Source organism: Bacillus sp. JH7 (assembly GCF_001563515.1).
Classification (GTDB): Bacteria; Bacillota; Bacilli; order Bacillales; family Bacillaceae_G; genus Bacillus_A; species Bacillus_A cereus.
Map to the genome: position 1 here is coordinate 1 of NZ_LPUS01000031.1, position 57671 is coordinate 57671.

Sequence of the window (57671 nt, forward strand, 5' to 3'; positions counted from 1 at the left end):
GATGATCAGGTTGATAGGTTCGAGGTGGAAGCATGGTGACATGTGGAGCTGACGAATACTAATAGATCGAGGACTTAACCATATAATATGTAGCAATGTTATCTAGTTTTGAAGGAATATGCCTTCAATAGTTTGGTGATGATGGCAGAGAGGTCACACCCGTTCCCATACCGAACACGGAAGTTAAGCTCTCTAGCGCCGATGGTAGTTGGGACCTTGTCCCTGTGAGAGTAGGACGTCGCCAAGCAAGAACCTAAGTCATTTTGACTTAGGTTTTTTTGTGTTTATTTCTATTTACCGAATGTTATAATCCATAAATTTAATAAAGCTAAAGACGAAAAAAGAATGAAATAGAGACTGTTTAAAATAATAGCAATAACTTTTAGTGTTCCTGATTTTCCTAATGCCACTAAAGTAATACTTAAAATAGGACACATTATTTCTATCATAAGTATATATTTTAAATAATGAGATGCTATAAATAAGTATTTAATAATTACAGAAATTACTGCAATAGAGAAAAATAAATAGGATAATAGCATAGTTCTTTCTTTAACAGTTATCCTCCTTAGAAATTAAATCGTTATAATAATACAAGAGTATATATATTTTGATTTAAAACATACTGAAGTGCCATTTAAACGATTATACGTAAAATAGATGTCTAGAAATATATATTCTAATTCCCTTTTCTTCTTGCATATAGTTGCAATTCTTCTTTTGAATATAACTAAAACACGAACGTTATTGACTGCTAATAAAAAAACATTCGATTATTTATTGACATTGTTTATGAAATATTGTTAATATAGCCATAGAAACAATAATATAAGACCTCATATAATCGCGGGGATATGGCCTGCAAGTCTCTACCTAACGACCGTTATTCGTTAGACTATGAGGGAAAGTCACTCGGTATTTTTCTATTCACAAGGGATACGTATGCCTGAGTAGAGCGCTTTCTCTCATAGTAAAAGAGAAACTGTTCTATTTCAGGCTTTTTTTATTTGAATCGGGGGGATTCTAATATGAAATCACTAGTTGGAGTCATAATGGGAAGTACGTCAGACTGGGAAACAATGAAATATGCTTGTGACATTTTAGATGAATTAAATATACCGTATGAGAAAAAAGTTGTATCCGCTCATCGGACTCCGGATTATATGTTTGAATATGCAGAGACGGCTCGTGAACGTGGATTGAAAGTTATTATTGCTGGCGCTGGTGGAGCAGCACATTTACCAGGAATGGTTGCAGCGAAGACAAATCTTCCTGTAATTGGAGTTCCAGTTCAATCAAAAGCATTAAACGGCTTAGATTCATTATTATCCATCGTCCAAATGCCAGGAGGTGTTCCAGTTGCAACTGTTGCAATTGGTAAAGCCGGTTCAACGAATGCTGGATTACTTGCCGCACAAATACTTGGATCATTCCATGATGACATACATGATGCATTAGAATTGAGACGAGAAGCGATTGAAAAAGATGTGCGTGAAGGTAGTGAGCTAGTATGACGAGAATCATTTTACCTGGAAAAACAATCGGCATTATTGGAGGCGGCCAGCTAGGAAGAATGATGGCATTGGCAGCTAAGGAGATGGGATATAAAATTGCTGTTTTAGATCCTACAAAGCATTCGCCATGTGCACAAGTTGCTGATATTGAAATTGTTGCACCATATGATGATTTAAAAGCAATTCAGCATTTAGCAGAGATAAGTAATGTTGTCACATATGAATTTGAGAATATTGATTATAGATGTTTACAATGGCTTGAAAAACATGCGTACTTACCACAAGGTAGTCAGTTGTTAAATACAACGCAAAATCGTTTTACAGAAAAGAATGCGATTGAGAAGGCTGGGTTACCAGTAGCAACGTATAGATTAGTTCAAAATCAAGATCAGCTTACAGAAGCAATTGCTGAGTTATCATTCCCTTCCGTCTTAAAAACGACGACAGGTGGATATGATGGGAAAGGACAAGTTGTTTTAAGAAGTGAAGCTGATGTTGAGACAGCAAGAAATCTTGTGGATAAAGCAGAATGTATTTTAGAGAAATGGGTGCCTTTTGAAAAAGAAGTATCAGTTATTGTGATTCGTAGTGTAAGTGGTGAAACAAAAGTGTTTCCAGTAGCAGAAAATATTCATGTAAATAACATTTTACATGAATCTATCGTTCCAGCTCGCATTACAGAAGAGCTTTCTCAAAAAGCAATTGCTTATGCAAAGGTACTTGCGGATGAATTAGAACTTGTGGGAACACTAGCTGTAGAGATGTTTGCTACAGATAATGGTGAGATTTATATTAATGAATTAGCGCCAAGACCTCACAATTCAGGACACTATACACAGGATGCATGTGAGACGAGTCAATTTGGTCAACATATTCGAGCAATCTGTAATTTACCTCTAGGAGAAACAAATTTGTTAAAACCAGTTGTCATGGTAAACATTTTAGGCGAACATATAGAAGGGGTCCTAAGACAAGTGAATAGATTAACCGGGTGCTATTTACACTTGTATGGAAAAGAAGAAGCAAAAGCACAGCGAAAAATGGGGCATGTTAATATTTTAAATGATAATATTGAAGTCGCTCTAGAAAAAGCGAAGAGTTTGCATATTTGGGACCATCAAGAACAACTGTTGGAGGGAAAAAGATGATTAGTCGTTATACACGCCCAGAAATGGGTGCAATTTGGACGGAAGAGAACAAATTTAAAGCATGGTTAGAAGTTGAGATTTTAGCTTGTGAAGCATGGGCTGAGCTTGGCGATATTCCAAAAGAAGATGTTAAGAAAATTCGTGAGCATGCATCATTTGATATTGATCGTATTTATGAAATTGAAAAAGAAACACGTCATGACGTAGTTGCATTCACTCGTGCTGTATCAGAAACGCCAGCATTAGGTGAGGAACGTAAATGGGTTCATTACGGTTTAACATCTACAGACGTAGTAGATACAGCGTTATCTTACATTTTAAAACAAGCGAATGAAATTATATTAAAAGACTTAGAGAACTTTGTAAGCATTTTAGCTAACAAAGCGAAAGAGCATAAATACACAATCATGATGGGAAGAACACATGGTGTTCATGCAGAACCAACAACATTTGGTTTAAAACTTGGTCTTTGGTATGAAGAAATGAAACGTAACGTAGAGCGTTTCAAACAAGCTGCTGATACAGTTCGTGTTGGTAAACTATCTGGTGCGGTTGGTACATATGCAAATATCGATCCATTCGTAGAAAAATATGTTTGTGAAAACTTAGGATTAGAAGCAGCACCAATTTCAACACAAACATTGCAACGTGATCGTCACGCACACTACATGTCAACACTTGCACTAATTGCAACATCTATCGAAAAGATGGCAGTTGAGATTCGTGGTTTACAAAAGAGTGAAACACGTGAAGTTGAAGAAGCTTTCGCAAAAGGTCAAAAAGGTTCTTCTGCAATGCCACATAAACGTAATCCAATTGGTTCTGAAAATATGACTGGTTTAGCTCGTGTTATCCGCGGTTATATGATGACAGCTTACGAAAATGTTCCATTATGGCATGAGCGTGACATTTCTCACTCTTCGGCAGAACGCGTAATTTTACCAGATGCTACAATCGCGTTAAATTACATGTTAAATCGCTTTGGTAATATCGTTAAAAACTTAACTGTATACCCAGAGAATATGAAACGCAATATGACAAGAACATACGGCTTAATTTATTCTCAGCGCGTAATGCTTACACTAATCGACAAAGGTATGGTACGTGAAGAAGCTTATGATATCGTACAGCCTAAAGCGATGGAAGCTTGGGAAACACAAGTACAATTTAAAGAGCTTGTAGAAGCTGATGAGCGTATTACAAGCAAGTTAACACAAGAAGAAATTAATGAATGCTTCAACTATGAGCATCATATGCAACACGTTGATACAATCTTTGAACGCCTTGGATTAAACGAAGCGTAAAATTTCATATGGCACAGAATAGAGTCATTCTGTGCCATTCTTTATAAAAACATTATTCACATTTTTCAAACTACAGGGGGCTTGCGAAATGCAAAAGCTAGAATTGCTGTATGAAGGTAAGGCAAAAAGAATTTATCGTACAGAATCAGCAGATATGGTTTGGGTAGAGTACAAAGATAGTGCGACTGCTTTCAATGGGGAGAAAAAAGAGACGATTACAGGAAAAGGTCGTTTGAACAATGAAATTACAACTTTATTGTTCAGAAAGTTACAAGAAGTGGGAATTAAAACACATTTTGTTGAGAAGTTATCTGAAACAGAACAACTTGTTAAAAAAGTGAGTATTATTCCTTTAGAAGTTGTCACAAGAAATGTAATTGCAGGAAGTCTTTCAAAACGATTAGGAATGGAAGAGGGAACTGTACTTGCAGAACCAATCGTAGAATTTTACTTCAAAGATGATGATTTAGGAGATCCGCTTGTAACGGAAGATCATATTCGTGTATTAAACGTTGCATCACCAGAGCAAGTAAGTGTATTACGAGATATGGCTCTACAAATCAATCAAGTGTTGATTGATCATTTCGCAAGCTGTCGTGTAAGATTAGTAGATTTTAAATTAGAGTTTGGTGTAACAGAAGAAGGAGAAATCATTTTAGCGGATGAAATTTCACCAGATACTTGCCGTTTATGGGATGAAACGAGCAATGAAAAGTTTGATAAAGACGTATTCCGTCGCGATCTTGGAAATTTAACAGAGGCTTATGAAGAGATTTTAAAACGTTTAGGGGGAATTTCACATGTATAAAGTTAAGGTATATGTAACATTAAGAGAAAGCGTATTAGATCCACAAGGAACAGCAGTAAAAGGAGCACTTCATAGTCTTTCATTCACAGAAGTACAAGACGTTCGAATCGGAAAGTACATGGAACTAACAATTGATAAATCTGTATCTGATTTAGATAGCAAGGTAAAGGAAATGTGTGAAAAACTATTAGCGAACGTTGTAATGGAAGACTTCCGTTATGAAGTTGAGGAGGTTGTCGCACAGTGAAATTTGCCGTAATAGTATTTCCGGGTTCGAACTGTGATGTCGATATGTTCCATGCAATTAAAGATGAGCTTGGCGAAGAAGTAGATTACGTTTGGCACGATACAGAGAATTTAGATGAATATGATGCAATTCTACTACCAGGCGGATTTTCTTATGGTGACTACTTACGCTGCGGTGCTATCTCTCGCTTTGCTAATGCAATGAAAGCAGTGCAAAAAGCTGCTGAGCAAGGAAAGCCGATTTTAGGTGTATGTAATGGATTCCAGATTCTTGTTGAATCAGGATTACTACCAGGAGCGTTAATGAGAAACGAAAACTTAAAATTTATGTGTCGCACTGTTCAGTTGCGAGTTGAAAATAATGAAACGATGTTTACATCACAATATGGAAAAGATGAAGTAATTAATATTCCAATCGCGCATGGTGAGGGGAATTACTATTGTGACGAAGCGACTCTTAAACAATTAGAAGAGAACAATCAAATCGCATTCCGTTACGTAGAAAACCCTAACGGTAGCGTTTCAGATATTGCTGGTATTGTAAATGAAAAAGGAAATGTACTTGGTATGATGCCACACCCAGAGCGTGCTGTAGATGAATTACTTGGTGGTGCTGAAGGGTTAAAAGTCTTTCAATCTATCTTAAAACAGTGGAGGGAAACATATGTCGTTAATGCTTGAACCAAATCCAACACAAATTAAAGAAGAGCGTATATATGCGGAAATGGGGCTAACAGACGAAGAGTTTGCCATGGTTGAAAAGATTTTAGGTCGTCTGCCAAATTATACAGAAACAGGGTTATTCTCTGTAATGTGGTCTGAACATTGTAGTTATAAAAATTCGAAACCAGTTCTTCGTAAGTTTCCAACGACAGGTGAGCGCGTTCTGCAAGGACCTGGAGAAGGTGCTGGAATTGTAGATATCGGTGATAATCAAGCAGTTGTATTTAAAATGGAAAGTCATAACCATCCTTCAGCTATTGAACCATATCAAGGAGCTGCAACAGGTGTTGGTGGTATTATTCGTGACGTATTCTCTATGGGAGCACGTCCGGTAGCTCTATTAAACTCACTTCGTTTCGGTGAATTACAGTCACCACGTGTGAAATATTTATTCGAAGAAGTAGTAGCAGGAATTGCAGGATACGGTAACTGCATCGGTATTCCGACTGTTGGCGGCGAAGTACAATTTGATCCATGTTATGAAGGAAATCCACTTGTAAATGCAATGTGCGTAGGTTTGATTAACCACGAAGACATTAAAAAAGGGCAAGCGCACGGTGCTGGTAACACAGTAATGTACGTAGGAGCATCAACTGGTCGTGACGGTATTCACGGTGCAACATTCGCGTCGGAAGAACTATCTGAAAGCTCAGAAGCGAAACGTCCAGCGGTTCAAGTAGGGGATCCATTTATGGAAAAACTTCTTATTGAAGCGTGTTTAGAATTAATTCAATCCGATGCACTTGTTGGAATTCAAGATATGGGTGCGGCTGGTTTAACATCATCTTCTGCAGAAATGGCAAGTAAAGCAGGAATGGGTATTGAAATGTACTTAGATGATGTACCACAGCGTGAAACAGGAATGACACCATATGAAATGATGCTATCTGAATCACAAGAGCGTATGTTAATTGTTGTGAAAAAAGGTAGAGAACAAGAAATAGTAGATTTATTTGAGAAGTATGGTCTTGCAGCGGTTACGATGGGGAAAGTAACAGAAGATAAAATGCTTCGTTTATTCCATAAAGGTGAAAAGGTAGCTGAAGTTCCAGCAGATGCTTTAGCAGAAGAAGCACCAATTTATCATAAGCCATCAAAAGAAGCAGCATACTTTGCTGAATTCCAAGCAATGAAAATGGAAACGCCAAAAGTAGAAAATTATAAAGAAACGTTATTCGCTTTATTACAGCAACCAACAATTGCAAGTAAAGAGTGGGTATACGATCAATACGATTACCAGGTTCGCACAAGCACAGTTGTTACGCCAGGTTCAGATGCTGCAGTTGTACGTGTACGCGGTACAGAAAAAGGATTAGCAATGACGACAGATTGTAACTCTCGCTACATTTATCTAGACCCAGAGATGGGCGGTAAAATTGCAGTAGCAGAGGCAGCGCGTAATATCGTATGTTCTGGCGGAGAGCCACTTGCAATTACAGATTGCTTAAACTTCGGTAACCCAGAAAAACCAGAAATCTTCTGGCAGATTGAGAAATCAGTAGATGGTATGAGTGAAGCTTGTCGCACATTACAAACACCAGTTATCGGCGGAAACGTATCGATGTATAACGAGCGTAGTGGTGAAGCTGTATATCCAACACCAACTGTTGGGATGGTCGGACTTGTGCATGACTTAAAACATGTAACAACACAAGAGTTTAAGCAAGCTGGTGATTTAGTGTATGTAATTGGTGAGACGAAAGCTGAGTTTGGCGGAAGTGAATTACAGAAAATGATTCACGGCAAAATTTTCGGTCAATCACCAAGTATTGATTTAGATGTAGAATTAAAACGCCAAAAACAAGTATTAGAAGCAATTCAAGCTGGTCTTGTTCAATCTGCACATGATGTTGCTGAAGGTGGTTTAGCAGTTGCGATTTCAGAAAGTGCAATTGGTGCTAAAGGCTTAGGTGCTACTGTGAAATTAGATGGAGAAGCAACAGCAGCATTATTCGCTGAATCACAGTCTCGCTTCGTGATAACTGTAAAACGTGAAAATAAAGAGGCGTTTGAGAAAGTGGTAGAAGCAATCCAAGTTGGAGAAGTAACAAGTACAAATGAAGTAACAATTCATAATGAAGAAAATGAAGTATTACTTACAGCAAATGTAGATGAAATGAGAAAGGCTTGGAAAGGGGCAATCCCATGCTTGCTGAAATAAAGGGGTTAAACGAAGAATGTGGCGTTTTCGGAATTTGGGGGCATGAAAATGCAGCACAAGTTTCATACTACGGATTGCACAGTTTACAGCACCGTGGGCAAGAAGGCGCAGGCATTGTCGTAAATAATGGGGAAAAAATCGTCGGTCACAAGGGGTTAGGTTTAATATCAGAAGTGTTTTCAAGAGGTGAGCTAGAAGGATTAAATGGAAAATCAGCAATCGGACATGTACGATATGCAACAGCTGGTGGAAGTGAAGTTGCTAACGTTCAACCATTGTTGTTCCGTTTTTCCGATCATAGTATGGCGTTAGCTCATAACGGAAATTTAATTAATGCAAAAATGCTTCGTCGTGAATTAGAAGCAGAGGGCAGTATTTTTCAAACTAGTTCAGATACAGAAGTACTTTTACATCTTATTAAACGTAGCACGAAAGATTCTTTAATTGAAAGTGTAAAAGAGGCTTTAAATAAAGTGAAAGGTGCGTTTGCGTATCTTTTACTAACTGGAAATGAAATGATCGTTGCATTAGATCCGAATGGGTTCCGTCCGCTTTCAATTGGAAAGATGGGGGATGCTTACGTTGTAGCATCTGAAACATGTGCTTTTGATGTAGTAGGTGCAACATACATTCGCGATGTAGAACCGGGTGAATTACTTGTCATTAATGATGAAGGAATTCACGTGGATCGTTTCACAAATGATGTAGAACATGCAATTTGCAGTATGGAATACATTTACTTTGCACGCCCAGATTCAAATATTGCTGGTGTTAACGTCCATGCAGCACGTAAAAACATGGGGAAACGGTTGGCGGCAGAAGCGCCTATTGAAGCTGATGTTGTTACTGGTGTACCAGACTCTAGTATTTCAGCTGCGATTGGCTATGCGGAGGCGACAGGTATTCCATATGAGTTAGGATTAATTAAAAATCGTTACGTTGGACGTACGTTTATTCAACCTTCTCAAGAACTGCGCGAGCAAGGGGTTAAGATGAAGCTTTCCGCAGTAAGAGGTGTAGTTGAAGGGAAACGAGTTGTTATGATTGATGACTCTATCGTAAGAGGAACGACAAGTAAACGAATTGTTCGTATGCTTCGTGAAGCTGGAGCGACAGAAGTTCACGTAAGAATTGCTTCACCACCTCTGAAATATCCATGTTTCTATGGCATTGATATTCAAACGAGAAAAGAATTAATTGCAGCAAATCATACAGTAGAAGAAATCCGTGAAATGATCGGAGCAGATTCTTTAACATTTTTAAGCGAAGATGGATTAGTAGATGCAATTGGACGTCCATATGAAGGGAAATATGGCGGCCTATGCATGGCTTACTTTAATGGGGACTATCCAACAGCTCTTTATGATTATGAGCAAGAGCTTTTAGAAAGCATGAAATAAGAAAAGTGAGAAAAGCTTCTACTTCTTTTGATGTAGAAGCTAGATCCTTTCTTAAAATAGCCCGCCCTGGATGGGGAGAAATTAAAAGACGAGGTGTAAATAACGATGGCGAATGCATATAAGCAAGCAGGAGTAGATATTGAAGCTGGATATGAAGCGGTATCTCGCATGAAAAAACACGTACAAACAACTATGAGAAAAGAAGTACTAGGCGGTTTAGGCGGTTTTGGAGGTATGTTTGATCTATCAAAATTTGCATTAGAAGAACCTGTATTAGTATCTGGAACAGATGGCGTGGGAACGAAATTGATGCTCGCTTTTATGGCAGATAAACATGACACAATTGGTATTGATGCAGTAGCAATGTGTGTAAATGATATTGTTGTCCAAGGAGCAGAGCCGCTTTTCTTCCTTGATTATATTGCTTGTGGTAAAGCTGAACCTAGTAAAATTGAAAACATCGTCAAAGGTATATCAGAGGGCTGTCGCCAAGCTGGTTGTGCATTAATCGGTGGAGAAACAGCTGAAATGCCAGGAATGTATTCTACGGAAGAATATGATTTAGCTGGTTTTACAGTTGGGATTGTTGATAAAAAGAAAATTGTAACAGGTGAAAAGATTGAAGCTGGTCACGTGCTAATTGGCTTAGCATCTAGCGGTATTCATAGCAATGGTTACTCTTTAGTACGAAAAGTGTTATTAGAAGATGGGGAACTATCTTTAGAGCGTATTTATGGCCGCTTAGAACTACCTCTTGGTGAAGAATTATTAAAACCAACGAAAATTTATGTCAAACCTATTTTAGAACTATTGAAGAAACATGAAGTATACGGTATGGCGCATATTACAGGTGGTGGATTTATTGAAAATATTCCACGCATGTTGCCAGAAGGAATCGGTGCTGAGATTGAACTAGGATCTTGGGAAATTCAGCCGATCTTTAGTTTGCTTCAAGAAGTTGGAAAACTGGAAGAGAAAGAAATGTTCAATATTTTTAACATGGGTATTGGTATGGTAGTAGCAGTGAAGGAAGAAGATGCAAAAGATGTTGTTCGTCTTCTTGAAGAGCAAGGAGAAATGGCTCGTATTATTGGACGTACTATACAAGGAGCTGGCGTTACTTTTAATGGGGGCACAGCACTATGAGTAGATTAGCAGTTTTTGCTTCTGGAAGTGGATCTAACTTTCAATCTCTCGTTAATGCGGTAGAAGAAAAAAGATTGGGTGCAGAAATTAGTTTATTAGTATGTGATAAACCAGAAGCACGAGCTGTTGGACGGGCAAATTATCATCATATTCCGTGTTTTGCTTTTTCAGCGAAAGCATATGAGTCAAAAGAAGCGTTTGAAAAAGAGATATTAAAGAAGCTAGAAGAATATGAAATTGATTATGTTATTTTAGCTGGATATATGCGTTTAATCGGGCCGACGTTACTAGAAGCATACGGCGGGAAGATTATTAATATTCATCCATCATTACTACCGAGCTTTCCGGGTAAAGATGCTGTCGGTCAAGCGTTAGAAGCAGGTGTGAAAGTAACTGGAGTAACAATTCATTATGTAGATGCAGGTATGGATACAGGGCCAATTATTGCACAAGAAGCAGTGGTTGTTTCTGAAGGGGATACGAGAGAAAGCTTACAAAAGAAAATTCAACAAGTTGAACATAAATTATACGTAAATACAGTGAATCAAATTGTTCAGTCTGTGAAAGAATCAACTGTTAACTAACATACAACCAGGGGTGAAGGATAAATGAAAAAGCGTGCATTAGTAAGTGTTTCAGATAAAACAGGAGTAGTAGAATTTGTTAAAGGGTTACTAGAACAAGGGATTGAAGTTATTTCAACAGGTGGTACGAAAAAGTTACTAGAAGAAAATGGCTTACAAGTAATCGGCATTTCTGAAGTAACTGGTTTCCCTGAAATTATGGATGGCCGTGTGAAAACATTACATCCAAATATTCATGGTGGTCTATTAGCAGTTCGTGATAATGAAACACATGTAACACAAATGAATGAGTTAGGTATAGAGCCAATTGACTTTGTTGTTGTTAACTTATACCCATTTAAAGAAACAATCGCTAAGCCTGATGTAACATTTGCTGATGCAATTGAAAATATTGATATCGGTGGCCCGACAATGATTCGCTCTGCTGCGAAAAATCATAAATTTGTATCGGTAATTGTAGATCCAGTAGATTACGATGTTGTATTAGCAGAACTGAAAGAAGACGGTGCAGTAAAAGAAGAAACGAAACGTAAATTAGCAGCGAAAGTATTCCGTCATACAGCGGCATATGATGCGTTAATCTCTAACTACTTAACAGAGCAAATGGGTGAAGAAAGTCCAGAAACATTAACTGTGACATTTGAGAAAAAGCAAGACTTACGTTATGGCGAGAACCCACATCAAAAAGCAACTTTCTATAAAGCGCCATTTGCAGCAACTTCTTCTGTTGCATACGCAGAACAATTACACGGTAAGGAATTATCGTATAACAATATTAATGATGCAGACGCAGCGCTTAGCATCGTAAAAGAATTTACAGAACCAGCAGTAGTAGCAGTAAAACATATGAATCCATGTGGTGTTGGAGTAGGAACTAATATTCACGAAGCATATACTCGTGCTTATGAAGCAGATCCAGTATCAATCTTCGGCGGTATTATCGCAGCAAATCGTGAAATTGATAAAGCTACAGCAGAAAAGTTACATGAAATTTTCTTAGAAATTGTTATCGCACCTTCGTTCTCACAAGAAGCTTTAGAGGTGTTGCAAAGTAAGAAGAACTTACGTTTATTAACTATAAATATTGAAAAAGCGACAAGTGCAAGCAAAAAACTAACTTCTATACAAGGTGGACTTCTTGTTCAAGAGGAAGATACGTTATCATTAGATGAAAGTACAATTTCAATTCCAACGAAACGTGAACCTTCAGAGCAAGAATGGAAAGATTTAAAACTAGCTTGGAAAGTTGTAAAACATGTGAAATCAAACGCAATTGTTTTAGCGAAAGATGATATGACAATTGGTGTTGGTGCGGGACAGATGAACCGTGTAGGTTCTGCAAAAATCGCAATTACACAAGCTGGTGAAAAAGCACAAGGTAGCGCGCTTGCATCTGATGCTTTCTTCCCAATGCCAGATACATTAGAAGAAGCAGCAAAAGCAGGAATTACAGCAATCATTCAACCGGGCGGATCAATCCGTGATGAAGATTCTATTAAAGTGGCAGATACTTATGGGATTGCTATGGTGTTCACTGGCGTACGTCATTTCAAACACTAATAGAGGATGTTTAAAAAGTCCGGTTAAGAGAACCTTCGCATGTCGTCGTTGCATCGCCAGTGCGGTACTCATGTAGGAAAGCTACACTCCGTGTCCTCCTGGCAAATGCGCCTCGACCTGCTTGGTTCTCTTAATCCTCCTTTTTAAACCTTTATTGATATGGATGTTTAAAAAGTCCGGTCGAGATAACCTTTTATTGATATGAAAAAGCAAACTAGGAGCATAGCTTCTAGTTTGTACTTATTTAATTATTGGGGGATGAAATATGAATGTTTTAGTAATTGGCCGCGGTGGGCGTGAGCATGCTTTAGCTTGGAAGTTTGCACAATCTGAAAAAGTAGAAAAGGTATATGTAGCACCAGGTAATGAAGGTATGAGAGATGTTGCAACACCAGTTGATATTGATGAAAATGATTTTGATGCATTAGTTTTATTTGCAAAAGAGAATAATGTTGAGTTAACTTTCGTTGGACCAGAAATTCCGCTTATGAATGGAATTGTTGATCGTTTTAAAGAAGAGGGACTTCGCGTATTTGGTCCGAATAAAGCGGCTGCTGTTATTGAAGGTAGTAAAGCTTTTACAAAAGAGCTTATGAAAAAGTATGATATTCCAACTGCGGCGTACGAAACTTTTACAGATTATGAAGAAGCAGTACAGTACATTCAAAAAGTTGGTGCACCAATCGTTATTAAAGCTGACGGCCTAGCTGCTGGTAAAGGTGTAACGGTAGCGATGACGCTTGAAGAGGCATTACAAGCTGTGAAAGAAATGCTGCAAGATGTGAAATTCGGCGCGGCAAGTAAGAAGGTTGTTATTGAAGAGTTTTTAGATGGACAAGAATTTTCATTAATGGCATTCGTGAATGGAACAACTGTACATCCAATGGTAATCGCCCAAGATCATAAAAGAGCTTTTGATGGTGATAAAGGTCCAAATACGGGTGGAATGGGTGCATATTCTCCAGTACCACAAATTCCAGAATCAGCAGTTCAAGAAGCGATTCAAACCGTATTGCATCCAACTGCTAAGGCGATGATTGAAGAAAACCGTTCGTTTACAGGTATTTTATACGCAGGTCTTATTTTAACAAATGATGGTCCGAAGGTAATTGAATTTAATGCACGCTTCGGTGATCCTGAAACAGAAGTTGTATTACCTCGATTAGAAACCGATTTAGTTGATGTATGTAACGCTGTATTAGATGAAAGTGAGTTAGTGTTAGAGTGGTCAGAGGAAGCAGTAATTGGTGTTGTACTCGCTTCAAAAGGATATCCAGAAGCGTATAAAAAAGGTGATATTATTAGCGGACTAGATGCACTGCAAGATGTGATTGTTTTCCATGCAGGTACAGCAATGAAACATGGGGACTTTGTAACGAACGGTGGCCGTGTATTATTTGTTGCTTGTAAGGCAAATAGTTTACAAGAAGCAAAAGATAAAGTATATAAAGAAATCGGTAAAATTGAGAGTGATGGTCTATTTTATCGAAGTGATATAGGATATCGTGCAATTGGGCATGAGATGACGAAAAGTTAATATGTAAAAATCCCGCTGAGGAATCAGCGGGATTTTTTATGCATCTTTATCTTTTTTTAATTTCCCTTTTTGCTTTGCCATTTCTCGAAGTAAATACTCGATGTGTGCATTGACGCTACGAAATTCATCATTTGCCCATTTTTCGATGACTGCGTGTAATTCAGGATCAATACGTAATGGAAAGCTTTTCTTTTTAGCCATAATTACTTATAGCCCTTAGTATAGGCTTCCTGTATTAATAACTGGCTGCGCACCTTTATCTGAAACGATGGCAACTAATAAGTTGTTTACCATATTTGCTTTACGCTCGTCATCGAGTTCTAGTACGCCTTCTTCATCTAACATATGGATGGAATCTTTCGCCATCTTCACAGCACCTTCAACAATTTCTTTTCTAGCAGCTAATACTGCTTTTGCTTGCTGACGTTGTAGCATTGCATGGGCAATTTCTGTTGCGTAAGCTAAGTGCGTTAAACGAGTTTCTAATACTTCTACACCAGCAATTTCAAGACGCGCCTCTAACTCACGTTTTAATTCTTCAGAGATTTCTTCAGTATTTCCGCGTAACGTAACGCAGGTTTCATCTTGGAAATTGTCATAAGGATATTTTGTTGCAACATGGCGGATTGCCGTTTCGCTTTGAATTTCTACAAATCGATCATAATGTTCAACACCAAACATTGCTTTTGCAGAATCAACAACTTTATATACGATAACAGCTGCAATTTCAATTGGATTTCCATCAACGTCATTTACTTTTAATTTTTTACTGTTAAAGTTTTCAACACGTAAAGATACAGTTTGACGGAATGCGAACGGAATCGTTAAAAATAAACCGTTTTGACGAATTGTTCCTAAATAATTACCGAAGAACGTAATAACCTTTGCTTGATTCGGTTGAACAATACCGATACCTGTAGCGAGAACTGCGGCTAATATAATAGTTAGTGCCGCTCCTATGAAAATTTCTTGTGCAAGGAAAAATACACCGATAGCAGCTAAAATCAAAATTCCAATAATACCGAGAAAACCATTTACATAAAATACTTGTTTTTCTTTCATATGATCGCCTCCTGATATAAAAATGATATCACTTTTATATCATTTTAAGCAAGAGGTATGCATCTAATTTTCTGAATTTTATTGGTTGATATCTTTTATATACATTTTAAGGTTCAAAAAGAGAATGTACGTTCTGTTTTTATGGTAAAATAAAGAAGACTTAACCGCCCACTGCAGCAGCTAAGTCCCTTTGAGAGCATCTTACATCGTGACAAATGATTCAAAGCGGTTTTGCCAGGATTATATCTTCAATCGCTGACTCAATCTCTTTGTCAGAAGCGTCATAACTTCCTTTTGACTCTGGCTTGTCATGAGTGGAAGTTTGATTCACTTCTTCTTTAGCATGTCCTTTTTCAGCAAAATTCATGCTAGGCATTTTAAATGCCCCCATATTCATGTATTTTCCGAATTTCCACATTTCAACAACAGGGCAGAAACGAACAATTCCTTCTGCAACTTTCATTGCACCAATCCATAGAAAAATGTTAGACCAAGTGCACCACGGCTTGCGTACAAGTTTAGTTGCACTACATCCGAAGAGGACGAGCCCAAGTGTAATTCGAATTAGAGCGTTTATTGTCCCGATATTTTGCTTCATTAGAAAAACACTCCTTTTTATGAAAGTTGAAATAGATAATACTATTTCTTTTATTAGTATCCCGTTTGATTTTTGGGATATGTAATCCAACATTTGACGTGGAAAAAGATGTTGGATTGTGCGTGTGTGTAAGTAACTTTTTTTGTTATAATGAAAGAATGCATAAAAGGAACTTCAAAATTAAATCCTCTAGTTTAAAAAATATGGAAGAGGTAATTCCAAACTTAATTCTCCGTTTTAAACAAATATTTAAGATGAAGTTAAAACAATAATGATGAAAATAAACTGTTATTTTGAACAGAAATATATATAACTAGAGAAAAGGAAGGGTGTTTTCATGTACGATATTTCCGGATGGAAACATGTATTTAAGCTTGATCCAAATAAGGAGTTAAGCGATGAACATTTAGAAATGATTTGTGAGTCTGGAACTGATGCGGTTATTGTAGGCGGAAGTGATGGAGTTACAATTGATAACGTATTACACATGCTAGTTAGCATTCGTAGATATGCAGTTCCTTGTGTATTAGAGGTTTCTGATGTAGAAGCAATTACACCAGGATTTGATTTTTATTACATCCCAAGTGTTTTAAATAGCCGAAAAGTAGAATGGGTAACAGGTGTTCATCATGAGGCATTGAAAGAATTTGGGGATATTATGGACTGGGACGAAATTTTTATGGAAGGGTATTGTGTTTTAAATCCAGAAGCGAAAGTAGCCCAGCTTACAGAAGCGAAATGTGATGTAACAGAAGATGACGTTATTGCATATGCTCGTTTAGCAGACAAGCTATTACGTTTACCGATATTTTATTTAGAATATAGCGGTACGTATGGAGATGTTGAACTTGTTAAAAATGTAAAAGCAGAATTGAAACAAGCTAAGTTATATTATGGCGGTGGTATTTCTAATGCAGAACAGGCGAAAGAAATGGCACAATATGCTGATACAGTAGTTGTTGGAAATATTATTTATGATGATATAAAATCGGCGTTAAAAACAGTTAAAGCAGTAAAAGGAGAGTAGGTGCAGGCGTATATGAGTATGACAGATAAGTTATTAAACGGTTTAAATCCACAGCAACAAAAAGCAGTACAAACAACGAATGGACCACTTCTATTAATGGCAGGTGCAGGTAGTGGTAAGACACGTGTGTTAACACATCGTATTGCGTATTTACTTGGTGAAAAAGGTGTAGCACCATGGAATGTACTAGCTATTACCTTCACAAATAAAGCAGCTCGTGAAATGCGTGAGCGTATTGATACACTTGTGGGACCAGAAGCAGAAGATATTTGGATTTCGACGTTCCACTCTATGTGTGTACGTATTTTACGACGCGATATCGATCGTATTGGTATTAATCGTAACTTTACAATCTTAGATTCAGGTGATCAGCTAACTGTAGTCAAAAAAATTATGAAAGAGCGCAATGTTGATCCGAAGAAATTTGAGCCGCGCTCTATTTTAGCGGGTATTAGTAATGCGAAAAATGAACTGTTATCTGCGGATAAATATGCAAAAAAAATTACAATGGCTGATCCATATGAAAAATTAACGAGCGATGTATACACAGAGTATCAAAAACGTCTTTTGAAAAATAATTCATTAGACTTTGATGATTTAATTATGACGACGATTCAGCTATTTGAACGTGTTCCAGAAGTATTAGAGTTTTATCAGCGTAAGTTCCAATATATTCATGTTGATGAGTATCAAGATACGAACAAAGCGCAATATCTTCTTGTTAAACATTTGGCAGCGCGTTTTAAAAATCTTTGCGTTGTGGGTGACTCTGACCAGTCTATTTATCGCTGGCGTGGTGCAGATATTTCTAACATTTTGTCATTCGAAAAAGACTATGAGAATGCACAAGTAATTCTGTTAGAACAAAACTATCGTTCGTCACAAAATATTTTAAATGCAGCGAATGCTGTTATTGAAAAAAATACGAATCGTAAGCCGAAGAAATTATGGACAGACAATCAAGTTGGAAGTAAAATCTCGTATTATCGTGCTGCAACTGAAAAGGACGAAGCGTATTTTGTTGCAAAAAAAATTCGTGACGATATTCAAATGGGGAAACGAAAATATACTGATTTTGCAGTGCTATATCGTACGAATGCTCAGTCTCGTATGGTCGAGGAGATTTTCCTTAAATCTAACATTCCGTATAAAATTGTCGGGGGTACGAAGTTCTACGATCGTAAAGAGATTAAAGATATTTTGGCGTACTTACGTTTAATCGGTAATCCAGATGATGAAATTAGTTTTGCACGTATTATAAATGTGCCAAAGCGTGGCATTGGTGCGACTTCTATCGATAAAATTATTAATTACGGTGTGCAAAATGGAATTTCATTAACTGCTGTATTTGATGAGATTGAGCATGTTGGAGTAAGTGCAAAAATTACAAAGGCAGTAAAAGAATTCGCGAATTTATTAAATAACTGGGTAAATATGCAAGAGTATTTATCTGTTACAGAATTAGTAGAAGAAGTTATTGAAAAAACAGGCTATCGCGATATGTTGAAAAATGAACGTTCTTTAGAAGCGGAAGGTCGTTTAGAAAACTTAGACGAGTTCTTATCTGTTACGCAAACATTTGAATCTCAAAGCGAAGATAAGAGCCTTGTTGCATTCTTAACAGATTTAGCACTTGTTGCTGATATTGATCGTGTAGATGAAGACCCAACTGCTGGTGAAGAAGTTATTTTAATGACGATGCACTCGGCGAAAGGATTAGAGTTCCCGGTTGTCTTTATTGTTGGCTTAGAGGAAGGGATATTCCCTCATACTCGTTCTCTTATGGAAGAGGATGAAATGCAAGAAGAACGTCGTCTTGCTTATGTAGGTATTACTCGTGCAGAAGAAGAGTTATATTTATCTAACGCGCAAATGCGTACATTATTTGGTAGAACAAGTATGAACGCTGCGTCTCGATTTATTACAGAAATCCCGACAGAACTAGTGGAATCATTAAATGAAACAGCGCCGAAGCGTGAAACATCGTTTGGTACAAAAGGCAGAACGGCAAGTAGCGGCAAAACGACAATCACAACAGCAACACGCTCTCGTTCAGCTTTCGCGCGCCCTGCAGCTAAGACGACAGGCGGCGAACAAATTGGCTGGGCAGTAGGAGATAAAGCTTCCCACCAAAAATGGGGAGTCGGTACAGTTGTAAGTGTAAAAGGTGAAGGTGATGCAAAAGAATTAGATATTGCGTTCCCAAGCCCAATTGGTGTTAAACGTTTGTTAGCAAAATTTGCGCCTGTGACGAAACAATAGGAAAGGAATGAGGATATGTCAAAAGAGATAGTAAAAAAACGTATAGAAGAATTACGTGACTTGTTAAATACATTTAACTATCAATATCACGTATTAGACAATCCTTCTGTTTCTGATGCGGAATATGACCGTAATATGCAGGAGCTTATAAAATTAGAAGCAGAGAACAAAGAGTTTATGAGTGAAGATTCTCCCTCCGTTCGCGTTGGGGGGACTGTTCTTGATATATTTGAAAAAGTAACACATAAGTCACCAATGTTAAGTTTAGGAAATGCATTTAACGAAGGAGATTTACGTGATTTCGACAGAAGAGTACGTCAAGGAATTGATGGTGCGAATGTAAGATATATATGTGAATTAAAAATTGACGGGCTTGCCGTTTCGCTTCATTATGAAAAAGGACGCTTCATTCAAGGGGCGACACGTGGTGATGGTGTAACAGGTGAAGATATTACTCAAAATTTAAAAACGATTAAAGCTATCCCACTTCGTTTAAATGAAGAAGTAACGTTAGAAGCAAGAGGCGAAGCTTATATGCCGAAGCGTTCATTCGTTAAACTAAATGAAGAAAAAGAGCAAAATGGAGAAGATGTATTTGCGAATCCGCGTAATGCAGCAGCAGGTTCAATACGTCAACTTGATCCGAAAATTGCAGCGAAGCGTAACTTATCTATGTTTGTGTATGGTCTTGCGAATGTAGAAGAAAAAACAATTTCATCACATAGTGAATCGCTGGATTTCTTAGGTGAACTTGGATTTAAGACAAATCCAAATCGCCGTACATGTGAAACAATTGAAGAAGTTATAGCTTATGTAGAAGAATGGCAAGAAAAACGTCCGCATCTTGATTATGAGATTGATGGAATCGTTATAAAAGTAGATGATGTTGCTCTTCAAGAAAGTCTAGGAACTACAGCGAAGAGTCCAAGGTGGGCGATTGCTTATAAATTTCCGGCTGAAGAAGTTGTAACGAGATTAACAGGCATTGAATTAAGTGTTGGCCGAACAGGGGTTGTAACACCGACTGCAGAACTAGAGCCAGTGAGAGTTGCTGGTACGATTGTTCGTCGTGCTTCTTTACATAACGAAGATTTAATTCGTGAAAAAGACATTCGAATTGGTGACTACGTTGTTGTGAAGAAGGCTGGAGATATTATTCCTGAAGTTGTGAACGTTATTTTTGATAAGCGTACTGGTGAGGAAGAAGAATACCGCATGCCAACTCATTGTCCAGCATGTGAGAGTGAACTTGTTCGTTTAGAAGAAGAAGTAGCACTTCGATGTATAAATCCGACTTGTCCGGCTCAAATTCGAGAGGGATTAATCCATTTCGTTTCAAGAAATGCGATGAATATTGATGGACTTGGAGAACGTGTCATTACACAACTCTTTGATGCAGATTACATTCGTACATTTGCTGATTTATATGCATTGACGAAAGAGCAATTATTACAGTTGGAACGTTTTGGTGAAAAATCAGCAACAAACTTAATACAAGCAATTGAAAATTCTAAAGAAAACTCGTTAGAGCGATTATTATTTGGTCTTGGAATTCGCCACGTTGGAGCGAAAGCAGCACGTACATTTGCAGAGCACTTTGAAACGATGGATGAGCTTGTAAAAGCAACGGAAGAAGAACTAAAAGCAATTAATGAAATTGGCGAAAAAATGGCTCAATCTGTTGTGACATATTTTGATAATGAAGATGTATTAGAGTTATTACAGCAGTTTAAAGAGTATGGCGTGAATATGACATACAAAGGTATAAAAATTGCAGATTTACAAAATGTTGAATCTTACTTCGCAGGAAAAACGGTTGTTTTAACAGGTAAGCTAGAAGTTATGGGACGAAGTGAAGCGAAGAAGAAGATTGAGGCATTAGGTGGAAAAGTAACAGGAAGTGTTAGTAAGAGTACGGATTTAGTTGTTGCAGGTGAAGCAGCTGGTTCGAAATTAGCACAAGCGGAGAAACATAATGTTGAGGTTTGGAATGAAGAGAGGTTCTTACAAGAGCTAAATAAGTAAGAGGTGCAAACTTACCATGAAAAAAATAGCATTAGCGGTATTAAGCCTTGGCCTACTTGTAAGTGGGTGTAGTGCAGGTGCCGACAAAGATGAAAAAGTGGCTGGGAAATCGGGGAAAGCAAAAGAACAATCAGTTGTTCCAAAATACGCTATTTCGGATGAATATTATAAGACGACTATTCCATTTGATGGTGGAAAGGCACGTGGTTTAGTGGTGCAAGGGTTAAATAGTCGCCTTGATATAGATGAATTTGAAACAGGATTAATGCGAATTGCAAAAGAATCATTTAGTACGAAAGATAATTTTTTAAAAGGCGGAAAAGCTCTAGATACTCAAACTATACAGATGCTTGTTAAAAGAAAACGTACAGATGCTGAACAAAAGGAACTAGAGGAAAAATTAAAAAAAGATGCAGTTAAATTTCCAAATATAGGATTAAATCCTGCATTAGGAACAGGATCCGAATCACTAGAAGTGAAAAATAAAAAAAATCCAATATATATTTCAAATATTTTAGAGCATGATTATTATGTGAAAAAAGGCGATAACGGCGAGGAACGTGTTGGTATGGTAGTTGGATTAGCGATGAATTCTGTTCAATATTTTAACGAAGAGCATGGTTACCCACGTGAAGCTGCAATCCCAGATGAAAAGATGTTAGCTGAAGGGAAAAAAATGGCGCAAGAAATTTTGAAAGTCATACATCAAAAAGAACCTGAAACAAAAAATATTCCGATAACATTTGCGATTTATCGCCAAGCTCCAAAGTCTTCGCTCGTGCCAGGTAATTTTGTTTCTTATGCAAATGTCGAAAAAGGTAGTGAAACGGTTGAAGATTGGAAACAAATTAATGAAAAATATTATTTGTTCCCATCAGAGCAAGCGAAAACAGATAATAAACGTGAAGATCTTGCAAGAGTATCCAACTTTAAGGCAAAACTAAGCGATTATTTCCAAGGCGACTATACAGCTGTTATTGGTACTGGTATGTATAGAGATGATGAATTAAGAGAAATGAAGCTTGATATTCCTGTCCAGTTTAATGGAAAAGCTGAAATAGTTGGTTTTACACAATATGTGGCAGGGCTTGTTATGGAATACTTCCCGAATTATATGAAAGTACAAGTAACGATTAAATCTGTAGAACGCCCAGAAGCTATTATTATACGTGAAGCAAAACAAGATGAACCACTTGTGAAAATTTTAGATTAAATATGAAGGCTGTTCCTCTATGGAACAGCTTTTTTTCTTATGTAATTTTGTTATAATTTAAAATGTTGTAAAAAATAGGGGTGAGGGGTAAAGCTCATGGAAGAATTAAGTTTTCAAGTCATTATTTTATTAATTGCATTCGGTTTTTTAGCAGCTTTTATTGATTCCGTTGTTGGAGGAGGAGGGTTAATTTCACTTCCTGCACTTATGTTTGTTGGCCTATCGCCAGCTTCGGCAATTGCAACGAATAAATTAGCGGCAACAATGGGGACGTTTACGAGTGCGATGTATTTCATTCGATCAGGAAAAGTTGATTTTAAAATTGTAGGAAAGTTAATCCCGTTAACTATTGTTGGAGCTGTTGCAGGTGCTTTAGTAGTAAAATTTATTCCATCGGATATTTTACGCCCATTAGTACTTGTAATGTTGGTATTTATTGCTATTTATATTATTGCAAAAAAGAATTGGGGAAGTGTGTCTACCTATAAGAAGATGACGCAAAGAAAAACATTAATATTTTTCTTTGCTATTTTAATGATAGGATTTTATGATGGGTTTTTTGGACCAGGGACAGGATCGTTTTTAATTTTTGCATTTTTATTAATTGGCTTGGATTTTATTCAAGCGGCAGCATCTGGAAAAATTTTGAACTTTGTTAGTAATATTGTATCTTTAATTACTTTTTTATTCTTAGACATAATTCATTTTGAATACGGTATTATCATGGGGTTATCAATGATCTTAGGTGCTTATTTTGGATCGAAGTTTGCGGTTCAAAAAGGTGTTGGATATGTAAGGACTTTATTTTTATTAGTTACTATATTATTGATTGGGAAAAATGTTTTGGAATATACTCATATTTTGTAGATTCATACGCATGTATGAATCTCTTTTTTTATTATATTTTAAAAATTTATTAATTTTTAAAATATAAGTCTAGGAATATTTGAATAAATCTAAATTATCGTGTAGAATAATGTTGTAAAATGTAAACGTTTTTCTAAGGGGAGGCTAAAAAAATGGTAGTAGCATACAAACATGAGCCATTTACAGATTTTTCAGTGGAGGCTAACAAATTAGCGTTTGAAGAAGGTTTAAAGAAAGTAGAATCTTATCTTGGACAAGACTATCCATTAATTATCGGGGGAGAAAAAATCACTACAGAAGACAAAATTGTTTCTGTAAACCCTGCAAATAAAGAGGAACTTGTTGGTCGTGTTTCAAAAGCAAGCCGTGAGTTAGCTGAAAAAGCAATGCAAGTAGCGGATGAAACATTCCAAACTTGGAGAAAATCAAAGCCAGAAATGCGTGCAGACATTTTATTCCGTGCTGCAGCAATCGTTCGTCGCAGAAAACATGAATTCTCTGCTATTCTTGTAAAAGAAGCAGGTAAGCCATGGAATGAGGCAGATGCTGATACAGCAGAAGCAATCGACTTTATGGAATATTATGGTCGTCAAATGTTAAAATTAAAAGACGGTATTCCAGTAGAAAGCCGTCCAATTGAATATAATCGTTTCTCTTACATTCCATTAGGAGTAGGTGTTATCATTTCTCCTTGGAACTTCCCATTCGCAATTATGGCAGGTATGACAACAGCTGCTTTAGTTTCTGGTAACACAGTATTACTAAAACCAGCTAGTACAACTCCTGTAGTAGCAGCGAAATTTATGGAAGTATTAGAAGAAGCTGGCTTACCAGCTGGCGTAGTAAACTTCGTTCCAGGTAACGGTTCTGAAGTTGGTGACTACTTAGTAGATCATCCTCGTACACGTTTCGTAAGCTTCACGGGATCTCGTGATGTAGGTATCCGCATCTATGAGCGTGCAGCGAAAGTAAACCCAGGACAAATTTGGTTAAAACGCGTTATCGCTGAAATGGGCGGTAAAGACACAATCGTTGTTGATAAAGAAGCAGATCTTGAATTAGCAGCTAAGTCTATCGTTGCATCAGCATTCGGATTCTCAGGACAAAAATGTTCTGCATGTTCTCGTGCAGTAATCCATGAAGATGTATACGATCACGTATTAAATCGTGCTGTTGAATTAACAAAAGAATTAACAGTTGCTAACCCAGCAGTATTAGGTACAAACATGGGTCCTGTTAATGACCAAGCTGCATTTGATAAAGTAATGAGCTATGTTGCAATTGGTAAAGAAGAAGGTAGAATCTTAGCAGGTGGCGAAGGAGACGATTCTAAAGGCTGGTTCATCCAACCAACAATCGTTGCTGACGTTGCAGAAGATGCTCGCTTAATGAAAGAAGAAATCTTCGGACCAGTAGTAGCATTCTGTAAAGCGAAAGACTTCGATCATGCACTTGCAATTGCAAACAATACGGAATACGGTTTAACAGGTGCTGTTATTACTAACAACCGTGACCATATTGAAAAAGCACGCGAAGACTTCCACGTTGGTAACTTATACTTCAACCGTGGATGTACTGGTGCAATCGTAGGTTACCAACCATTCGGTGGCTTTAACATGTCTGGTACAGACTCTAAAGCTGGTGGACCTGATTACTTAGCACTTCACATGCAAGCAAAAACTACTTCTGAAACTTTATAAGAAATAGTAGAGGAGCTCTTCACAGAATGTGAAGAGCTCCTTTTAAAATTGAACCCCCATATATTACCGTCGTTCGAAGAGAATGAGCTAAAACCTATTAATAGCGGGATAAACATGTAAACAGAAATAAAATAATGAGAAAAGTTGACTTATTAGTCATATTTTTTAGTATTCATTTTGAGAATTTCCTGTATAATACAATTTGAAAGAAAATCTATGGTTCGACAAGGAACACTCCTTTCGGTTTTGCTCACTGAAAGGAGTGTTTTTTATGTAGCTAAAAATTCTTGCGTGCTTATTACATTTGCATATACGCCATTTAAACTAGCTAAAATTGTATTGTGAATATAAACAGCTGGTATAGTAGCGTTCTTAAAAGAAAGGTCTTTTGTAGCACAAGCGTCATGTATAACGGTACATTGAAAGCCAAAATCGAATGCAGCCCTTACTGTTGCATCGATACACATATGAGTCATCATCCCGCATACAACGACATGTTCAATATTAAAACGTTTTAATTGCTCTAGAAGATTAGTTTCTCGGAAGCTATTTGGATAATGTTTGACTATAACTGTTTCTTCTCTAAGTGGACGTACGCTTTCGTGAATATGTACACCTTCTGTATTAGGTAGGAAAAAAGTAGCGTCATCTTTTATAGCTACGTGTTGGATATGAAAAATAGGTTCGCTGTTTGTTCTAAAGTATTGTAATAACTGATTAGCATATTCGCTTGCTTCTACTGGATTACGCAATTCCATCTTTCCATTTGGAAAATAATCGTTTTGAATATCGACGAGTAAAAGAGCTGTTTTCATATATTTATCTGCCTCCGAGTTTCATATTCAAATAAATTTATTCAATTCGTGGAGAGGATTCTCCTGTTTAAAAATATGAGGAAGAAGAATTTTAAATAACCTTGAAAGTTACTATTTTCTCATGAATTTTCATCTGAAAATTTTAATAAATGAATAATTAATATTTTTCTAAAAAATGTATTGACTCTTATTATTCTGAGTTCTATAATGAGAATTAATTAAATGACAATTAAATCGATACATTCTTATCCAGAGAGGTGGAGGGACTGGCCCTACGATACCTCAGCAACGGGTTTTTTAATACCGTGCTAACTCCAGCAAGCCATATAAAGGCTTGGAAGATGAGAAGATGTGAATGAGTACATATAAGTGCTCTCCTTCTTATCTTTATGGTTGATAAGAAGGAGAGCACTTTTTATTTTACCTCGAAAGCTCTACTTCAAGTTTTTACAGCATATAGGAGGGGAAAAAATGATTTCTTTTAACAACGTAAGTAAAGTGTATGAATCAGCTGGGCAATCTGTTCATGCGGTGGAGGATGTAACATTATCAGTTGAGAAAGGCGAAATTTTTGGCATTATCGGTTTTAGTGGCGCTGGAAAGAGTACGTTATTACGCTTAGTAAATATGTTAGAGAGACCGACGGCAGGAACGATTTCAATAGATGATAAAGACATTACATCATTATCGACGAAAGAATTACGTAAACTGAGACAAAGAATTGGAATGATTTTTCAAAGTTTTAATTTATTTAATTCAAGAACAGTATTTGGAAATATTGCTTATCCATTAAAGTTAGCGAAAGTACCAAAGAATGAGATAAAAGAAAGAGTAAATGAACTGCTGAAGTTTGTAGGGTTAGAAGATAAAGCAAACTATTATCCAGAGCAGCTATCAGGTGGGCAAAAGCAGCGTGTGGGCATTGCTAGAGCACTTGCGACATCGCCAGATATTCTTATATGTGATGAGGCAACATCAGCTTTAGATCCAGAAACGACGACAGAAATTCTAAACTTATTAAAGAAAGTAAATCGAGAATACAATTTAACAATTCTTCTTATTACACATGAAATGCATGTTGTGAAAGAAATTTGTCACCGTGTAGCTGTAATGGAGAAGGGGAAAGTTATTGAAGAAGGAAAACTGTTTGATGTTTTCACGCAACCAAAAACAAAGACGACTCAAAACTTTGTACGTTCTGTCATTAATGATCATTTACCGGAAAGTGTTCTAGCGAAAATTCAAAATGGTGGTCAAATTTATCGTCTAACATTTACTGGTGAGGAGACAGGACAGCCGGTACTATCATATATCGCAAAAAACTATAACGTCGATGTAAATGTACTGTACGGAAATATTATTGAACTTCAAAATGTGCTATTTGGAAATCTTCTTGTAGAGTTGCAAGGTGAGCAGAGGGAAATTCAAAAAGCATTACAACATCTAAGACTGCAAGTGCAGCTGAAGGAGGTAGAAGCTCATGCGAGTTGATTGGAGTATATTTTGGCCGCGCATACTAGATGCGACGGGGGATACCCTCTTAATGGTAATTGTAACCCTTATATTCGCCACAATTCTGGGTATACCTCTAGGTTTACTTTTATATGTAACGAGAAAAGGAAACTTTTTAGAAAATAAATGGGTCTTTTCTATTCTTAACATCATAATTAATACAATTCGCCCGGTACCATTCATTATCTTTTTAGTAGCCTTAAGTCCACTAACAAGAAGTGTTATCGGAACGACGATTGGAACAGCAGCGGCAATTTTCCCGATGACGTTAGTCGCATCAATTGGTATTGCTAGAATGGTTGAAACAAACCTTGTTTCCGTTCCGAAAGGAGTAATTGAAGCAGCGCAAGCAATGGGCGCCTCGCCAATTAGAATTGTTTTTGAAATCCTTGTACCAGAAGCGTTAGCACCATTAATCTTAGGTGTCACATTTATGACAGTTGGTTTAATTGAATTTTCTGCAGTTGCTGGGCTTGTCGGTGGTGGCGGTCTTGGTGACTTGGCAATGACATATGGTTATCAACGTTTTGATACATCAGTTATGTTCGTAACGGTCGTGTTACTTATCATTCTCGTACAGATAGCTCAAAATTTAGGAAACTACTTTGCGAAAGTCTTGTTACGCAGATCATAAAAAGGAAGAGAGGAAAAGAAAATGAAGAAAATTTTAGCATTTGCATTATCAGCAATTGTAGGAGTCTCAGCATTAAGCGGCTGCTCAAGTGGAGACACGGGTGCAGGAGCGAAAGAAAAAGTAGTTCGCGTCGGTGTAACTGGAACGGATGGAGACGCTTGGGAAATTTTGAAGAAAAAAGCTGAAAAAGAAGGGATTAAGATTAAACTGGTGGAGTTCTCTGATTACACAACGCCAAATAAAGCGTTAGCTGATGGAGATATTGAATTAAACTCATTCCAGCATATTGCTTTCTTAGAGCAATTTAAAAAAGAGCATAAGTTAGATATTACAGCTGTTGGTACAACGCAAATTGCGCCAATGGGTTTATACTCTGAAAAATATAAGAAAGCAAATGAAATCCCAGATGGTTCAGAAATTGCAATTCCAAACGATCCAACGAATCAAGCACGTGCATTAAAACTTCTTGATGCAGCTGGATTATTAAAGCTTAAAAAAGACTTTGGTCTATTTGGAGATCCAAGTGGTATTGCTGAAAATCCGAAGAAATTAAAAATTACACCGGTTATCGCACAGCAAACACCTCGTGTGTTAAAAGATGTTGCAGCATCAGTTATTAATAACGGTGTTGCTGGTCAAGCTGGATTAGATCCAGCGAAGGATCCTATTTTCTTAGAAGATCCAAACAATGAAAATGCGAAGCCATATATTAATATTTTTGCAGGTCGTACGAAGGATAAAGATGATCCAACATTAAAAAAAGTAATTGAACTATATCATTCAAAAGAAGTAACAGATGCAATTAAGAAAGAAACAAATGATGGTTCCATTTCAGTAAATCTTTCACTTGATGAGCTTGAAAAAATCGTAAAATAATCATTGGGTTTAATGGACTAACAGAAGGAACCCCTCCGCTGTTAGTTCGTTCAACATATAAACTTAACAAACAAACCCTAATTCTGTACCTTCCAATTTTGTATAACGTAGAATCCAATGTTTGTTAAGTAGAGTAATGGACCAGGAGTTTTCCTGGTCTTTTTTTATGAATGAAAATAGCTAGCGAACAGTAAGGTGATCCAAATTATAATGGGATAAGAAAATAAGCTGAAAAGGAGTGTAATTACGAATTGCTTTGGATGAATTAAGTGTTTTTTTGATAAAAAAAAGAAAATAGAAAAGAGAGTAATGAAAAATGCTGATATTACGCCGGGGTTATAAGAGCGATAAATGAAAAACAAAATAATATGTTGAACAGAGTTGAAGAAGATGGCCCCTTGTATAAAAATAATCCAGCATATAGAAGACAAGAAGTTAAGTTGATATAGAAAGACGATAAGTAATACAAAGATTGTTAATACGGAAATGGCGATGAAAAATTGTTGGCTAGTTATAAGACGGATTGAAAATTGATTAGCAAGGTATTGTGGCATTTGGAAAGCTTCTTCAAGGTTATGAATGAAAAATAATAAGGGAATGATCCAGAATATAGTAGTGGAATGTTTTTTCATCAATTTACATCACTCCAATAAAGTATAGAAAGCCTAAAAAAGGCCCTCTATACAGAGATGGTTATTCAATTATGATATTTTTTAAATTAACTTCATGATGCTCTCGTTCTTTCAGATAAGCAGCTAGTTCCTCTTGTAAAATATTTAATATTTGCTTAGCTGATTGTTGGATTGGATTAGGTAGCTCTTCTAATATATGCATCCCGACTTTTACTTTTGTACGAATTACCCTTCGTAGTAATTCCTCATGCATGTACTACACCTCCAAACCGAATATTTAGTATATCTTCTTCAAATTTTGCTCCTTGAATAGAAAGGTGTGTTAATGTTTTTGGTAACGTGATGTTCCGTTTAACAGAACCCGCTCGAATAATAAGTTCATCACCTTTTTGATTTAAGGAAAGTTCACTTTTGTTTGAGAAGGGAATGGACAGAACGAAAATATACTCATCGCCATCCTTTTTTACATATTGAGTGCGCCCGTTAAATTTCACTTCTGTAGGGGAATGATCAGTTTTAAATAAAGAATCTCCTACACGTTCTAACATAGACAAACCAACAACTTCTTGTTCAAACATTGGAGCTTCGTAAATAGGAAGGGGTTGAAAACTATCTTGAATTAATGTTGTATATTTCTTCTGTGTATCTTTCCATGCCTGAAAATAAGGATCGGTGACAGTGTTAGGGATGACGCGGTTAATCATAATAGCATCTACGTTATAATCGTATAAATTCAAATAAGTAAAGCTACGCTGGGCTTCTTTAATGACCATTTTTTCAGGATTTACAACGATGCGGATACTTGTTACTTCTCGATTTGATAAAATATCTCTCATTTCTCCGAGCTGTTCAAGTGTACTTGTTAATTCGTCCATAATATCGTCGGTTGGAAGAGGGACACCAAGGAGTGGTTGAGCTACAGGACGAACGACTTTTAAAACTTTTCTTTTAATAGGAAATAATTTTTCCATCCACCAGCCGAGCATGTCTGGAAAGCTTAGCATTGCTAATGTTTCTCCTGTTGGAGCACAATCAATGATAATAACATCATATGTGTTTTGTTTATAATAATCGAGTACGCGAAGTAGGCTAATTAAATCTTCCATACCAGGAAACATCGTTAACTCTTCTGTTGTAATATCATCAGCTGCTTTGGAAGTGAAGAGTAGTGTAATATATTTCTGTAATTTTCCCCAGCCTTTTTCCATTTCATAAATCGTATTAATTTCTTGTGCCCACAAATTTTCACGAATTTCTAGTGGTTCAGAAGATAGCCTTATACCAAATGAATCTCCTAAACTATGAGCAGGATCTGTGCTCATTACTAATGTTTTTAATCCTTGTTTCGCACTTTGAATTGCTGTTGCTGCTGAAATGCTAGTTTTTCCTACGCCGCCTTTACCTGTATACAAGATAATTCTCATCATTCATATCCCCTTTGTTTCGAATGTCGAATATTACGAGTGTCGAAGTAAATAGTTGAATAAAAACCCAGACAGGGTTTTATTCAATCGGAATGTTTTTCATTTTAGGTGTAGAAACTTTTTCTTCTGTTTTCTGCTGTGACGTAGCGATGTGATTCATGATTTTTTGGAAGATTTGTAGTAAGAATGCTTTTTCTTCTTCTGATAATGCTTCTGTTACTAAGCTAAAGTAATGGGCCGCATTTTGTTTTACTTCTTGAACGAGCATTACGCCGTTTTCTGTTAACCGAATTAATACAATACGTCGGTCATTTTCATCACGGTAGCGTTCAATATATCCCTTTTTTACAAGGCGATTTACAACGCCCGTTGTTGTACTCATCGGTATATCAAGAAGATCAGCAATTTTCGTCATTGTAATATCTGTATTTCGTTCCATCCAAAGTAAACAAAATACTTCTGTTTTAGAAAGTGTTAAATCTAGGCTTACCCATTCTTCAGGATAGAAAAGTTTCTTGGCGTTATCTAGCAGTAAGTCTAAAAAATGTTCATATTGCAACAATTAATTCCACTCCCGTATATTTCGAGGTTCGTAATATTTATTTTTATTTTATGTAGAATAGAAATAATTGTCAATGATTTTAATTGTTTTTTCAGATTAGGCAGAAAACTTTCTTTAAAATAGTATTCTTTTATGATAGATTTATAAATATAAAACTAGAATTTACATAAAAATCCATCATGGTAAATATACTTATCTATAATGGGTATACAGCTAACGAGGGGGAGAACGATGAGAAGACGTAATACGCAAGCGTTCACGTTTTTAGCATGGACTTCATTTGTTTGTGCGCTTTCAGGTATGCTAATTGGGATTTATACGTTAGATGAAACGCTTAGTGTAAAAGGATACTATTTAATTGGAACATTATTTTTAACGATGTCTTGTTTTGTATTACAAAAAACAATTCGTGATAATGAAGAAGATAACGAGAGATTTCCGAAAAATAAACCGTTAGATAAAGAGTAAATTGTAAAGAAAGGCATTTGCCTTTCTTTTTTTATGTAAAAATGGCGTAAGTACTCTGTGTTGACTTGCTTGAAGTACTGAAAATTTGGTATCATCAATAGTATTGTAGATTGAACGATATATTATGGAGGTGGCCTAGCCGTGTCAAGAATTTCCGTTGAGAATGTAAAGCACGTAGCACATTTAGCACGTCTTGCAATTACTGATCAAGAAGCAGAAAAATTTCAAAAACAACTAGATGCAATTGTTACATTTGCAGAACAGTTAAATGAATTAGATACAACAGATGTAAAACCAACAACTCATGTATTAACTATGAAAAATGTTATGCGTGAAGATGTACCAGAAAAAGGTTTACCAGTCGAAGAAGTATTAAAAAATGCACCGGATCACAAAGATAATCAAATCCGTGTTCCAGCAGTATTAGAATAGAGGAGGGGAATTTCGATGTCATTATTTGATCATTCAGTATCAGAGTTACATAAGAAGTTAAACAACAAAGAAATTTCCGTTACGGATTTAGTAGAAGAATCTTACAAACGTATTGCGGATGTTGAAGATAACGTAAAAGCTTTTCTTACATTAGATGAAGAAAATGCACGCGCAAAAGCGAAAGAATTAGATGCAAAAATCGGCGCTGAAGATAATGGTTTATTATTCGGTATGCCAATTGGTGTAAAAGATAACATTGTAACTAACGGTCTTCGTACAACTTGTGCGAGCAAAATGTTAGCAAACTTCGATCCAATTTATGATGCGACAGTTGTGCAAAAGCTAAAAGCTGCTGACACAATTACAATCGGTAAATTAAACATGGACGAGTTCGCAATGGGTTCTTCAAATGAAAACTCAGGATTCTACGCTACGAAAAACCCATGGAACTTAGATTACGTTCCGGGCGGATCTAGTGGTGGTTCTGCAGCAGCTGTAGCAGCAGGAGAAGTACTATTCTCTCTAGGTTCTGATACGGGTGGTTCTATCCGTCAGCCAGCTGCATATTGCGGTGTTGTAGGTTTAAAACCAACTTATGGACGCGTATCTCGTTACGGATTAGTAGCATTCGCATCTTCACTTGACCAAATCGGACCGATTACACGTACAGTAGAAGACAATGCATACTTATTACAAGCTATTTCAGGTATTGACCGCATGGATGCAACTTCTGCAAACGTTGAAGTTGGAAACTATTTAGCTGGTTTAACAGGCGATGTTAAAGGTTTACGCATTGCTGTACCGAAAGAATACTTAGGCGAAGGTGTTGGCGAAGAAGCTCGTGAGTCAGTACTAGCTGCTTTAAAAGTATTAGAAGGTATGGGCGCAACTTGGGAGGAAGTATCGCTTCCACACTCTAAATACGCTCTAGCAACGTATTACTTACTATCTTCTTCTGAAGCATCTGCGAACCTTTCACGCTTTGATGGCGTGCGTTACGGTGTTCGTTCTGATAATGTAAATAACTTATTAGATCTTTACAAAAACACACGTAGTGAAGGTTTCGGTGATGAAGTTAAACGTCGTATTATGCTTGGTACATTTGCGCTTAGCTCTGGTTACTATGATGCATATTACAAGAAAGCACAACAAGTACGTACATTAATTAAAAACGACTTTGAAAATGTATTTGCTAACTATGATGTTATTATTGGACCAACAACGCCAACTCCGGCATTTAAAGTGGGCGAAAAAGTTGATGATCCAATGACAATGTATGCAAATGACATTTTAACAATCCCAGTAAACTTAGCGGGTGTTCCAGCGATTTCTGTTCCATGTGGATTCGGTGCTAACAACATGCCACTTGGTCTACAAATCATTGGTAAACACTTCGATGAAGCGACAATTTACCGCGTTGCACATGCGTTTGAGCAAGCAACAGACTATCATACAAAAAAAGCAAGTCTGTAAGGAGGCGAGCATAGATGAATTTAGAAACAATTATTGGTTTAGAGGTTCACGTTGAGTTAAAAACAAATTCGAAAATTTTCTCTGCGAGTCCAACAGAATTCGGAGCGGAGCCAAATACACAAACAAGTGTAATTGACTTAGGATACCCAGGGGTACTTCCTACTTTAAATAAAGAAGCAGTTAACTTTGCAATGAAAGCTGCAATGGCATTAAACTGTGAAATCGCAACGGAAACGAAGTTTGACCGTAAAAACTATTTCTATCCAGATAACCCGAAAGCTTACCAAATCTCTCAATTTGATAAGCCAATTGGTGAAAATGGTTGGATTGAAATCGAAGTAGACGGTAAAAAGAAACGTATCGGTATTACACGTCTTCATTTAGAAGAAGATGCTGGTAAATCAACGCATACAGCTGATGGTTCATTAGTAGACTACAACCGTCAAGGTATGCCTTTAATCGAGATCGTATCTGAGCCAGATATGCGTACGCCAGAAGAAGCATATGCATACTTAGAGAAGTTAAAATCAATCATTCAATACACTGGTGTATCTGATTGTAAGATGGAAGAAGGTTCATTACGTTGTGATGCGAACATTTCTCTTCGTCCAGTTGGACAAGAGAAGTTCGGTACAAAAGCGGAACTGAAAAACTTAAACTCATTCACTTACGTACAAAAAGGTCTTGAGCATGAGCAAGTGCGCCAAGAAAAAGAACTGTTATCTGGTGGCATCATCCAACAAGAAACACGTCGTTATGATGAAGCAACAAAGAAAACAATCTTAATGCGTGTGAAAGAAGGATCTGACGATTACCGTTACTTCCCGGAGCCAGACTTAGTTGAACTTTACATCGATGATGAGTGGAAAGAAGCAGTTCGAGCTTCTATTCCAGAACTTCCAGATGCACGTAAAGCTCGCTACGTTGCAGAACTAGGCTTACCAGCTTATGATGCACACGTGTTAACATTAACGAAAGAAATGTCTGATTTCTTTGAAGCAACTGTTGCAGACGGTGCTGATGCGAAATTAACATCGAACTGGTTAATGGGTGAAGTACTTGCATACTTAAACAAACAACAAAAAGAATTAAAAGATGTTGCATTAACGCCTGCTGGTTTATCTAAAATGGTTCAATTAATTGAAAAAGGTACAATTTCTTCTAAAATCGCGAAGAAAGTATTTAACGAATTAATTGAAAAAGGTGGAGACCCAGAAGAAATCGTTAAAGCGAAAGGTCTTGTTCAAATTTCTGATGAGGGTACACTTCGTAAAGTTGTAACAGAAATTCTTGATAATAATGAGCAATCTATCGAAGACTTTAAAAACGGTAAAGACCGTGCAATTGGCTTCTTAGTTGGTCAAATTATGAAAGCTACAAAAGGACAAGCAAATCCACCACTTGTTAACAAAATCTTACTTGAAGAGATTAATAAGCGATAATAGTAGTGACTTTTAAAGATTAAGCAGAAAAACACCCGTACATGGGTGTTTTTCTAGGTTAATCAAACGTTTGTTTAAATGAGACAAAATCGTTTAAACAAACGTTTGATTAACTGTCAAAAGTGGAAAAATGTTTGTATAGCAACTATGGTATGATAGTTGCAAAAAGGTGGGAATAATGATAAATCTAAACATAGAGGTTTTTTTCATCTCATGAAATAATAGATAGTTATTATTCGTTATATGTAAATTTTTATGGAAGAATGGATAGAAATAAAGTGAAACTTTAATCAGTAGGAGGTTCATCCACCATTGATTATTAGCCCTCACCAATCGGGCATTTACTGCCCGCAAATAGCGGGATAAATTTTGGAGTCAAATAAAAAAACCATTGAAATGAATATTTACTTTTGATGGACTACACGAATCGGGTTCTTACTGCCTGTTTGAGCGGGATAAAAGAAGGATAGCAAGATGAGAGGAGGTAGGCATGGGAATACTGAATAGAAGTTCAGTATGTTCTTTTTCGATACATAAAGAAATTTCCTGTGCTAATAAATGATGAAGCGAGCAAGAATTATTTATAATCCTACTTCTGGGCGTGAGCTATTTAAGAAGAGCTTACCAGAAGTATTACAAAAATTAGAACAAGCTGGCTATGAGACATCTTGTCATGCGACAACGGGTCCTGGAGACGCTACTGTGGCGGCGAGGCAAGCTGCGGATCGTAAGTTTGATGTTGTTATTGCGGCTGGTGGCGACGGTACATTAAATGAAGTAGTAAACGGTTTAGTTGGGCATGAATTCCGTCCGAAATTTGGAATTATTCCAGTTGGAACGACAAATGACTTTGCACGTGCAATTGGTGTACCTCGTTCTATTGAAGAGGCAGCAGATATTATTTGCGAAGGAAAAACAGTGCCATTAGACCTCGGTAGAGCGAACGATACATATTTTATTAACATCGCTGGTGGCGGTCGTATTACAGAATTAACATACGAAGTACCGAGTAAGTTAAAGACAGTATTAGGACAACTTGCTTATTACCTAAAAGGTATCGAGATGTTACCATCATTGCATCCGACATATGTTGAAATTGAGTATGATGGAAAGTTACTACAAGAAGAAATTACGATGTTTTTAATTACGAATACTCGTTCAGTAGGTGGATTTGAAAAGGTAGCACCGTATGCATCTATTAACGATGGGTTATTTGACCTATTAGTACTGAAAAAAGGTTCTATCGCTGATTTAATTAAAGCAGCAACACAAGCACAACGTGGTGAACATATTAATAATCCAAAAGTGTTATATACACAAGCGAACCGAATTAAAGTACATTCACCAGATAAACTAATGATTAATTTAGATGGTGAGTATGGTGGAGATGCACCGATGGAATTCGAAAATATATATCATTGTTTAGAACTATTTGTTCCTGAACATCAAGAGGATGCCCTGTAAAGGCATCCTTTTTACTTTGTTAAAATGAATTGTAAATTGGGAGTTAGTTTGATTTTTATGGTATTTTTACAATTCTTTTATTTTACATCCATACTTTATTGATACACTGGAAGAGATAAGAAATGAGAGGTAGGGTGCTATGGAGAAGGTAAAGGCGATATTATTTGATAAAGATGGGACATTAATGGATTTTCATTCAATATGGATAAAAGTAGCTGAAGAACTTGTAGCTGAATGTATAAGTTTATATCATTTACCAAGTACAATGCGGCAGACCTTATTAGAAGAGATCGGTGTAGAGGGAGCATTTGTTAATCCGAGGAGTGCAATAGCTGCTGGAACAAGCCTTGATGTAGCGAAGGGGCTTTGTAATTATATTGAGTCTGCTAGAGAAGAAGAGATGCATCATTGGGTAAGTGAGAAGTTATTTTCCCTTATGTATGAGCATCGTTCGCATATGAAAATGACAGCAGATTTACCGAAAGTGTTACAGGCATTAAAAGATAAAGGATTTATATTAGGGGTTGTCACGGCGGATGATTTTGCACCAACAGAATTATTTTTAAAACAATATAAGTTGGAGAACTTTTTTGATTATATTATAGCCTCGGATACATTCCCTGCGCAAAAACCAGATAAAAAGATTATAGAAGTGTTTTGTGAGAAATTTAATTTAGCATCATGTGAGGTTGCGGTTGTTGGAGATACGCCAACTGATTTACATTTAGCCAAAAATGGCGATTGCTATGCAATCGGGGTGCTATCTGGTACGGGAGACCGTCCAACATTAGAACCACTTGCTGATTTAGTGTTAGATTCTGTTGGAGAGTTTATTTCTCAATCGGGTGAGTTTTTCTGGGAGAAAGAAAAGTCTAATGTGTAAGGAAAATAAGTCTATAAAGACTCTTAATGAGTCTTTATAGACTTATTTTTTATGCCTGGATACAAAGAATATAGGATAAATGCTAGAAAAGAAAGTTGGCATACATTTTGCAATAAAAAGAGAAAACAATGTAAAGAAAAGGATGGGGTACGCAATGAACACAAAAAAATTTGCTAAAGTAAATGAACAAATTCCAGGACCGAAAGCGGCATCTTTATTAGAACGCCGTCAAAATATAGTACCAAAAGGAGTAAGTAACGGCATCCCAACGTTTGTACAATCTGCAAATGGTGCTCTTGTAACAGATGTTGATGGTAATCAGTACATTGATTTTGCAGGAGCAATCGGGACAATTAACGTAGGGCATTGTCATCCAGCGGTTAAAGAAGCGCTCCATAAACAAGTCGATCAATACATTCATACTGGATTTAATGTCATGATGTATGAGCCATATATTGAATTAGCGGAAAAGCTTGCGGCATTGGCACCAGGAAGTTTCGATAAGCAAGTCCTCTTTTTAAATAGTGGTGCAGAAGCAGTTGAGAACGCGGTGAAGATCGCTCGTAAATATACGAAGAGACCTGGTATTATCGCATTTTCTAAAGGTTTCCACGGGCGTACATTAATGACAATGACGATGACAAGTAAAGTGAAGCCATATAAATTTGGGTTTGGTCCCTTTGCTCCAGAAGTATATAAAGCACCATTTCCATACGAATACCGTCGCCCAGAGGGATTAACGGAAGAGCAGTATGATGATTTTATTATTGAAGAGTTTAAGAACTTCTTCATATCGGAAGTAGCACCAGAAACAATTGCAGCTGTTGTAATGGAACCTGTTCAAGGGGAAGGTGGATTTATCGTCCCAAGTAAGAAATTTGTTCAAGAAGTACGCCGCATTTGTTCAGAGAACGGCATCTTATTTGTAGCGGATGAAATACAAACAGGCTTTAGTCGTACAGGAAAATATTTTGCAATTGATCACTATGATGTCGTTCCAGATTTAATTACAGTGTCTAAATCATTAGGTGCTGGTGTACCGATAAGTGGTGTCATTGGACGTAAAGAAATTATGAATGAGTCTGCACCAGGTGAACTTGGTGGAACGTATGCAGGAAGTCCATTAGGATGTGCGGCTGCATTAGCTGTTCTCGATGTAATAGAAAATGAGAAATTAAATGATAGAGCGATAGAATTAGGAAAAGTCGTAATGAACCGATTCGAAGAGATGAAAAATAAATATCATTGCATCGGTGATGTGCGTGGGTTAGGAGCAATGTGTGCATTTGAGGTCGTTCAAGATCGTAAGACGAAAGCACCTGACAAAGCGTTAACAGCTAATCTATGTACAGAAGCAAATAAGCGTGGGTTACTGTTATTATCAGCAGGAACATATGGAAATGTTATCCGTGTGTTAATGCCTTTAGTTATTACAGATGAGCAACTTGAAGAAGGATTAACAATAATTGAAGAATCGTTGCAAGCTTGTTATGAACAAACAAACATCGCTCGCGTTTAAAAACTGAAGTATAAATAGCAAACATTCTAGCTGACTCTATATTAAATGCAGAAAATTCACTTTATAATAAAGGTAGTGAAGTGGATCGATGGATTTGAAGTTAGGGGTGGCTAGGATGGTTGCAGAAAAGGAACGAGTGTTAATGGATTTAAAAGATGTATTTGAATATGCGTTTGACGAAATTTTTGTTACAGATGAGCAAGGGATCGTTGTGCGTGTAAATAGTACATGTGAAAGGCACTACCAACTAGCTGCCGAAGAGTTAGTTGGTAAGCATGTAAAAGAACTACAAAAGGATGGAATCTTTTATCCATCAGCGACATTAGAAGTGATTGAAAAAAAGAGGCCAATTGAACTCGTTCAAACTACAAAATCAGGAGAGTATTTACACGTTCGTACAAGGCCTGTTTTTGATGATGAGGGAAATTTAAGAAGAGTGATTAGTTATTCTCGGGACCTTACTGAACTCTATCAATTACGTCAAAAGGTAGAGGAAATGGATAATCAGCTAAAAACATATAAAAAAGAATTAAGAGAAACATATGAGCATGAAGGACTTATTTTTAAAAGTCTAGCTATGCAAAAAATAGTCGATACAATCAAAAAAGTATCTGTAGTGGATAGTACTGTTCTCGTTTTAGGCGAGACTGGAGTTGGGAAAAGTCGATTAGTACGCCATTTACATGAAGTGAGTCACCGTAAGAATGAAAGTTTCTATGAAATTAATTGTGCGGCATTGCCAACTAATTTAATTGAATCAGAGCTTTTTGGATATTCAGGTGGATCTTTTACAGGTGCGAATCGTGAAGGGAAAAAGGGACTATTAGAATCCGCGCATAAAGGAACTCTTTTTTTAGATGAAATCGGTGAAATGCCGCTTGAAATTCAAGCGAAGCTTTTGCAAGTATTGCAAGAAAAAACATTTCGTCCTATAGGCGGAAGAGAATTAAAAAAAGTGGATGTCCGAATTGTGGCGGCAACAAATAGAGATTTAAGTATGATGGTGAAACAAGGAACATTTCGGAAAGATTTATACTATCGTTTGAATGTCATTCCAATTGCAATTCCCCCGCTTAGGGAAAGAACAGAAGATATTTTGCCGCTTATTTATCATTACTTGCAGCAATTTAATAAAAAGTACGGACGTGATGTGAAACTAGCGCCGAGTACGTTACAAATGTTTGTTGGATATCCGTGGGAAGGAAACAATAGAGAAATAGAGAATGTAATTGAGAGAATTGTTATTACTGTCGATGATGTTGTAACGGTAGAGGATTTGCCACTCTCTATGCAAGAGGCTGCAGTTGAACAATCGGGGCAAAGCCTTTATAAAATGCTGGAAGAGGTAGAGAGAAATATTATTCTTAAAGCGTATAAAACGTATGGATCAAGTTATAAAGTAGCTGAGTTTTTGCAAATTAGTCAATCTGCTGCTACTAGGAAAATTAAGAAGTTCATAGAGGAGGAAGAAAACATTGGATAAAAAGGCGACTTTCGTAAGTATAGATAAAAAGGCGATGTATATAAATGGTGAGTGGATTACACTACAAGAACAAATTGAAGTAAATAATCCTGCGACGAAGGAAATATTTGCAACTGTACCAAAAGGCGGAGTAACAGAGGCAAAGCAAGCTGTTGATGCTGCACATGAAGCTTTTAAAACGTGGTCTAAGTTAACGGCAGCAGATCGTGCCACGAAGTTAAAAAAGTGGTTCATGCTTATTGATAAAAATAAAGAAGAGATCGCAGCGATTATGACGAAGGAACAAGGAAAGCCGTTTGCAGAAGCGCTTGGTGAAGTAAATTATGCAAATAGTTTTGTTGAATGGTATGCAGAAGAGGGGAAACGTGTATATGGTGAAATGATTCCTGCTTCTCATCCGAATAAGCGCATTTTAGTTATGAAGCAACCAGTTGGCGTTATGGCAGCTATTACACCTTGGAACTTCCCGGCAGCGATGATTACGAGAAAGGTAGCCCCAGCGCTTGCAGCAGGCTGTACAGCCGTTGTGAAACCGGCGAGTCAAACGCCATTAACTGCATTGAAATTAGCTGAATTAGCTCATGAAGCAGATATTCCAAAGGGCGTAATCAATATCGTAACAGGTAGTGCAAAAGCAATTGCCGATACGTGGATGGAAGATAGTCGTGTTCGAAAAGTGTCCTTTACAGGGTCAACGGAAATCGGGAAAGAGTTAATGGCTAGTGCTGCGCAAACGATGAAAAAAGTTTCACTTGAGTTAGGTGGTCACGCTCCGTTTATCGTAATGAATGATGCAGATTTAGATAAAGCGGTAGAAGCGGTGATTGGTTCGAAATTCCGTAACGCAGGACAAACGTGTATATGTACAAACCGAGTATTCGTTCAAGAAGAAGTATACGAAGTATTTGTAGAGAAGTTCCAAAAGGCAGTAGGGCAGTTGAAAGTAGGAGACGGTTTCGGTGACGGAACGACTGTCGGACCACTTATTGATGAGAATGCAGTTTCAAAAGTACAAGAACATATTGAAGATGCTATTCAAAAAGGTGGAACAGTTTTATATGGTGGTCAAAAGGTCGCAGAGTTAGAGGGACATTTCATTCAACCGACTGTAATTGGATTGGCAAATGATACGATGCTTTGTATGAATGAAGAAACATTTGGGCCAGTGGCACCAGTTGCGAAATTTAAAACAGTTGATGAAGTAATCGAACGTGCAAATAATACACCATACGGTTTAGCTGCGTATATTTTCACGAAAGACATTAGCCAAGCATTCCAAATTAGTGAAGCGTTAGAGTACGGTATTATCGGTCTAAACGACGGTCTTCCATCAGTTGCACAAGCACCATTTGGTGGATTTAAAGAAAGTGGTATCGGTCGTGAAGGAGGCCATTTCGGCATCGAGGAATATTTAGAAATTAAATATATTTCATTGGGACTATAAGTAGTATACTAGAATCTCTATAAGGTAACAGAGAAGGAGATTTTAGTATGGTATATTGGCTATTATTACTTGTTACAATTATTTTTGAAGTAGCTGGAACAATTGCGATGAAACTATCAAATGGTTTAACAAAGCTCGTTCCGAGTGTACTAATTTTCGTATTCTATGGTATTTGTTTTAGCGTATTTGCTATCGTCGTTAAAAAGATTCATTTAAGCATTGCTTATGCTATTTGGTCTGGCGTTGGAACATTACTTATTACAATCATTAGTGTTTACTTTTTTAAAGAGCATATTAGTTTATTTCAAGCATTTTGTATTCTTTTTATTGTTTTGGGTGTCATTGGGCTTAAGGTTTCATCGGCATCATGAAAGCTATCTTTTGTAGAAGATAGCTTTTTTCTATTTGTGCAGTTAGCAATTAATACGACAAAATATGACAAGAAAGCGTAAAGCATTTTGTTATGATACATATGAAATATTGTCTTATGTGGGGGAAATAGTATGTTAAAAAAGGTGAGTCGAATTTTTTTGATTTCTGGCATAGCTTTTAGTTTAAGTGCTTGCACTGAGACTAAAGATAGTAATGAAAGTAAACAAGAAGATGTTCAAGATAAAGTGTATAAAATAGGGGAGACGGTAGACGTAGATGGTTTGCAAGTAACTATCGATTCAGTTAAATTAGGATATCCAAATTATGATGAGGATAAAAAGAAAGAGGAGATTTTGGGGATTATTTTCAAAGTGGAAAATAATAGTGAAAAGGAAATGCCTTTTGCATTTTATGAATTTGAGATTACCGATAAGAAAGGTACAAGATTTAAAGAATATAATAACCCTGATAGCTTTATTAGTAAAAAGTTAGCACCAGAAGAAAAAATTCAAGATATCATGCTATTTGACGTAGCGAAAGAAAATACGTATATCGCTACGTATAGACCAGAGTTTACGCATGAAAATAGAACAATAAAATTTGAATTGAAACCAAATAAATAAAGAAACACATTGGATTATCCAATGTGTTTCTTTATGGTAATAAATTTAAAACGCCCAGTTACCTTTACGGAAGATAGGCTCATGTCTGCCATCAGCAGTAATACCGTCAATATCAAGCTCAGCTGATCCAATCATGAAGTCGTTGTGTGTAATACTAGCGTTTGCGCCGTTTTCAGCAAGTTCTTCTTTAGACATTGTTTTTCCGCCAACTAAGTTAAATGCGTAAGCATTTCCAATCGCAAGGTGGCAAGATGCATTTTCGTCAAATAGTGTATTGTAGAATAAAACATTTGTGTTTGAAATTGGTGAGTCATGAGGTACTAAAGCTACTTCCCCTAAGAAGTGAGAACCTTCATCTGTTTCTACTAAATGTTTTAAAGCTTCTTCACCAGCTTCAGCTTTATAGTCTACGATACGTCCGTTTTCAAATGTTAACGTGAAATTATCGATAATATTACCTGCAAATACTAACGGTTTTGTACTAGAAACTTGGCCGTTTACACCTGTTTTAAGTGGCATTGTAAATACTTCTTCAGTTGGAATATTAGCCATAAATGGTACGTTCTTTTCATTTAAGCTACCAGCACCAGCCCATACATGTTTTTCTGGAAGTTCGATTGTTAAATCTGTTCCAGGACCTGTATAGTGAAGAGCTTTATAATGCTTTTCGTTTAAGTAATCCACTTTTGTATGTAATGTTTCATCATGTTCTTTCCATGCTTCTACAGGGTTTTCTAAATCAGCACGAGTAGCTTTGAAAATAGCATCCCATAACTTTGCTTCTTGTTCTTCTGGCGCTACGTCAGGGAATACTTTCGCAGCCCATTCTTTCGTAGGAACAGAAATGACACACCAGCTTACTTTATCTGCTTGTACGTAATCACGGTATACTTTCATTGCTTCTCCAGCTACTTTATGAGCTGTTGCGATACGCGATGGTTCTACACCTTTTAATAAATCAGGGTTTTCTGCATAGATAGACATAAATGCAGCGCCTTCTTTTGCTAATTCTTCACGAGCATGTGCTTTCCAAGATGGAAATTCAGCGAAAGCTTCTTCAGGAGCTAGATCGAATTTTAAGCGTGTTAACGTCTCATCATTCCAATCTACATATACGTGTTTTGCACCAGATTTATATGCTTTTTCTGTAACGAGGCGTACAAATTGTACAGCTTCAAGAGGTGCACTAATTGATAAAGTTTGTCCAGGTTGAATATTAACACCAACATTAACTGCAAGAGCAGCATATTTCTCTAACGTTTGTTCAAATGACATATGTATAATCTCCTTTAATTTGAAAGATTTCTTACTATATATAATACAAGAAAATTCTAAAAATATATATAAATATAAAGTAAAAAGAGAGCTCAAAATGTGTTGAGCCCTTATATTTACTTAATTGAAGAAGCAAACTGCTCTACAGTCGTTGTATGGTGTATACGAACGCGCTTCATCTTTAACAATTCATCAGGTTCACCCTTCGTAATGAATTGCCCAGGCTTTGTCGTCGTCGCAAATTGATAATACTTCTTCGTTTCTGCAACAACCTTATCATCTACATGACCGAATGGATAAGCAATCGCGATAACAGGCTTACCTGTTATTTTTTCTAGCTTTTCTTTTGAACCTTTTAACTCTTCCTCATAGTTTGTAATTTTCGGTAAGTCTGCATGTGTTGCAGTATGAGATTGCACCGAGAAAATGCCGGAATCAACCATTTCTTTTATTTCAGAAGTAGACAATGCTCCTTCTACATCAACGTTATCAACAATCATATATTCTGTTGCTGCCGGTTTAAAAGTATCATCTTTTAGCTTTTGTAAAATGCGAAATGCATTCATATTATTTTTCATACCGTCATCAAATGTAACGAAAATCGGTTTATTTACTTTATTTATATCGCCCCAGCGTTCAAACGTTAAAAGCGTATAACCATTGTCCTTTAAATGTTTCATTTGTGCTTCGAAGTTAGCTGGTGATACGAATAAGTCTTTAATGCCTTGACCATGATAATCATCAATTGCGTGATACATAAGAACAGGAACCTTTTGTTCGAAAGTAATAGTAGATTTCGTAAGCGGGATTGTTTTCCCATCTTCTTTCATTCCTGTTGCTTCAATTTGGAACTCACCGCGTTTTCCTTCAAATTCCTTTATATCAAAAGGAAGTGTGAATTGTTTCTCTTTTTCTTTAGAAGAAAAAGATTTAGCACTTTCCTTGCCATCAGCTGTGCGCCAAATTTTATATTGTACTTCATTTAAAGAATCTTTTATGTCTGTAATATGAATACTTGTGTTTGTAGATTCGTGTGTAACTGAATTATATGAGATTTTACCTTGTTCTTGCACAGTCTCTCCTTGTTTCTTAATCCCTTGAGCCGTTTTCTCTTTTTTAGGTTCTGGACTTACATTGTTAGTATTACAGCCTGCTAGAATGGCAGACGTACATAAAGCAATTGCTGCGTATTTTCTCATAAAAATCACCTTCTATTGTGTAGTATGTTGCATATTGATATTAAAATCCCCACCGCTATAAGAGTGGTGGGGATATACCCTTGTTCATCATATCATTTGAAGAAAATGAGGGGAATATGATTTTTAGGAGGCTATTAATGTAATAGTTTAGTGACTTTGAATAGATGTATTTTTTTGTTTCTTATTAGAATTAATAATAATATAACCGACTACAAAGATAAGAGGAATAATGAAGACATAGATAGGCATTCCCCATACATAATAGCTTTTCAGTGTTAAGACTAGTAAATGTAAGAAATCAAAAATTGCGTGAGCTTTCATAATATCCTCCAATGGTTTTTTGAAAATTATAACATTTTAAACTTGTTATTTGTATAATTTGGAAAGTTATTTAAGCTAATTTTAAAGTAAGAAGAATACATATTAATATGCAATTTTGCATAAGGATATGTATTTTATTAAAATATATAGATTTTATACTATAATGAAAACCGCTATAAAACTAAGTAAGAATAATATATGGAGTGGAGAATAGAAATGAAATATAAAAAAATAATATATATCTTTTTCATATCACTATTTATAGTTGGTTGCCAAAGTGAAGTGAGTAAAGTGAATAGTGTGGAAGAGTATATTCCACCGCATCTTATGAATGCGGAAGTGACGGCGGATATTATGACACTTGAATTTCCTTATGAGATAAAAGAGAAATTAGAGAAAATCGGAAATAAAATGAGCGATAGTATTACAAATAATTTAGATTGGTATTTGAAGTATGCCGAAGAAGAAATTATACCGAAAAAAACGTTTCCTTATCATCAAAACTTAGGTATTACAAAAGAAGAATATGATTTTATGATAGATAAAATGGATAATGCAGAATATATAAATACCAAAGATGGAAAACTCTTTTTTAAAAAGAAAGATCATGAAATTCAAATTCTCTCTGATGAAAATTTGAATCTAATTAAAAATATTCGAATTGATACAGAGAAGAATACAATTAAAACTCCTTTGGGAGAATGCGAATATGAAGGTGAAATCAAGGCGTCTGATGAACAAAAAGCTACTGGTCCATGGAGTGGGAAGATGTGGACTTTAAAAAGTAATGGATTGCTTTATCATTTTTCATTAGGAAAGTTAAAAAACATAAACAAATCTATCATTTACATTTCAATAAAAGGTATATATAAAGATAGGATTATCAATACAGAAGAAGCAGTTGAATTTCACTCGGTTTCATAAAGAATCAAAAAAATCACCTTACTCGTTAAAGTAAGGTGATTTTTTATTAAATAAACAATCCAGCGATTGTCGCAGATAAAATAGAAGCAAGTGTTGATGCAAATAGCATTTTCCAACCAAATTTAGAAACAACGCTTCCTTGTTTTTCAGAAAGGGCACGGATTGTACCAACAATTGCACCAATTTGGCTAATACTTGCGAAGCTAATTAAGAATACTGTAACGATTCCAACTGTACGTGGAGCTAATGTTGTAGCTGTGTCTTTTAAATCAAGGATTGCTACAAACTCATTTAAAACAATCTTCGTACCCATAATACCACCAGCTGGGATAATATCTTGAGTTGGAATACCCATTAAGAATGCGAATGGAGAAAGTACGTAACCGAAGATTTGTTGTAAAGTAATGGCATGTCCCATTGCGCCTGAAGCTGCACTAATTACGTAGTTTACAACTTCCATCACACCGATAAAGGCGATCATTAATGCGGCAACGATACCAGCTACTTTTAAACCATCAAGCGCACCGTTAATCATTGCACCGATAAAGCTGTCCCCGAATAGAGTTCTATCAAATTTTTGAATCACTTCATCTTCTTTCTTCGTATCAACTGGTGTTAATAACGAACAAACGATTAAGCTTGAGAATAAATTTAGCGGAAGAGCTGCTAGTACGTATTTTGCATCTAACATCATTACGTATGATGCTGTAACAGAAGCAGAAACGGAGCTCATCGCAGAACAACAAATGATAAACATACGGTTTTTATTGAAATGCTGTAAATCGTTTTTAATAACGATTAATGCTTCACTTGAACCGAAGAATACAGAGTTTACTGCGTGGAATGACTCAACGCGTGGTAAACCAGTAATTTTTGAAATAGCACCGCCGACAACGCGAACGATGAATGGTAAAACACCTAAATAACTAAAGATTGAAAGTAGTGCTGAGAAAAATACGATAATTAGTAATACGTTTAAGAAAAAGACAAAATCTCTGTGAATTCCATTAAAGAGAAAATCGACACCTGTCGTACCAAGTTTAATTAGTTTGTTGAAAACTTTACTAATGAAAATAATGATTTGTTGACCAATCTTTGTAGCAAACATAAACCAACCGATTAAAATTTGGAAACCAATCATAATTGCAATTGCACGGAAGTTGATTTTACTTTTGTTGTTTGACAAAGCAAAACATAAACCTAACACGGCAAGAATACCGATAATGCTCATTACATATTGCATGTAGTTGCCCCTTTCAGAAGTTCGTATAAAGTTTGTACATAAAACGCTCGTTATATTACTAAAAATAAAAGAACGAGGTTTTATGTCATACGTAAGATGTCTGACCTTTTAGAAAAATAAAAATAAAAAAAGACCCATATGGATTCACTTTCATCTATGAGAGAAAGCTAATCAATATGAGTCCTTTTTTGCGCATAGGCTAATATTCATTAGTTTTCCCCATAGTCCAGCAATTTAAGGTTGCCGGGTAGAAACTCTCGATCCATATTATCAAGTATATATGAGGTAACATCGTCCGTATTAAATTAGTAGTAGCGTAACATTAACAGAGAAGTATCGTCAATAGCTTTTTTTCTTCCAATAGAAAAAGACCATATAAGTATGATAAAATGTAACGCAGTGTTATGAAAAAGAGAGGTCGGAAAATGAGTACTAAAATGACGCCACCAGTTGAGAAAAACGAGTTTATAGATGTAGTATTTGAAGATTTAACACATGATGGTGCCGGTGTTGCGAAAGTAAAGGGCTATCCTATTTTCGTTAAAAACGGATTACCAGGTGAAGAAGCGCAAATTAAAATTATTAAAGTGAAGAAAAACTTCGCATTTGGTCGTTTAATGAAGCTTCATACAGAAAGTCCATATCGTAAAGATGCTGAATGTCCAGTATATAATCAGTGCGGCGGTTGTCAGCTTCAGCACTTAACTTATGAAGGACAATTACAAGCGAAAGAAAAACAAGTACGTGACGTTATGCAACGTATCGGAGGACTAGGTGATGTTCCTGTTCATCCTGTACTTGGCATGGAAAATCCGTGGGTATATCGCAATAAAGCACAAGTACCAATCGGAGAACGTGAAGGCGGACTTGTAGCTGGTTTCTATCGCCAAGGAACGCATGATATCATTAATATGGAATCATGCTTAATTCAGGCAGAAGAAAACGATACATTAATTCAAGAAGTAAAACGTATTTGTGAAAAGCACGGTATCACTGCGTACAACGAAGAGCGTAACAAAGGAACACTTCGTCACGTAATGGCTCGTTACGGACAAGTAACAGGGGAAATTATGCTTGTCTTCATTACACGTACAGCAGAATTGCCGAACAAAAACGCAATCATCGAAGAAATTGTAGCGAAATTCCCAGAAGTAAAATCCATTGTTCAAAACGTAAATACGAAGCGTACGAATGTAATCTTCGGAGATAAAACGACAGTACTGTACGGATCAGAATATATTTATGACTTTATCGGTGACATTAAATTTGCGATTTCAGCACGTTCATTCTATCAAGTAAACCCAGAACAAACGAAAGTGCTATACGATAAAACGTTAGAATACGCAAAATTAAACGGTAACGAAACAGTAATTGATGCCTATTGCGGAATCGGATCAATCTCGTTATTCCTAGCGCAAAAAGCGAAAAAAGTGTACGGCGTTGAAATCGTCCCAGAAGCAATTGAAGACGCAAACCGAAATGCAGCACTAAACAACATGACAAACGCTGAATTTGGCGTAGGAGAGGCAGAAGTAGTCATTCCAAAATGGTACAAAGAAGGCGTAATTGCTGACACAATGGTCGTAGACCCACCGCGTAAAGGCTGTGACGAAGCATTACTAAATACAATCATCGACATGAAGCCAAAACGCGTCGTATACGTATCATGTAACCCAGCAACATTAGCACGTGATTTAAAAGTACTAGAAGAAGGCGGATATAAAACACAGGAAGTACAACCTGTTGATATGTTCCCGCATACGACTCATGTGGAGTGTGTAGCTTGGTTAAGCCTTGATATATAGGGGTTTTATAATAATTGTTGATGGGTTTGACCACGGTTTGACCACATCAACAATTATTTTATGATTTTAATGCCTCACTTAGCGCTATAGTGGCACTTTCTTGCATATCTAACGTAACATGACTATAGGTGTCCAATGTGGTCTTAATGGAATTATGTCCTAATCGTTCACTTACGATTTTCGGATTAATACCTAATTTAAGAAGAAGTGTGGCATGAGTATGTCGTAAGTCATGGAATCTAATTTTAGGAACTTGTGCTGTTTTTATAAATCTTTCAAAGACAGTAGTTAATGTTCTTGGATAGATCGGCCTACCATCTGCTCTACTGAAAACTAAGTCATTATCTTCATAAGCTTTACCGATAGCTAATTTAAATACATTTTGTTTTGCTTTATAACTTTTCAACTCTTTACATAAGCTTTGGTCAATGGAAATTAAGCGTTTAGAACCCGATGTTTTCGGTTCTGTAAATCGAAATCCTAATTCATCGTAAATTAGAGTTTCAGTCACACTAACCTTACCTTCAACTAAATCTACATTTTTCCACTTTAAGCCTAGCAATTCACCTCTACGCATACCGGTATTAAGTGCAAGTAAAAATAAATGGTAGTAAATAGGATTGTCAAATTTAGCGTATGTTAAGAAGGTTTTCGTCTCCTCAATTGACCACGTATTATTGACCACTTTTCGTGGGCGAGGGATTTCTACATGTTCAAACGGGTTTTTATATAAAAGTTCCCATTTAACAGCATCTTCTAATGCCCCTTTTAAAACGATAAAAATATACTCAATGTATTTAGGAGATAATTCTTCATCGATTAGCGATTTAACAAATCGTTGTCCATGTAGAGGTTTTAAATCTTTCAGTTTATGCGAACCAACTACAGGAATAATCCTACTGTTCACAGCTCGTCTATAATTAATGAATGTAGTATCTCTCACTCGTTGCTTAGCTGTGTTTTCAAGCCACTCCTGTAAATATTCACTAAGAGTAAGATTTTTATCATCAACTAGACTCCCAGTATTAAACTGATGAATAAGTTCATTACATGCTCTTTCGGCTTCTTTCTTTGTTTTAAAGCCTGATACTGTTTTTTGTTTTCTTTTTCCAGTAAGAGGATCTCTTCCAATATCAATTGTAAATGACCACTTTTCACCGCGTTTTCTAAAATATCCTTTCATTATCCATACCTCCTTGAACTAATAGTATTCGAATAGTACAAATAATTCCAGTATTAGAAAAAGGAAAAAGCAACTCAGATGAGTTACTTTATGGTAAACTATATTCAACTGTATACGTCGGGTGGCTGGTTGCTATCCTTTCTCTTTATTTTAGAGAGAAAGGAGGTGACCCTTATGATGGAATATTTACTTTCTTTGTCTCAGGATTTACTCAAGGTATTCCTAACTATAGTTGTTACAACTTATGCAAATAAGTTTGCTAACACTTTGTTTAAGAAAAGTAAAAGAGCCACCCCTCGCCGTAGGAAGCAGGGTAGCTCTAAAAGAAAATAAATAGCAACCTTGCCATCTGATGGCGGCAGTTACTGGAAGAGATGTTACAGCATCTCTTCTTTTATTCTATGCAATTCAGATAAGTGTCATACTCAATGTATAGTAAATATATATTCACTATACAATGGTGATTCTAGTGCCTATATTACCATAGTCATATTTTTTGGTCAACGCAAATAGCGGGGATTGAGAACAAATTTATAATGGTCCACAAAATAAAGTTTCATGGTAAAATATATGTATCCATACTTCTAAGTCCGCACATGTTGCGGGCTTTTTTATTAATATAAAATCAGTATTTTAATCAAAAAGAAAAGCCATCCTAAGGTGCCTTCCTCAGAATTAAACTATCTAAACTTTAAATAGTATCATTTTTTAAATTATAATAACATTTTTTTATTTTATATAAATATATAGCAATTAATATAAAAATATGACATTATATAACATGAATTTCTATTTTATTTAATATTTTTCCAAAGGAGGAAGATTTGTCTTGAAGAAGTTGTTTTCATTTTTATTATTTGTATTTGTAATTTTTTCAGCGAACAACATTTCATTTGCTGATGAAGTTATACCATTTAACAAATCGTTCTTTGCATATAACGAGCCAAAGTTTACATCTGCAAAGGGAAATGGTGGTATTCAATATGGACCTCAAAAAGCTCTAACTGTAAAAGAGAAGCGTTCAAATGGTTGGTGGAAGATAGGAACTTGGGAAGGCGATAAGTGGATTAATGCTGATGGGGAACTTCAAGCCTTTGATAAACCATTTTTAGCATTCTATGAACCTACATTTTCGTCTCAAAAAGGTAATATGGAAATACCATATAGCCCTACTACTGTTAGAGTAATTGATGGAAATACTAAAGGATGGTTAAAATTTCAATCTTGGGAAGGCGACAAATGGATGTATCCAGGTGTTGCAGAGACAGTAGCAGTTAATAATGATTTTTATACTTATAGCGAACCGTCCTTTACATCAGCTAAGGGGAGTTTATATGGGCCACAAAAATTCCTTCCAGTAGTGGAAAAACGTCAAGATGGTTGGTGGAAAATAGTTACCGCTAATGAAGGACTTAAATGGGTTGCGCCTAACGGAGCTAGAATTAATATAGATGTAAATTTCTCTACTTTTAATGAACCCTTTATAGAGGCTGATAGAGTTGGATATTATGGTCCTCAGCCAATTTTTGCATATGATATGAAGAAAACAGAGCAAGGAACATTTTATCTAGTTGGTACTGATTTAGGTAAAAAATGGATGAGTCAAGATGCTGAAAAAGAGTTCAACGAAAAAAGGGAACCTATGCGACAAGCACTAGGTTATAATGAAAATGATTTAGACTTTAATAGTATTAAAGTGCAACAAGCAGCACAAGCTAGAGCATTTGTAGAATCTGCGAGTGATTCTACAATGCTTAAACCTGAACAAAAGAAACTTCGAATTCCTTCAAAAGAGGAGATTGAGGAGTTTAGAAAGAGTTTAGAATCTAGCAACGATGGACAAGCAAGAAGTTTTGCGGCACGTGCAATGCCGGATGATTGGGTACGTAAAGGAGATATAATATATACACCTAATTCTCAATATGGTGCCTTGGTAGGACATTCAGCGATTGTTGCAAAAGATCCTATGGACGGTAAAGACTATCAAATAGTTCATGCTCCGGGTACAGATGCGAATCCTGCTGTAGGGATTCAAGAATTAGCTCAATGGGAGTTTATTCATAAAAAAAATCCATATTATCATACGTTTTTCTATTTCAGACATCCAGATAGATCAGTGGGTGCTGCAGCTGGTAATTATGCTTATAATCATTTCTATAAGAATCGTTATAACTACAAATATGATATTTTCACAACGTCTGCTAAAATTGATAGTGCGAAAACATATTGTAGTAAGCTTGTGTATTTATCTTATCGTGATGGAGCGGGGGTAGATTTATTCCCAACAAAGAATTTCTACATTGTACACCCAGCAGATTTCTTATTTAGTCAAAATAAATTAAGACTATACTTTATTGGTGAAGGCGGATATTGGCCAAGTAATTAATAATATTAGTTCTATTGAAAAAAGCACTCGTACGAGTGCTTTTTTCAATAGAAAAGATACCTTAATAGATTTTTCGTAATATAATTAAATCCATATTATTTTATTTCCGTATGTTTTCCTCGCTCACCATTATCACCTTGCCCAAATTCAACCTTACCTGTATGAGGGTTATCCCAGCGTATGTATTCGTACCATATATTTGGTTCATCTTTAAATTTAACATGTGCTCCATATTGATCTATTTTACTATTATAAGAAGATTTAATTTCTAGAACGTCTGACCTCGTATAGCCTTTTTCTTCTAGGTGCCACATTATACCTATAATGGATTCTTCTCTTAATTTGGGATCACCTGTAATAAAATAACGACTTATTATCCCTTTCCCAATTATAAATAAACAAATTATAAGTAATACAGATGTAATTATAAGAGCCCTTTTTTGCATGTATAAATATCCTCCTTATTTTAATTTATCCTTTATATAAGAATAAGGGAATTGCAAGGTAAAATATAGATTTAAGAATAAAAAAAGACACCTTAAGGTGTCCTCATTCGACTTGATAACCACTTTAATTTTAATAATATGTATCTCGCAAATATCATTTTACGATATTTATCTATATCGTTTGTTGAGAAATATGAATCAAATCAATATTTTGTTACTTCATTACTTTTTATTTTTATATCATTAGCTTCTTTTATTTTTTCTGATTGCTTTTTTATTTCATCTGTAATTGAGATATCTATGTTACCCTTAGCTTTTTTGTATTCTTGCTGCAATGAGTTAACATTTTGATTGAATGAAATTAGACTTCCAGTTGGAGAACTAACCTGTTCATTAAGTGCTGTCACAACACTATTCACGTGGAATGTATCTCGAAACTCATTTTAAAGAAAGGCAACTAGCCCACCGGACGTTGCCTTCATTCTTACAATGATCTTCTCCATCAGGGAACGAAGCCCCTTAGCTTTAAACGATTGATAGCTCGTTCAGTATTGTTCCGGATTGTATTTGAAGGTGGAATTGTTTTGGCTGATTTTATGTTCCTCCTGGAAGTTTATTTTGTTTCGGCAGTTCCTCCACCGGCAGAAAAAAACATAACCATTCCATGAAAAAAATAATAGATAAATTTTGGAAGGGAAAAGTTATAATAATATTAGAGGTGCATAATTCTTTGGGAATTACAAGGCATCAAAGAGGGGTCCAAATTAGCAAAATTAATCCTTACAGGCACCGCACCTACATAGGAGATTTCTGACATACACCTTATGATAGCTTGAACGAAAGAATATATGAGCATTGAATATGCGAGACATTGGATGGTATACCGCTGTGAGCCATGTGGACATTCACTTGGGCAATTGTAATAAATATTAATTTTACCATTAAAAGGAAAGTTGGTGAACGCTATTTCCACTTCCCTACTGCTTAAATATTTCAAGAAATTCAATTATCATCTATAGGTCTTTTGCCATTAATATATAAATCAATGCGAAAAACTGAGAAAGCAGGAGTATTTTTAAGAAAACTATTAGTTTATAGAGGGAGGATATATGGGGAAGGGTAATTTGGCTGAAAAGGTATTAGACTATTGGTTTGCATTAGAATTCCTATCACAGGACTCATATCCTGAAAGCCGGGATGTGCGAAATAGAATCGAGATCCACAAAGAAAAGGTGCGCCTTGGGACAAATAAAAATAAAACAATATCCCATTTCATATCATTAAGTGGTAATGAAGACTTATATGAAGTACTTTCGAAAGAGGCCTATGCTTGTGGAATGAAAAAATGGGGAAATCTGACCATTTATATAGGCAAGGTAAAAAGGGAGAAGTGTATTGAGTGCATTTCGAAAATTTTACCATTTGATCCAGAGGATGAAAATAGACCGGAAAAAAGCTCGGACAAGATTGCATGGGTTAGTTTGCAACTTTCTCCGGATGGAAACTATGTAGAGCATTCCTTGTCCTTATCCACAATAATCTGGGCTCTAAATCAGATTAAAAATGCAAACGGGAATATCTCCGATTCTCTAGATGACAAACTATATAACGATGCAAAGGAAAAACTTGAAAAAAAGTTCTTTAATAAAGAATCTACATTAAATGCAAACAATAACGAGGGAAAAAAGCGGGAAATAAATGCTTCTGATCAGAATGCTGATGAGGAAGAAAAACTACAGATATTTTCTGCGAGTGCCATTTCTCTTAGAAAGCTGCATGATTTATATGAAGAAGTAGAGAAAAAATATATTAAAGGAAACATTCAGAATACAGAAGATGATAAGGATGCCTATGAAGAGATTTATGGTATCAGTTTCCAATTATTTGCAGACGAGACTACAAAAGAGAAAAAGGAGGATGATAACTATTCTGGATTAAGTCATGATTATTATTCAGATGATATAAAGCTTGTTATCGAGAGGCATCGAAGTGGAGCTTTAGTTAAAGAGGGATACATGGGAAGTGACATCCTTAAATACGTTACTGTATTAGAAGACGAGGATACGACCAAGAATAATCGAATCGATTTGGTAGATCCAAAGGAGCAAGGAGAGCAGGAGTATCTAAGTCAGATTAACGAGATTTTATCAGTTGAAAATGCACCTGTAGGAAAGTGGCCTTCAAGATTTATGCCTGCGTTTATGCAGCAAATGGCAGTTAATTTAGCTATAGGTAAAGGTACGTCTAATCTATATGAGATAAATGGCAAGGTATTTTCGGTAAATGGCCCTCCAGGTACTGGAAAGACAACACTTCTTAAGGAAATCGTTGTAAGTAATATTATAGAGAGGGCTATTTTATTATCAAAGTATGATGACCCTAACGATGCTTTTATGCAACATGATTTTATTCATGGAGAAAGAGAAGAAAATGCATATTCTACATATACACGGCATTGGTATAGTTTGAAAAATGACGCGATAAATAACTTTAGTATGTTGGTAACATCCTGTAATAATGCGGCTGTTGAAAATATTTCTAAAGAACTCCCTAAGGGTATGGTTGGTGATTTGGCACCGTTAGATGATGATCCTGAAGAATTAAGGAATATGCTTGCAGAGGTTGGAAAGCTTTTTGATCCTGCTGAATCGAAAGTGATGGAAACTCCTTATCAAGGTGAGTCTTATAAGGACGTTTATTTTACAAAGTATGCACAGAATCTCCTAGAGAATAGTGAGGCATGGGGATTAGTTGCAGCATCATTAGGAAAGAAATCCAATCTAAGTAATTTTTATAATCATGTGCTTTATCCATTAGGACGTGACTTTTATAAAAATAAGGATATGGCTCCAGATAGGGTTAAATCATATAAGGATTCAAAAAAGAAATTTGAAGAACAGCTTAAAGTTGTAAGAGATATGCAGAATACTCTTAGAAAGGCAGGGAATTTATTTGCGCAGAAAGTAGCAGCAGAACGAGAGGTGTATGAAACTGTTGAAAGCTGTAATGCGTTAATTCAAGCAAGTAGGGAAAAAATTGAAAGTACAAAAAAAGGAATAACTGAATTAATTGCCAGAGAAGAAAAACATCGTACAAAAGCAGTTTCTTGTAAAATTGCATTTCGTCAAGTAGATGAGGAACTCAGCAATAAAAAAAGAGAATTGAAAACTGCTAAGTCAAAAATAAAAGAATTTTTGGAAAAAGAAGTATGCACAAGAAATTCAATGCCTTTATGGAAAAAATTTCTCAATAAGGCTAAATATGAAGCTACCATGAAATTGGCAGATGAATATAGGAAAGAATCTGAGAATCAGAGGGATCAAGTGAGTTCATTGGATTCAGAAATAAAACAGCTTACAGAGACTTCCAAGCAGGCAGAAGTTCTTTATAATCAGACACAGCGAGAATATGATGAACTAAAAGAGGAGATTAATAGTTATTCAAAAACTATTTCTGCAGAAGAAAAGAAGATTGTGGATTGTGAGTCAACGATATCGAAAGCCCATACTAAATTAGAAAGTTTTAAGAAAGGGTATGAGTCCGAAATTGCTAAATTTACAGGGACAGATGCTGTAGATACAGGTCTGATAATAGACGAAGAATTTGTAAGGCATTTGTTATCGAATGATGTAGATGAATCAACAATTGCACAGGTTTCAAATCCATGGTTTACGCAAAGGTATAATCGTGAAAGAGAAAAATTATTTGGTTATGCTATGCGGATGAATAAGGAGTTTGTTGTATCTTCTAATCACTGCAGGGATAACTTTGTTACTTTGTCTCATTACTGGGGATTAAAAGCAGGAGATGAGAACGAAAGAATTATTTTCCATAAAGAAGACAAGGAGGCTTTGATTCCGGCTTTATTCCAAACACTATTTTTATTAGTACCTGTGCTTTCATCCACATTTGCATCTGTTGGTACTTTTTTAAGGGATGTGAAGCA

Annotated in this window: 52 protein-coding genes, 2 rRNA genes, 1 pseudogene and 3 riboswitches (1 of these 58 running past the window's edge); of the genes and pseudogenes, 39 read left to right on the forward strand and 16 right to left on the reverse strand. The window is 36.2% G+C overall.

Annotated features, from left to right (window positions below; genetic code table 11):
* Together AU379_RS24970 and rrf are read left to right on the forward strand one after the other, a co-directional pair.
* A 23S ribosomal RNA gene (locus AU379_RS24970) occupies window positions 1–82 on the forward strand; the annotation flags it as partial.
* A gap of 49 nt (window positions 83–131) precedes the next feature.
* Window positions 132–247, forward strand: a 5S ribosomal RNA gene (gene rrf / locus AU379_RS24975).
* Window positions 248–290: 43 nt separating this feature from the next.
* On the opposite strand, the gene AU379_RS31085 is transcribed toward rrf, so the two are convergent.
* Window positions 291–542 (reverse strand): hypothetical protein, encoded by a 252-nt coding sequence (locus AU379_RS31085; protein ID WP_061139996.1) that lies wholly within the window; start codon window positions 540–542, stop codon window positions 291–293.
* Between the two features lie 274 nt (window positions 543–816).
* Window positions 817–918, forward strand: a riboswitch (purine riboswitch).
* Between the two features lie 110 nt (window positions 919–1028).
* Here AU379_RS31085 and purE point away from each other — a divergent pair.
* The 12 genes from purE (at window position 1029) to purD (ending at window position 14131) form a co-directional block, all read left to right on the forward strand.
* A complete protein-coding gene (gene purE / locus AU379_RS24985) occupies window positions 1029–1514 on the forward strand; it encodes a 5-(carboxyamino)imidazole ribonucleotide mutase (RefSeq protein ID WP_000839367.1) in 486 nt (161 codons plus the stop codon).
* The gene (gene purK / locus AU379_RS24990) at window positions 1511–2662 is read left to right on the forward strand and encodes a 5-(carboxyamino)imidazole ribonucleotide synthase (protein ID WP_061139997.1); all 1152 of its coding nucleotides are present in this window, start codon (window positions 1511–1513) and stop codon (window positions 2660–2662) included. Before purE ends, purK begins: the two co-directional genes overlap by 4 nt.
* Complete coding sequence (gene purB, locus AU379_RS24995) at window positions 2659–3966, forward strand: adenylosuccinate lyase (protein WP_000625682.1); 1308 nt, start codon at window positions 2659–2661, stop codon at window positions 3964–3966. Before purK ends, purB begins: the two co-directional genes overlap by 4 nt.
* Window positions 3967–4054: 88 nt before the next feature.
* Complete coding sequence (gene purC, locus AU379_RS25000) at window positions 4055–4774, forward strand: phosphoribosylaminoimidazolesuccinocarboxamide synthase (RefSeq protein ID WP_001170545.1); 720 nt, start codon at window positions 4055–4057, stop codon at window positions 4772–4774.
* Entirely contained in the window at window positions 4767–5021 is a 255-nt protein-coding gene (gene purS / locus AU379_RS25005) for a phosphoribosylformylglycinamidine synthase subunit PurS (protein WP_000278823.1), read from the forward strand. Before purC ends, purS begins: the two co-directional genes overlap by 8 nt.
* The gene (gene purQ, locus AU379_RS25010; RefSeq protein ID WP_000666787.1) at window positions 5018–5701 is read left to right on the forward strand and encodes a phosphoribosylformylglycinamidine synthase subunit PurQ; all 684 of its coding nucleotides are present in this window, start codon (window positions 5018–5020) and stop codon (window positions 5699–5701) included. The genes purS and purQ overlap by 4 nt, the downstream gene beginning before the upstream one ends.
* Complete coding sequence (purL, locus tag AU379_RS25015; RefSeq protein ID WP_000055564.1) at window positions 5685–7904, forward strand: phosphoribosylformylglycinamidine synthase II; 2220 nt, start codon at window positions 5685–5687, stop codon at window positions 7902–7904. Before purQ ends, purL begins: the two co-directional genes overlap by 17 nt.
* Window positions 7889–9304, forward strand: coding sequence for an amidophosphoribosyltransferase (gene purF / locus AU379_RS25020; protein WP_000879032.1), 1416 nt, complete (start codon window positions 7889–7891; stop codon window positions 9302–9304). The genes purL and purF overlap by 16 nt, the downstream gene beginning before the upstream one ends.
* A gap of 105 nt (window positions 9305–9409) precedes the next feature.
* A complete protein-coding gene (purM, locus tag AU379_RS25025; protein ID WP_001262439.1) occupies window positions 9410–10450 on the forward strand; it encodes a phosphoribosylformylglycinamidine cyclo-ligase in 1041 nt (346 codons plus the stop codon).
* A complete protein-coding gene (purN, locus tag AU379_RS25030; protein ID WP_000088596.1) occupies window positions 10447–11034 on the forward strand; it encodes a phosphoribosylglycinamide formyltransferase in 588 nt (195 codons plus the stop codon). Before purM ends, purN begins: the two co-directional genes overlap by 4 nt.
* A gap of 24 nt (window positions 11035–11058) precedes the next feature.
* The gene (gene purH / locus AU379_RS25035) at window positions 11059–12594 is read left to right on the forward strand and encodes a bifunctional phosphoribosylaminoimidazolecarboxamide formyltransferase/IMP cyclohydrolase (RefSeq protein ID WP_061139998.1); all 1536 of its coding nucleotides are present in this window, start codon (window positions 11059–11061) and stop codon (window positions 12592–12594) included.
* 265 nt (window positions 12595–12859) lie between these two features.
* The gene (gene purD / locus AU379_RS25040; protein WP_061139999.1) at window positions 12860–14131 is read left to right on the forward strand and encodes a phosphoribosylamine--glycine ligase; all 1272 of its coding nucleotides are present in this window, start codon (window positions 12860–12862) and stop codon (window positions 14129–14131) included.
* 36 nt (window positions 14132–14167) lie between these two features.
* Here the strand turns inward: purD and AU379_RS25045 are convergent, their stop codons facing one another.
* The 3 genes from AU379_RS25045 to AU379_RS25055 form a co-directional block, all read right to left on the reverse strand.
* The gene (locus AU379_RS25045; RefSeq protein ID WP_001085171.1) at window positions 14168–14332 is read right to left on the reverse strand and encodes a toxin-antitoxin system HicB family antitoxin; all 165 of its coding nucleotides are present in this window, start codon (window positions 14330–14332) and stop codon (window positions 14168–14170) included.
* A gap of 15 nt (window positions 14333–14347) precedes the next feature.
* On the reverse strand, window positions 14348–15193 hold the full coding sequence (locus AU379_RS25050) for an SPFH domain-containing protein (protein ID WP_000660669.1): 846 nt from the start codon (window positions 15191–15193) through the stop codon (window positions 14348–14350).
* 220 nt (window positions 15194–15413) lie between these two features.
* A complete protein-coding gene (locus AU379_RS25055) occupies window positions 15414–15791 on the reverse strand; it encodes a DUF2892 domain-containing protein (protein WP_000812345.1) in 378 nt (125 codons plus the stop codon).
* A 337-nt stretch (window positions 15792–16128) separates the two neighbouring features.
* On the opposite strand from AU379_RS25055, the gene AU379_RS25060 reads away from it, so the two are divergent.
* The 6 genes from AU379_RS25060 to pruA all read left to right on the forward strand — a co-directional run bounded on the left by AU379_RS25060 (window position 16129) and on the right by pruA (window position 24885).
* Window positions 16129–16818: a heptaprenylglyceryl phosphate synthase gene (locus AU379_RS25060; RefSeq protein WP_000272103.1), complete on the forward strand. Its 690-nt coding sequence runs from the start codon at window positions 16129–16131 to the stop codon at window positions 16816–16818.
* A 12-nt stretch (window positions 16819–16830) separates the two neighbouring features.
* Entirely contained in the window at window positions 16831–19080 is a 2250-nt protein-coding gene (pcrA, locus tag AU379_RS25065; RefSeq protein WP_002100669.1) for a DNA helicase PcrA, read from the forward strand.
* A 15-nt stretch (window positions 19081–19095) separates the two neighbouring features.
* Window positions 19096–21105 carry an NAD-dependent DNA ligase LigA gene (gene ligA / locus AU379_RS25070; protein WP_061140000.1) on the forward strand — a complete coding sequence of 670 codons (2010 nt, stop codon included), beginning with the start codon at window positions 19096–19098 and terminating at the stop codon, window positions 21103–21105.
* Window positions 21106–21121: 16 nt separating this feature from the next.
* Entirely contained in the window at window positions 21122–22318 is a 1197-nt protein-coding gene (locus AU379_RS25075; RefSeq protein WP_000717034.1) for a CamS family sex pheromone protein, read from the forward strand.
* Between the two features lie 96 nt (window positions 22319–22414).
* On the forward strand, window positions 22415–23185 hold the full coding sequence (locus AU379_RS25080; protein WP_016097560.1) for a TSUP family transporter: 771 nt from the start codon (window positions 22415–22417) through the stop codon (window positions 23183–23185).
* A 152-nt stretch (window positions 23186–23337) separates the two neighbouring features.
* Window positions 23338–24885 carry an L-glutamate gamma-semialdehyde dehydrogenase gene (pruA, locus tag AU379_RS25085; protein ID WP_000259555.1) on the forward strand — a complete coding sequence of 516 codons (1548 nt, stop codon included), beginning with the start codon at window positions 23338–23340 and terminating at the stop codon, window positions 24883–24885.
* A gap of 269 nt (window positions 24886–25154) precedes the next feature.
* Here pruA and AU379_RS25090 read toward each other — a convergent pair whose 3' ends face one another.
* The gene (locus AU379_RS25090) at window positions 25155–25700 is read right to left on the reverse strand and encodes a cysteine hydrolase family protein (RefSeq protein ID WP_061140001.1); all 546 of its coding nucleotides are present in this window, start codon (window positions 25698–25700) and stop codon (window positions 25155–25157) included.
* Window positions 25701–25942: 242 nt separating this feature from the next.
* Window positions 25943–26048: riboswitch (SAM riboswitch) on the forward strand.
* A gap of 123 nt (window positions 26049–26171) precedes the next feature.
* On the opposite strand from AU379_RS25090, the gene AU379_RS25095 reads away from it, so the two are divergent.
* From AU379_RS25095 to AU379_RS25105, 3 genes are read left to right on the forward strand one after another with little or no spacing between them, the layout of a single operon-like run.
* The gene (locus AU379_RS25095; protein ID WP_000622969.1) at window positions 26172–27191 is read left to right on the forward strand and encodes a methionine ABC transporter ATP-binding protein; all 1020 of its coding nucleotides are present in this window, start codon (window positions 26172–26174) and stop codon (window positions 27189–27191) included.
* A complete protein-coding gene (locus tag AU379_RS25100; RefSeq protein WP_001261865.1) occupies window positions 27181–27846 on the forward strand; it encodes a methionine ABC transporter permease in 666 nt (221 codons plus the stop codon). The genes AU379_RS25095 and AU379_RS25100 overlap by 11 nt, the downstream gene beginning before the upstream one ends.
* Window positions 27847–27867: 21 nt before the next feature.
* The gene (locus AU379_RS25105) at window positions 27868–28722 is read left to right on the forward strand and encodes a MetQ/NlpA family ABC transporter substrate-binding protein (RefSeq protein ID WP_061140002.1); all 855 of its coding nucleotides are present in this window, start codon (window positions 27868–27870) and stop codon (window positions 28720–28722) included.
* Between the two features lie 164 nt (window positions 28723–28886).
* On the opposite strand, the gene AU379_RS30040 is transcribed toward AU379_RS25105, so the two are convergent.
* The 4 genes from AU379_RS30040 to AU379_RS25120 all read right to left on the reverse strand — a co-directional run bounded on the left by AU379_RS30040 (window position 28887) and on the right by AU379_RS25120 (window position 31340).
* Window positions 28887–29354 (reverse strand): HXXEE domain-containing protein, encoded by a 468-nt coding sequence (locus AU379_RS30040; protein WP_001986283.1) that lies wholly within the window; start codon window positions 29352–29354, stop codon window positions 28887–28889.
* A gap of 61 nt (window positions 29355–29415) precedes the next feature.
* Complete coding sequence (locus AU379_RS25110) at window positions 29416–29607, reverse strand: DUF3926 domain-containing protein (RefSeq protein ID WP_000544105.1); 192 nt, start codon at window positions 29605–29607, stop codon at window positions 29416–29418.
* Entirely contained in the window at window positions 29600–30781 is a 1182-nt protein-coding gene (locus AU379_RS25115) for an ArsA family ATPase (RefSeq protein WP_080481821.1), read from the reverse strand. The genes AU379_RS25110 and AU379_RS25115 overlap by 8 nt, the downstream gene beginning before the upstream one ends.
* A gap of 76 nt (window positions 30782–30857) precedes the next feature.
* Window positions 30858–31340, reverse strand: coding sequence for a MarR family transcriptional regulator (locus AU379_RS25120; protein ID WP_000942482.1), 483 nt, complete (start codon window positions 31338–31340; stop codon window positions 30858–30860).
* Between the two features lie 231 nt (window positions 31341–31571).
* Between AU379_RS25120 and AU379_RS25125 the strand changes: the two genes are divergently transcribed.
* The 11 genes from AU379_RS25125 (at window position 31572) to AU379_RS25175 (ending at window position 42943) form a co-directional block, all read left to right on the forward strand.
* The gene (locus tag AU379_RS25125; RefSeq protein ID WP_001254393.1) at window positions 31572–31808 is read left to right on the forward strand and encodes a YiaA/YiaB family inner membrane protein; all 237 of its coding nucleotides are present in this window, start codon (window positions 31572–31574) and stop codon (window positions 31806–31808) included.
* Between the two features lie 141 nt (window positions 31809–31949).
* Window positions 31950–32240 (forward strand): Asp-tRNA(Asn)/Glu-tRNA(Gln) amidotransferase subunit GatC, encoded by a 291-nt coding sequence (gene gatC, locus AU379_RS25130; RefSeq protein WP_000086999.1) that lies wholly within the window; start codon window positions 31950–31952, stop codon window positions 32238–32240.
* 15 nt (window positions 32241–32255) lie between these two features.
* Window positions 32256–33713 (forward strand): Asp-tRNA(Asn)/Glu-tRNA(Gln) amidotransferase subunit GatA, encoded by a 1458-nt coding sequence (gene gatA, locus AU379_RS25135; protein WP_000051441.1) that lies wholly within the window; start codon window positions 32256–32258, stop codon window positions 33711–33713.
* Between the two features lie 14 nt (window positions 33714–33727).
* Complete coding sequence (gatB, locus tag AU379_RS25140) at window positions 33728–35155, forward strand: Asp-tRNA(Asn)/Glu-tRNA(Gln) amidotransferase subunit GatB (protein ID WP_001047685.1); 1428 nt, start codon at window positions 33728–33730, stop codon at window positions 35153–35155.
* 558 nt (window positions 35156–35713) lie between these two features.
* A complete protein-coding gene (locus AU379_RS25145) occupies window positions 35714–36619 on the forward strand; it encodes a diacylglycerol kinase (RefSeq protein ID WP_000977679.1) in 906 nt (301 codons plus the stop codon).
* A gap of 139 nt (window positions 36620–36758) precedes the next feature.
* Window positions 36759–37502, forward strand: a complete 744-nt coding sequence (locus tag AU379_RS25150) for an HAD family hydrolase (RefSeq protein ID WP_000416667.1) — start codon at window positions 36759–36761, stop codon at window positions 37500–37502.
* A gap of 154 nt (window positions 37503–37656) precedes the next feature.
* Window positions 37657–39021, forward strand: a complete 1365-nt coding sequence (gabT, locus tag AU379_RS25155; RefSeq protein ID WP_001093007.1) for a 4-aminobutyrate--2-oxoglutarate transaminase — start codon at window positions 37657–37659, stop codon at window positions 39019–39021.
* A gap of 115 nt (window positions 39022–39136) precedes the next feature.
* Window positions 39137–40504, forward strand: coding sequence for a sigma 54-interacting transcriptional regulator (locus AU379_RS25160; protein WP_061140003.1), 1368 nt, complete (start codon window positions 39137–39139; stop codon window positions 40502–40504).
* Complete coding sequence (gabD, locus tag AU379_RS25165) at window positions 40497–41948, forward strand: NADP-dependent succinate-semialdehyde dehydrogenase (RefSeq protein WP_000358127.1); 1452 nt, start codon at window positions 40497–40499, stop codon at window positions 41946–41948. Before AU379_RS25160 ends, gabD begins: the two co-directional genes overlap by 8 nt.
* A gap of 47 nt (window positions 41949–41995) precedes the next feature.
* Window positions 41996–42319 (forward strand): multidrug efflux SMR transporter, encoded by a 324-nt coding sequence (locus tag AU379_RS25170; protein WP_000263262.1) that lies wholly within the window; start codon window positions 41996–41998, stop codon window positions 42317–42319.
* Between the two features lie 132 nt (window positions 42320–42451).
* Window positions 42452–42943, forward strand: a complete 492-nt coding sequence (locus tag AU379_RS25175) for a DUF4352 domain-containing protein (RefSeq protein ID WP_000915112.1) — start codon at window positions 42452–42454, stop codon at window positions 42941–42943.
* A gap of 45 nt (window positions 42944–42988) precedes the next feature.
* On the opposite strand, the gene AU379_RS25180 is transcribed toward AU379_RS25175, so the two are convergent.
* The 3 genes from AU379_RS25180 to AU379_RS30760 all read right to left on the reverse strand — a co-directional run bounded on the left by AU379_RS25180 (window position 42989) and on the right by AU379_RS30760 (window position 45738).
* Complete coding sequence (locus AU379_RS25180) at window positions 42989–44218, reverse strand: aminopeptidase (protein WP_000007357.1); 1230 nt, start codon at window positions 44216–44218, stop codon at window positions 42989–42991.
* A gap of 116 nt (window positions 44219–44334) precedes the next feature.
* Window positions 44335–45417, reverse strand: a complete 1083-nt coding sequence (locus AU379_RS25185; RefSeq protein WP_001233715.1) for a polysaccharide deacetylase family protein — start codon at window positions 45415–45417, stop codon at window positions 44335–44337.
* Between the two features lie 147 nt (window positions 45418–45564).
* Window positions 45565–45738 (reverse strand): hypothetical protein, encoded by a 174-nt coding sequence (locus AU379_RS30760; protein ID WP_000643592.1) that lies wholly within the window; start codon window positions 45736–45738, stop codon window positions 45565–45567.
* Window positions 45739–45954: 216 nt separating this feature from the next.
* Between AU379_RS30760 and AU379_RS25190 the strand changes: the two genes are divergently transcribed.
* Window positions 45955–46662, forward strand: coding sequence for a hypothetical protein (locus AU379_RS25190; protein ID WP_000875612.1), 708 nt, complete (start codon window positions 45955–45957; stop codon window positions 46660–46662).
* 46 nt (window positions 46663–46708) lie between these two features.
* On the opposite strand, the gene AU379_RS25195 is transcribed toward AU379_RS25190, so the two are convergent.
* Window positions 46709–47905: a nucleoside transporter C-terminal domain-containing protein gene (locus tag AU379_RS25195; RefSeq protein ID WP_001200489.1), complete on the reverse strand. Its 1197-nt coding sequence runs from the start codon at window positions 47903–47905 to the stop codon at window positions 46709–46711.
* A 202-nt stretch (window positions 47906–48107) separates the two neighbouring features.
* A riboswitch (purine riboswitch) is annotated at window positions 48108–48209 on the reverse strand.
* A gap of 100 nt (window positions 48210–48309) precedes the next feature.
* Here AU379_RS25195 and rlmD point away from each other — a divergent pair.
* Complete coding sequence (gene rlmD, locus AU379_RS25200; RefSeq protein WP_157462763.1) at window positions 48310–49710, forward strand: 23S rRNA (uracil(1939)-C(5))-methyltransferase RlmD; 1401 nt, start codon at window positions 48310–48312, stop codon at window positions 49708–49710.
* Window positions 49711–49768: 58 nt separating this feature from the next.
* Here the strand turns inward: rlmD and AU379_RS25205 are convergent, their stop codons facing one another.
* A complete protein-coding gene (locus AU379_RS25205; protein WP_061140005.1) occupies window positions 49769–50893 on the reverse strand; it encodes a tyrosine-type recombinase/integrase in 1125 nt (374 codons plus the stop codon).
* 174 nt (window positions 50894–51067) lie between these two features.
* On the opposite strand from AU379_RS25205, the gene AU379_RS30765 reads away from it, so the two are divergent.
* On the forward strand, window positions 51068–51226 hold the full coding sequence (locus AU379_RS30765; protein WP_162841991.1) for a hypothetical protein: 159 nt from the start codon (window positions 51068–51070) through the stop codon (window positions 51224–51226).
* A gap of 496 nt (window positions 51227–51722) precedes the next feature.
* Window positions 51723–53279 (forward strand): hypothetical protein, encoded by a 1557-nt coding sequence (locus AU379_RS25210; RefSeq protein WP_061140006.1) that lies wholly within the window; start codon window positions 51723–51725, stop codon window positions 53277–53279.
* A gap of 95 nt (window positions 53280–53374) precedes the next feature.
* Here AU379_RS25210 and AU379_RS25215 read toward each other — a convergent pair whose 3' ends face one another.
* Both AU379_RS25215 and AU379_RS25220 read right to left on the reverse strand, forming a co-directional pair.
* Entirely contained in the window at window positions 53375–53725 is a 351-nt protein-coding gene (locus tag AU379_RS25215) for a DUF3139 domain-containing protein (protein ID WP_048567399.1), read from the reverse strand.
* Between the two features lie 203 nt (window positions 53726–53928).
* Window positions 53929–54168 (reverse strand): annotated as a pseudogene (locus AU379_RS25220) (hypothetical protein); the annotation flags it as partial.
* A 666-nt stretch (window positions 54169–54834) separates the two neighbouring features.
* Between AU379_RS25220 and AU379_RS25225 the strand changes: the two are divergent.
* Window positions 54835–57671, forward strand: the 5' portion of a protein-coding gene (locus tag AU379_RS25225) for an AAA domain-containing protein (RefSeq protein WP_061140007.1). Its footprint extends 1702 nt past the window's final position; the window shows 2837 of its 4539 coding nt (coding positions 1–2837); the start codon lies at window positions 54835–54837; the stop codon falls past the right edge of the window.

Coding starts and splice junctions, on each gene's coding strand:
- AU379_RS31085 (WP_061139996.1), bottom strand. CDS start 542: ATGCTATTATCCTATTTATTTTTCTCTATTGCAGTAATTTCTGTAATT.
- purE (WP_000839367.1), top strand. CDS start 1,029: ATGAAATCACTAGTTGGAGTCATAATGGGAAGTACGTCAGACTGGGAA.
- purK (WP_061139997.1), top strand. CDS start 1,511: ATGACGAGAATCATTTTACCTGGAAAAACAATCGGCATTATTGGAGGC.
- purB (WP_000625682.1), top strand. CDS start 2,659: ATGATTAGTCGTTATACACGCCCAGAAATGGGTGCAATTTGGACGGAA.
- purC (WP_001170545.1), top strand. CDS start 4,055: ATGCAAAAGCTAGAATTGCTGTATGAAGGTAAGGCAAAAAGAATTTAT.
- purS (WP_000278823.1), top strand. CDS start 4,767: ATGTATAAAGTTAAGGTATATGTAACATTAAGAGAAAGCGTATTAGAT.
- purL (WP_000055564.1), top strand. CDS start 5,685: ATGTCGTTAATGCTTGAACCAAATCCAACACAAATTAAAGAAGAGCGT.
- purF (WP_000879032.1), top strand. CDS start 7,889: ATGCTTGCTGAAATAAAGGGGTTAAACGAAGAATGTGGCGTTTTCGGA.
- purM (WP_001262439.1), top strand. CDS start 9,410: ATGGCGAATGCATATAAGCAAGCAGGAGTAGATATTGAAGCTGGATAT.
- purN (WP_000088596.1), top strand. CDS start 10,447: ATGAGTAGATTAGCAGTTTTTGCTTCTGGAAGTGGATCTAACTTTCAA.
- purH (WP_061139998.1), top strand. CDS start 11,059: ATGAAAAAGCGTGCATTAGTAAGTGTTTCAGATAAAACAGGAGTAGTA.
- purD (WP_061139999.1), top strand. CDS start 12,860: ATGAATGTTTTAGTAATTGGCCGCGGTGGGCGTGAGCATGCTTTAGCT.
- AU379_RS25045 (WP_001085171.1), bottom strand. CDS start 14,332: ATGGCTAAAAAGAAAAGCTTTCCATTACGTATTGATCCTGAATTACAC.
- AU379_RS25050 (WP_000660669.1), bottom strand. CDS start 15,193: ATGAAAGAAAAACAAGTATTTTATGTAAATGGTTTTCTCGGTATTATT.
- AU379_RS25055 (WP_000812345.1), bottom strand. CDS start 15,791: ATGAAGCAAAATATCGGGACAATAAACGCTCTAATTCGAATTACACTT.
- AU379_RS25060 (WP_000272103.1), top strand. CDS start 16,129: ATGTACGATATTTCCGGATGGAAACATGTATTTAAGCTTGATCCAAAT.
- pcrA (WP_002100669.1), top strand. CDS start 16,831: ATGAGTATGACAGATAAGTTATTAAACGGTTTAAATCCACAGCAACAA.
- ligA (WP_061140000.1), top strand. CDS start 19,096: ATGTCAAAAGAGATAGTAAAAAAACGTATAGAAGAATTACGTGACTTG.
- AU379_RS25075 (WP_000717034.1), top strand. CDS start 21,122: ATGAAAAAAATAGCATTAGCGGTATTAAGCCTTGGCCTACTTGTAAGT.
- AU379_RS25080 (WP_016097560.1), top strand. CDS start 22,415: ATGGAAGAATTAAGTTTTCAAGTCATTATTTTATTAATTGCATTCGGT.
- pruA (WP_000259555.1), top strand. CDS start 23,338: ATGGTAGTAGCATACAAACATGAGCCATTTACAGATTTTTCAGTGGAG.
- AU379_RS25090 (WP_061140001.1), bottom strand. CDS start 25,700: ATGAAAACAGCTCTTTTACTCGTCGATATTCAAAACGATTATTTTCCA.
- AU379_RS25095 (WP_000622969.1), top strand. CDS start 26,172: ATGATTTCTTTTAACAACGTAAGTAAAGTGTATGAATCAGCTGGGCAA.
- AU379_RS25100 (WP_001261865.1), top strand. CDS start 27,181: ATGCGAGTTGATTGGAGTATATTTTGGCCGCGCATACTAGATGCGACG.
- AU379_RS25105 (WP_061140002.1), top strand. CDS start 27,868: ATGAAGAAAATTTTAGCATTTGCATTATCAGCAATTGTAGGAGTCTCA.
- AU379_RS30040 (WP_001986283.1), bottom strand. CDS start 29,354: ATGAAAAAACATTCCACTACTATATTCTGGATCATTCCCTTATTATTT.
- AU379_RS25110 (WP_000544105.1), bottom strand. CDS start 29,607: ATGCATGAGGAATTACTACGAAGGGTAATTCGTACAAAAGTAAAAGTC.
- AU379_RS25115 (WP_080481821.1), bottom strand. CDS start 30,781: ATGATGAGAATTATCTTGTATACAGGTAAAGGCGGCGTAGGAAAAACT.
- AU379_RS25125 (WP_001254393.1), top strand. CDS start 31,572: ATGAGAAGACGTAATACGCAAGCGTTCACGTTTTTAGCATGGACTTCA.
- gatA (WP_000051441.1), top strand. CDS start 32,256: ATGTCATTATTTGATCATTCAGTATCAGAGTTACATAAGAAGTTAAAC.
- gatB (WP_001047685.1), top strand. CDS start 33,728: ATGAATTTAGAAACAATTATTGGTTTAGAGGTTCACGTTGAGTTAAAA.
- AU379_RS25145 (WP_000977679.1), top strand. CDS start 35,714: ATGATGAAGCGAGCAAGAATTATTTATAATCCTACTTCTGGGCGTGAG.
- AU379_RS25150 (WP_000416667.1), top strand. CDS start 36,759: ATGGAGAAGGTAAAGGCGATATTATTTGATAAAGATGGGACATTAATG.
- gabT (WP_001093007.1), top strand. CDS start 37,657: ATGAACACAAAAAAATTTGCTAAAGTAAATGAACAAATTCCAGGACCG.
- AU379_RS25160 (WP_061140003.1), top strand. CDS start 39,137: ATGGTTGCAGAAAAGGAACGAGTGTTAATGGATTTAAAAGATGTATTT.
- AU379_RS25170 (WP_000263262.1), top strand. CDS start 41,996: ATGGTATATTGGCTATTATTACTTGTTACAATTATTTTTGAAGTAGCT.
- AU379_RS25175 (WP_000915112.1), top strand. CDS start 42,452: ATGTTAAAAAAGGTGAGTCGAATTTTTTTGATTTCTGGCATAGCTTTT.
- AU379_RS25180 (WP_000007357.1), bottom strand. CDS start 44,218: ATGTCATTTGAACAAACGTTAGAGAAATATGCTGCTCTTGCAGTTAAT.
- AU379_RS25185 (WP_001233715.1), bottom strand. CDS start 45,417: ATGAGAAAATACGCAGCAATTGCTTTATGTACGTCTGCCATTCTAGCA.
- AU379_RS30760 (WP_000643592.1), bottom strand. CDS start 45,738: ATGAAAGCTCACGCAATTTTTGATTTCTTACATTTACTAGTCTTAACA.
- AU379_RS25190 (WP_000875612.1), top strand. CDS start 45,955: ATGAAATATAAAAAAATAATATATATCTTTTTCATATCACTATTTATA.
- AU379_RS25195 (WP_001200489.1), bottom strand. CDS start 47,905: ATGCAATATGTAATGAGCATTATCGGTATTCTTGCCGTGTTAGGTTTA.
- rlmD (WP_157462763.1), top strand. CDS start 48,310: ATGAAAAAGAGAGGTCGGAAAATGAGTACTAAAATGACGCCACCAGTT.
- AU379_RS25205 (WP_061140005.1), bottom strand. CDS start 50,893: ATGAAAGGATATTTTAGAAAACGCGGTGAAAAGTGGTCATTTACAATT.
- AU379_RS30765 (WP_162841991.1), top strand. CDS start 51,068: ATGATGGAATATTTACTTTCTTTGTCTCAGGATTTACTCAAGGTATTC.
- AU379_RS25215 (WP_048567399.1), bottom strand. CDS start 53,725: ATGCAAAAAAGGGCTCTTATAATTACATCTGTATTACTTATAATTTGT.